This is a genomic window from Rhizobium etli CFN 42, assembly GCF_000092045.1.
Classification (GTDB): Bacteria; Pseudomonadota; Alphaproteobacteria; order Rhizobiales; family Rhizobiaceae; genus Rhizobium; species Rhizobium etli.
The window spans coordinates 122378-180048 of the sequence record NC_007761.1 but is presented as its reverse complement, the minus strand read 5'-3'; the positions used below and the strand labels follow the sequence as shown (position 1 = coordinate 180048).

Genomic DNA, 57671 nt, shown 5'->3' with positions numbered 1-57671 from the left:
GAAGGCGATCGCCATTCCCGGCTATCAGGTGCCCTTCGCCTCGCGCGAAATGCCGATGCCCTACGGCTGGGGCACCGGCGGCGTGCAGGTGACGGCCTCGATCATCGGGCCTGATGACGTGCTGAAGGTCATCGACCAGGGTGCCGACGATACGACCAACGCCGTCTCGATCCGCGCTTTTTTCCAGAAGGTCGCCAATGTCGCGGTAACGACGCGCACCAGCGAGGCGACGATCATCCAGACACGCCACCGCATCCCTGAGGAAAAGCTCGGCGCCGGCCAGGTGCTCGTTTATCAGGTGCCGATACCGGAACCCCTGCGCTTCCTCGAACCGCGCGAGACGGAGACGCGCAAGATGCATGCGCTCGAGGAATACGGCCTCATGCATGTGAAGCTCTACGAAGATATTGCCCGCAACGGCCGCATCGCCACGACCTATGCCTATCCGGTCAAGGTGCACGGCCGCTATGTCATGGATCCCTCGCCGACGCCGAAATTCGATAATCCGAAGATGCACAGGTCGGAAGCGCTGCAGCTTTTCGGCGCCGGCCGCGAAAAGCGTATCTATGCCGTGCCGCCTTATACGGATGTCGTCAGCCTGGATTTCGAAGACCATCCCTTCGAGATCCAGCGCTTCGACAAACCCTGCGCGCTCTGCGGCGCCGAGGATGTCTACCTCGACGAGGTCATCCTCGACGACAAGGGCGGGCGCATGTTCGTCTGCTCCGACACCGACCATTGCGAAGATCGCCGGGCGCAGGGGCATGCCGGCGAGATGCTGGCCCGGGAGGCTGCAGAATGACCGACACACCCCTTCTCAAGGTCAAGGATCTGTCGAAATTCTACGGCAATCGCATCGGCTGCCGGAACGTCTCCTTTGAGCTCTGGCCCGGTGAGGTTCTCGCCATCGTCGGCGAATCCGGCTCGGGCAAGACGACGCTGCTCAACTGCATCTCCACCCGGCTGATGCCGACCACCGGCAGCGTCGAATACCACATGCGCGATGGCAGCTACCGCGACCTCTACCAATTGAACGAGGCCGAACGCCGTTTCCTGATGCGCACCGACTGGGGTTTCGTCCACCAGAACCCGGCCGACGGCCTGCGGATGACTGTCTCTGCCGGCGCCAATGTCGGCGAACGGCTGATGGCGATCGGCGACCGGCACTACGGCAAGATCCGCGCCTCAGCGATCGACTGGCTCGAACGCGTCGAGATTGATGCCGACCGCATCGACGACCAGCCGCGCGCCTTTTCCGGCGGCATGCGACAGCGCCTGCAGATCGCCCGCAACCTCGTCACCGGCCCGCGGCTCGTCTTCATGGACGAGCCCACAGGCGGCCTCGACGTTTCGGTGCAGGCACGCCTGCTCGATCTGGTGCGCGGCCTCGTCAACGATCTCGGCCTTTCGGCCATCATCGTCACCCATGATCTCGCCGTCGCTCGCCTGCTCTCGCACCGCATGATGGTGATGAAGGATGGCTCCGTCATCGAACAGGGTCTCACCGACCGCGTGCTCGACGATCCCAGGGAGCCTTACACGCAGCTGCTCGTCTCCTCGATCCTGCAGGTCTGAGCCGTCGCTAGAAAATAGGAAGAAACAATGCCAACGCCCCTCGTCGTTTCTGAAGTGTCGAAGAGCTTCACCATGCACCTGCGCGACGGCATCCGGCTGCCCGTCGTCTCCGATGTCGCCTTCTCGGTCGCGTCAGGCGAATGCGTCGTGCTCGGCGGCCCCTCTGGCATCGGCAAGAGCTCGCTGCTCAAGATGATCTACGGCAATTACGCCGTCGATACGGGCCAGATCCTCATCCGCCACGATGGACGGATCGTCGATCTCGCCGCCGCCGATCCGCGCACCGTGCTCAAAGTTCGCCGCGATACACTCGGCTATGTCAGCCAGTTCCTGCGCACCGTACCGCGCGTGGCGGCGATCGACGTGGTGGCCGAACCGCTCGTGGCGCGCGGCGAAGAAATCGTCGTTGCACGCGAAAAGGCAGGCGCGCTGCTCGCCGAGCTCAACCTGCCGGAGGCGCTGTGGCAGCTTCCGCCCGCCACTTTCTCCGGCGGCGAGCAGCAGCGCGTCAACATCGCCCGCGGCTTCATCACCGAGCATACGATTTTGCTTCTCGATGAACCCACAGCCTCGCTCGATGCGAAAAACCGCGCCGTCGTCGTCGGCATGATCGCGGAGAAGAAAAAGGCGGGCGTCGCCCTTCTCGGCATCTTCCACGACGAGGAAGTGCGCGAGGCCGTCGCCGACCGCATCCTCGACGTCCAGCAATTCTCTCCTCGGAAGATCGCCGCATGAGCCGCCAGTTGGGCATCGAGCCCTATATCCACGAAACGGCTGATGTCAGCGGCTCCACTTTCGGGCGCTTTACCGAGGTCTCCGAACGCTGCCGCATCAGCGAAGCCACTTTCGGGGACTATTCCTACATCATGCAGGACGGCTCCGTCTGGTGCGCGACGATCGGCAAGTTCGTCAACATCGCTGCCGCCGTGCGCATCAACGCCACCAACCATCCGACCTGGCGCGCCACTCTGCATCATTTCACTTATCGCGCCGCCGACTATTGGCCGGACGCCGACATGGAGACGGACTTCTTCGCCTGGCGGCGCTCGAACCGGGTGACGATTGGCCACGACGTCTGGATTGGCCATGGCGCAACCATCCTGCCGGGCGTCAATGTCGGCAACGGTGCCGTCATCGGCGCCGGCGCGGTGGTATCGAAGGACGTCGCGCCATACACGATCGTCGGCGGCGTGCCGGCGAAACTGATCCGCGAACGGTTTTCGAAACCGGTCGGCGAACGCATGGACCGGCTCGCCTGGTGGGACTGGGAGCACGACCGGCTGCGCCAAGCCTTGCAGGATTTTCGCAACCTTAGCGCGGAAGATTTTCTGGCGAGATATGGCGGCTAGACTTCCGATACAGGCGCGGAGAATTGTGACACGAACTACACAAATATGACACGTGAGGTTCATGAAGCGGGACTAATGCGATGCTGACTAAGGCCTGGAGCGCAAGGGAAGAGCATGATGTTCGAGCTGAAGGATGTCACCCGCCGTTTCGGGAAGAAGCTCGCCGTCGACGCCGTGACGCTCACGATTCCTCAGGGTCAGATGGTCGGCATCATCGGCCGCTCCGGCGCCGGCAAGTCGACGCTGCTGCGCATGATCAACCGGCTGCAGGAGCCGAGCTCCGGCTCCATTCATTTCGCCGGCGTCGAGGTCTCCGGGCTTCGCGGCCGGGCCTTGCGCAACTGGCAGCGCGACTGTGCGATGATCTTCCAGCAGTTCAATCTGGTGCCGCGCCTCGATGTTCTGACCAATGTTATGCTCGGCCGCCTCAATCACCGTTCGACGCTTCTGAGCCTCCTCAACATCTTCACCCGCGAGGAGCGCGTGCATGCGATCGCGGCACTCGAACGCCTCGGCATCGAGCAGACGGCGCTGCAGCCGGCCGGCACCCTTTCCGGCGGCCAGCAGCAGCGCGTGGCGATCGCCCGCGCGCTGATGCAAAACCCGAAGATGGTGCTCGCCGACGAGCCGATCGCCTCGCTCGATCCGCTGAACGCCAAGATCGTCATGGATGCACTGCGCGACATCAACGAGCGCGAGGGCATCACGGTCGTTACCAATCTCCACACGCTCGATACCGCCCGCAACTATTGTGAGCGCATCGTCGGCATGGCCGGCGGCCGCGTCGTCTTCGACGGCAAGCCCTCGGATCTGACCGCCGAAGCGGTGAAGGAAATCTACGGCACGGACAAGGACGGCGCCGGCATCGACGAAACGATGACCTCGACATCAATCGATATCGCTCCCGAGCGGGCAGACAATCAATCCGCTGGCATCCAACCGCTGGCCCTGGCCGGCCTCTGAGCGGGACGGCCGCGATCGAACGCCCGCGTCAAGGGCACACTTCTTGGTAACGGAAAGCCGGGGACACCGGTCAACAGGAGAGAACGCATGTTGAAGAAAGCACTCTTTGCGGCAACGGCGCTGTTCGCGCTCGCCGGCGCCACCAATGCCGCAGACCTCAAGGAATTCCGCATCGGCATCCTCGGCGGCGAAAACGAAACCGACCGCCTGCGCAATTATGCCTGCCTTGCCGACCACCTCAAACAGGAATTCGGCTTCGAGAAGGTCTCGCTCTTCCCGGCCGCCGATTATGACGGCGTTATCCAGGGCCTGCTCGGCGGCACGCTCGACTTCGCCGAACTCGGCGCTTCCGGCTACGCCTCCGTCTACCTCAAGGATCCGAAGGCCGTTACGCCGATCCTGACGACGCAGCAGAAAGATGGTTCGACGGGTTATCACTCGATCGGCCTCGCACTGAAGTCCTCCGGCATCAAGACCATCAAGGACGCCAAGGGCAAGAAGCTCGGCTACGCCGATCCGGACTCCACCTCCGGTTACCTCGTTCCGCTGACGCAGATCCCGAAGGACACCGGCATGCCGAACGACAAGTTCTTTGCCTCGACCCAGTTCAACGGCGGTCATGAAAACAACCTGCTTGCCGCCTATGACGGCAAGGTCGACGTTGCCGTCGACGACAGCTCTGGCATCGGCGATTTCAAGGACGGCTACACCTCCGGCACCTTCCGCAAGGAAGTCGACAAGGGCGCCGTGGACCCGAACAAGCTCGTTGAAGTCTGGCGTTCGCCGCTGATCCCGAACGGCCCGCTCGTCGTGCGCAACGGCCTCGGCGAAGAGTGGCAGACGAAGCTCGCAGCCTTCTTCACAGCCCTGCCGGAGAAGGATCACAAGTGCTTCTCGGCTGTCGAAGGCGGCGACTACAAGGGCTATGCCCCCGTCAAGCACGACTTCTACAATGCTATCGTCGAAGTTCGTAAAGCGGCCATCGGCGGCTGATCGCCTTTTCAATGCGGGGCGGCCGGCGACGGCCGCCCCTTCTTTTGTGACTACAGCGCCGCGCGTCTTTTCAGACGCGTAAAGGACGCTGTCGAACTTTGAATTGCTACATAATTCCATCCTCAAATCGAACTCGATTTAAGGATGGAATTATGTAGCAGGCGGGGCATCCATGACTATTGCCAATACACAGCCGCGCAGGCAGAGCACGCAGGAGATCGGGACCGCCTGGGAGCGGATGGTCGCCAGGCGCCGCTTTTACACCATCCTTGGCCTGGTTATCCTCATCGTGGCTTTCGTCAGTTCCGTCCGATTCGCCGACGAGAGCAATGCCGGTCATTTCTTCGACCGCCTGCCACATCTCTTCGACTTCCTGAGCTGGCTCATCCCCAAGGATTGGAACGACGTCTGGCGCGCGCTTTTCGACATAACGAGCGTCAACGACAAAGGCGGCGAGGAATTCAATTTCGACAAGGGACGCGTCTACGTCTCGAGCGCCTTCTACATTCCGGAATATTTCGAGCTGATGATCGTCACGATCAACGTGGCGCTGATCTCGACGATTGTCGCTTTCATCTTTGCGGTTCCCTTGAGCTTCTTTGCCGCGCGCAACCTCACGAGTTCATGGCCGCTGCGCATCTTCACCAAGCGGCTGATGGAGTTCCTGCGCGCCTTCCCCGAAATCGTGATCGCCGGCCTGTTTTCGGCGATCCTGTCGATCGGGCCGGTCGCCGCCATCATCGCCATCACCCTGCACACGATCGGCGCGCTCGGCAAACTCTTCTACGAAGTCGCCGAAAATATCGACATGAAGCCGCATGAGGGGATGAAGGCCGTCGGCGCCAACTGGTGGGAGCGCGTGCGTTTCGCCGCCCTGCCGCAGGTGCTGCCGAATTTCACCTCCTATGCGCTCTTACGCCTGGAGATCAACGTGCGCGCCTCGACCATCATCGGCGCCGTCGGCGGCGGCGGCATCGGCGAGGAGCTGAAGCTTTCGATCTCGCGCGGCTTCGGCGCCAAGACGATGGCTCTCGTTCTGCTGCTCTTCGTGACGATCATCGCCGTCGACCAGTTCTCCGCATGGCTGCGCCGCCGTCTCGTCGGCGAGCACGCTTTCCTTCTGCAACATTGAGGCCGCCATGACGGTGATCGACGCAAACCGCATGCATGAGATCGAAGCGCGCTATCCGGAATATTTCCACCGGTCGTTCCGCCAGCGTTTCGGCGGGCTGATGATCCTCGTTGCGACGCTGGCCTACGGCCTCTACGCCGTCTGGTTCTTCGACCTGCAAAAGCTTCTTGCCGAGGCCCACTGGGAGCGCGTCGGCATCTATCTCAGCCAATGGGTGAGCTACGATGTTCAGCCGGACTTCCGCATCCAGGACGACGGCTCGATCGAGGTGCGTTATCCCCGCTTCTCGCCGCTCGGCGATAATCCGCATCCGGACTGGGTGGTCAACAACCCCGACGGCAGCATTACCGTTTCGATCAGCGGCGCCAGCCGCAGCGTCACCGTCTCGAAAAGCGAGACGATCGTGACCGCCCATGGCGTCAGCATCCCCATCGAACTCTCGAGCGGTGCGCCGAAAGTGGTCGGGCCGGTGCCGAGCTGGATGACCGTCTATGACGACAATGTGCTCGCGGATCTCGGCTTTGCCGGCGACGTCAGCATTTCCCTCGATCGCGTGAAGGTCCGCAAGCGTTTTATCGGCTGGGCGAATTTCATCTTCGACACGCAATCCGCCTTCTTCGACAAGCCGGTCGGCGAAGTCATCGGCCTCATTGTCTCCGGCCCTCGCATCAAGCCCGACCAGACCAACCTGTCGCTGGCCTTAGAGGATATCTGGAACAACAGCGAATGGCAGCATGGCGACGTCTGGACCAAGCTTTTCCAGACGATCGTCATGGCCTTTCTCGGAACGCTGCTCGGCGCGCTCGCCGCCTTCCCGCTCGCGTTCCTGGCAGCGCGCAACATCACGCCGCACCGCCTCCTGAACCAGATTCTCAAACGCTTGTTCGATTTCCTGCGCTCGGTCGACATGCTGATCTGGGCGCTGTTCCTGACCCGCGCCTTCGGCCCCGGGCCGCTTGCCGGCAGCGGCGCGATCTTCCTTACCGAGACCGGCACGCTCGGCAAGCTTTATTCCGAGGGGCTCGAGAACATCGACAACAAGCCGCGGGAAGGCATCACATCGACCGGCGCCCAAACGGTGCTCGTCCATCGTTACGGCATCATGCCGCAGATCATTCCCGTCATCGTCAGCCAGACGCTTTACCAGTGGGAATCGAACGTGCGCGGCGCCACCATCATCGGCGCCGTCGGCGCAGGCGGTATCGGCCTCAAACTCTGGGAGGCGATGCGCACCAACGCCAACTGGGAAAACGTCGCCTATATGGTCATTCTGATCCTGATCGTCGTCTTCCTGTTCGACGGCGCTTCGAACGCGCTGCGCCACCGGTTGATGGGCGCGAAGACGCACTGAGCGCTCGATGAAGGCGATGGCGGCGCTGCCGGCATCATCATTCTGTCACGGAAATCTTTTAGCCGGGAGCCTGCTTGCGGTTCGCCGCCAAATCACTGCACATTGCCCTCCCCGTTTCGACGATCCCCAGGATAAAAGCCTTGCGCTACGCTCTCTATTTCTCGCCGCCGAAGGATGATCCTCTGACCGGCGCGGCTTCGCTCTGGCTCGGTCGCGATGCTTTCACCGGCGACACCTATCCTGCATCCGAACATGAGACGCTGAGTGCGGCAGAGCAGTTCGAGCTGACCGCCGACCCACGCCGCTACGGCTTTCACGCGACGATCAAGGCGCCGTTTTCGCTTGCCGCTTCCGTCACCGAAAGGGATCTCATGGCTTTCGCCGAGGAGTTTGCCGCCCGGACGCCGGCCTTCGAGATACCCCAGCTCGTGCTCGGTCAGCTCGGTCGTTTTTTTGCCCTTGTTCCGGCTTCTCTTCATCAACCTCTTCAGGATTTCGCAGCGAAGGTGGTAAAGTCCTTCGAGCCGTTCCGCGCAACGCTTTCCGAGGTCGATGTCGCGCGCCGCAATCCGGAGAGGCTCAGCGACAGCCAGCGCGCCAATCTGCAGCGCTGGGGCTATCCTTACGTCATGGAGGATTTCGGTTTCCACATGACACTGAGCGGCCAGGTGCCGGAGACACGTACCGAGACGATGAAAACGATCCTGGCGGAGCGTTTTGCCGGTTTCATCGGCCGGCCGCTTTCGATTTCCGGCCTCGCCGTCTTCATCGAGGAGACGCGCGGCGCCCCGTTCAAAGTTCATTCCTGGCTGCCGCTTTCCGGCGCCAAAAGCTGAAAGATCGACGATATGAGCAAAGAGACCGTCTTTTCCAACGCCCGCATCGTTCTCGAGGACGACATCCTTTCAGGATCGATCCTCATCCGCGACGGCAAGATCGCCGATATCTCCGAAGGCAATTCGGTAGCCGGGGAAGATTTCGAGGGCGATTACATCATTCCCGGCCTCGTCGAACTGCATACCGACCATCTCGAAGGCCATTACCAGCCGCGCCCGGGCATCCGCTGGCACAAGACGGCTGCCGTCCAGGCGCATGACGCCCAGATCGTCACATCGGGCATCACGACGGTGTTCGACTGCCTGCGCATGGGCGCGGACGAGGACGGCGGTTTCGAACATGGCGAGATGCGCGAGATGGCCGACGCCATTCAATCGGCGGAGAAGGAAGGCCGGCTGCGCGCCGAGCACCTCATCCATCTTCGCTGCGAGGTTTCGGCCGACAACGTGCTCGAACATTTCGCCGATTTCGAAAACGATCCGCACGTGCGGCTGGTCTCGCTGATGGATCATGCGCCCGGCCAGCGGCAATTCCAGACGATGGATCAATATATCTTCTACTACCAAAAGAAGCGGGGCCTGAGCGACGAGGCCTTTGCCCGTTTCGTCGCCAAGCGCCAGGCGGAATCGGCACGCAATTCGACGCCCCATCGAAACGCCATCGCCAAGGCGTGCGCCGAGCGCGGCATCACGGTCGCAAGCCATGACGACGCCACGCTCTCTCATGTCGACGAGGCGATCGACAATGGCGTGCGCCTTGCCGAGTTTCCAACCAGCTTCGATGCCGCCCGGGCATCGCACGAGCACGGCATGAGCGTGCTGATGGGCGCGCCGAACATCGTGCGCGGCAAATCCCATTCCGGTAATATCGCCGCCCGCGATCTCGCCGAAATGGGCGTGCTCGACGTGCTGTCCTCCGACTACGTGCCGCTCAGCCTGCTGCATGCACCCTTCATCCTTGCCGACGAGGTGGAGAGCATCACCCTTGCGAAAGCGATCGCGATGGTGACGTCGACGCCTGCCCGCACCGTCAGCCTCGACGATCGCGGCCGGATCGCGACCGGGCTGCGGGCCGATCTCGTCCGTGTCCACCGCTCGCACGGCGTGCCGGTGACACGCTCCGTCTGGCGCCAGGGACGCCGTGTCGCATGACGCCGCACGAACCCCACGCGGCAGCAGGAGCCGAGCGCGGCATCATGGTCGTGGTCGTCGGGCCGAGCGGCGCCGGCAAGGACACGCTGATGAACCTCGCTGCGCGGCGTTTTTCTGGCCGCGACAACGTGCATTTCGCCCGCCGGGTCATCACCCGCCACCGTAATGCCGGCGGCGAGGATCATCTTTCCGTCTCCCTCGAAGGCTTTGCCGCCATGGAGCAGTCAGGCTCTTTCGCGGTCTGGTGGGAAGCGCATGGCCTGAGATACGGCATTCCGGCCGAAGTTTCGGTGGCGCTGTCGCGAGGCCACGTCGTCGTGGCCAACGGCTCGCGCTCGGCGCTTCACCGCTTCCAGGCCGCTTTCCCGCGGCTGAAGGTCATCAATGTCACGGCCCGCCCCGAAGTGCTCGCCAGCCGGCTGGAAGCGCGCGGCCGCGAGACACATGAGGACATCATGGCCAGGCTCGCCCGCGGGCCGCTGACCGTGCGTGGCGACTATGACGTGACGGAGCTCGACAATAGCGGCTCGCTCGAAGAAGCCGAGCAGAAGATGATCGCGATCCTGGAAGGATTGCTGGCCGAAGTGCCGCGACCACAGTAGAGAGGCAGGATGCGCGCCATCAAAGTCGTCGATTACGACCCTTCCTGGCCGCTGCTCTTTGCCGAAATCAGCGCCGAAGTCGCCACTTCGCTCGGTGATCTCGTGCTGTCCGTCGATCATATCGGCAGTACATCGGTGCCTGGTCTTGCGGCCAAGCCGAAGATCGATTTCGATGTCGTTGCAACATCCGATAAAGCGCTACCGCCAGCAATCGAATTAATACGCGCCGCCGAATTCATCTTCCACGGCGACCCTCATGGAGACGGTCGCTGGGTCTTTACCCGGAATCGCGAGTGTTACGGGTTCAGGCTCTATCTTTGCGGTCCCGACAATCGTGCGCATCAGGAACGCCTCCTGTTTCGCGATTATCTCAGAGATCATCCCGACAGAGCCAACGCCTATGTCGACCTGAAGCGCCGGCTGGCCGCGGAGGCAGACGGCCATTGGGATTTCTATACCGGCGGAAAATCAGCCTTCGTCAGTGAAACGGTAAGGTTGGCCATGTTGAGAAGATGAGACCGAAGCCGTTGGCAATTCGGTCGTCGTCAATCAGTCGCCGTCGCCCCGCCCGGAGATGATTTCGCGCTTGCCGACATGATTTGCCGGCCCGACGAGACCTTCCTTCTCCATGCGCTCGACCAGTGAAGCGGCGCGGTTATAGCCGATGCCGAGGCGGCGCTGGATGTAGGAGGTCGAGCACTTCTTGTCGCGCATGACGACCTTGACCGCCTGCTCGTAAAGCTCGTTGCCATCCTCGGAGGCCATGGCGCTCTTGTCGAAAACGGCGCCGGCGTCCTCCTCTTCCGGCTCTTCCTCCTCGTCGGCGGTCACGGTGTCGAGATATTCGGGGCGACCCTGCGTCTTGAGATGCGCAACGACTTTCTCCACTTCGGCATCGGAGACGAAGGGACCGTGGACGCGGGCGATGCGTCCGCCGCCCTGCATATGCAGCATGTCGCCCTGGCCGAGCAACTGTTCGGCGCCCTGTTCGCCGAGGATGGTACGGCTGTCGATCTTCGAGGTGACCTGGAAGGAAATTCGGGTCGGGAAATTCGCCTTGATCGTGCCGGTAATGACATCGACCGAGGGGCGCTGAGTCGCCATGATCAGGTGAATGCCGGCGGCACGCGCCATCTGCGCCAGACGCTGGATCGCACCCTCGATCTCTTTACCGGCGACCATCATCAGGTCGGCCATTTCGTCGACGATGACGACGATATAGGGCATCGGCGCAAGATCCAGCTCCTGCTGCTCTTCGATCGGCGCACCGGTTCCCTTGTCGAAGCCGGTCTGGACCATGATGTGGATGGTCTCGCCTTTTTCGCGTGCCTGGGAAACGCGGCCGTTATAGCCGTCGATGTTGCGCACGCCGAGGCGTGACATCTTGCGATAACGCTCCTCCATCTCGCGAACTGCCCATTTCAACGCCATGACCGCCTTCTTCGGATCGGTGACGACGGGCGTCAGCAGATGGGGAATGCCGTCATAGACGGAGAGTTCGAGCATCTTCGGGTCTACCATGATCAGCCGGCACTGTTCCGGCGTCATGCGGTAGAGCAGCGACAGGATCATCGTATTGATGGCGACCGATTTGCCCGAGCCTGTGGTGCCGGCGACGAGCAGATGCGGCATCTTGGCGAGCTCGGCGATCACGGGCTCGCCGCCGATGGTCTTGCCCAAGCCGAGCGCCAGCTTGTAGCCGCTCTTGTCGAAATCCTGGCTCTCGATCATCTCGCGGAAATAAACTGTTTCACGGGTGACGTTCGGCAGCTCGATGCCGATGACATTGCGGCCGGGAACCACGGCGACCCGGGCCGAAAGCGCCGACATCGAGCGGGCGATATCATCGGCCAAGCCGATGACGCGCGACGACTTCACGCCGGGCGCCGGCTCGAATTCATAGAGGGTGACAACAGGGCCGGGGCGGACATGAATGATCTCGCCCTTGATTCCGAAATCCTCAAGCACACTTTCCAGAAGACCGGCATTCTGCTCCAGCGTCTCCTGCGACATGATCTCGCCGAGACGTTCAGGCGGCTCCTGCAAAAGAGCGCGCGGCGGGAATTCATAACCCGATGCATCGATCTTCTCCGGCCTCGCCGCAAGGCGCGGCGACGGCAGGACTGCGGCGACCGGGGGCGTCGGCCGAGGCACGGGGGCGGCCTGAGGCACCGGCGTGACCTGAGGCATCGGCGCAGTCTGGGGCGCTACCTGCGGCCCCGGCGCAGTCGCCGCCTCGCGGATACGGACGGGCCTTTCCAGGGAAATCGCCGGCGGCGGGCGCGAAGCTACCGGCGCGGGCGTTGCAGCCAGTGGCTGAACCGGTCGGGATGCCGCCTGAGCGGGTTTCAGCGCGCCCGGACGCCATTCCATGACGCGAAACAGCGAGGTGATTGATTCGGGCGCGGTCTCGATCTTCGGAAGAATGATCGAGGGCGCGCGTACCGGTTCGCCCTCCTCGAAGGCCATGACTTCCCAGAAGGCAAAATCGGAAATCGAAGACAGTTCGGAAGCGACGCGCAGGGTAGGCGCCTCCGCCGCGGCGGTCGGCGGCTGCAGCGTCTCGATCTCCGCCTGCGCTACGGCAGGTTCGGGCTCCGGCAGGTAAATGTCGAACGGCACGTCGACTGCGACCGGTTCTATCCGTATCGCCTGTTGTTCCGCTTCCGGTTCGCTGCGAATGGACTCGTTCGACGGGCGGCGGCGGCTGATCAGAGTTTCGGGCGTGCGGGTGAAGCGAACATTCGGCGCGAGCGAGAAGTTGCTCTGCCAGATCGGCGCCGGCGGCCTCTCGCCTGGATTTTCCTCCGGAAGCTCCGTTTCAATGCCGCTGGAAAAATCTGCGGCATCCGTCAAATTGGTTCTGGGAAAACGCATGCGTCCGCTACTCACTCATGCCTAACAAATTACGACCCCACCGGGATAGAAAAGGAAGGTTAATAAGTTCCTTCCAGCCGTATCGTTCCGACACAGCCCAGGGAAATATATGATCGTGATCTCAATGAGTTAGGAAAGCGGAAAATCTTTTTCGTTTTGGGAAGGCGGTTAATGCGCCTCGTCCCAATTGGTGGCGGCGCGCGCATCGACCTTGAGCGGCACGCGCATTTCGAGCGCCGGCATCGTGGCGTTTTCCATAACCGAGACGATGATCGGCATCGCCTTTTCGACATCCTCGTCCTCGACCTCGAAAATCAGTTCGTCATGCACCTGCAGCAGCATGCGCACACGCTCGGCAAGACCGGCTTCGGCGAGCGCGGGCTCCATCTTGATCATCGCCCGGCGGATGACGTCGGCCGCGGAACCCTGGATCGGCGCGTTGATCGCCGCCCGTTCGTTGAAGGCGCGCACCGAAGGGTTGGAAGAGCGGATTTCCGGATAGTTGATGCGGCGGCCGAAGATCGTTTCGACATAACCCTTGTCGCGGGCCATCGCCTTGCGGCTTTCCATATAGTCGCGGATCCCGGGGAAGCGCTCGAAATATTTCTTGATGTAGTCGCCGGCTTCCGAGCGCTCGATCGAAAGCTGGTTGGCGAGACCGAAAGCGGAGATGCCGTAGATGATGCCGAAATTGATTGCCTTGGCGCGGCGGCGAACTTCACCCGGCATGCCTTCGACCGGCACGCCGAACATTTCCGACGCGGTCATGGCGTGAATGTCGACGCCATCCTCGAAGGCTTTGGTCAGCTGCGGGATCTCGGCCACATGGGCAAGCACCCGCAATTCGATCTGACTGTAGTCGGCAGAGATCAGCTTGTGACCCGGCGTCGAGATGAAGGCGGTGCGGATCTTGCGGCCTTCTGCGGTGCGCACCGGAATGTTCTGCAGGTTCGGTTCGGACGAGGACAGGCGCCCCGTGGTCGTCGAAGCCAGCGAATAGGAGGTGTGGACCCGCCTGGTTTCCGGATGGACATAGCCCGGAAGCGCGTCGGTATAGGTGGATTTCAGCTTGGTGAGCTGGCGCCAGTCGACAATCTTGCGGGGCAGCTCGAAGCCGGCGGCGGCGAGATCCTCAAGCACGGAGGCGGAGGTCGACCATTGTCCGGTTTTCGTCTTGCTGCCACCGGCAAGGCCCATTTTGCCGAACAGGATATCGCCGAGCTGCTTCGGTGAGCCGATGTTGAACCGTTCGCCAGCCAGCGTGTAGATCTCGTCTTCCAGGCGCGCCGCACCCTGGGCCAGTTCACCGGACAGGCGCGACAGGATCTGCCGATCGACGGTGATGCCGCGCGCTTCCATGCGCGCCAGCACCGGCAGCAGCGGCCGCTCCAGCCGCTCATAGACGCTGGTCAGCCCTGCCGCCGCCAGCCGCGGCTTCAGGACGAGCCAGAGGCGCAGCGTCACATCGGCATCTTCGGCGGCATAATGGGTGGCGCGATCGATGTCGACCAGATCGAAGGTGATGTTCGCTTTGCCGCTGCCAGCGACATCCTTGTAGGGGATCGGCGTATGGCCGAGGAATTTTTCCGAGAGCGGGTCCATGCCATGGGCGCCGGTGCCGGCGTCGAGGACATAGGAGATCAGCATCGTGTCGTCGAAGCTCTTCGTCTCGACGCCGTAGCGCTTCATCAGGAGGTAGTCGTATTTCAGGTTCTGGGCGACCTTGAGAACCGATTCGTCCTCCAGCAATGCCTTCAGCCGCGGCAAGGCATCGCGCATGGGGATCTGGTTTTCGGCAAGGCCGCCGCCGAGCAGATCGCCAACGCCGTCCTTATGGGCGAGCGGCACATAGGCGGCACGGATCTTGGTGCCGGTGGGATCGGCGACATTGTCGGCGATCGCCATCGCAAAGCCGACAAGCTCGGCCTGCATCGCATCCAGTGACGTGGTCTCCGTATCGAAAGCGATGAGCCCTGTGTCGCGCGCAGCGGCAATCCATCGGTCGAGCGTCGCCAGATCGCGGATCGTTTCATAGGTCGAGTGATCGAAGGGCAGCGTCGCAAAAGCCTCGGCCCGCGCCTTGGCAAGATCGGCGGGCGAAAAAGCGCCTTCGACGCCGGGCTTCGCCTTTGCACGCGACGGCACGGGCACCGATTCGCCCGAAACGTCGGGGATGCCGCCGGCAACCGGCTCCGGCTCGGCGGCATCGAGATCCGGACCATGGGCAGCCGCGCCCCATTCGATGGGAACGACCGCCGGTTCGATGACGCTCGCATCGCAATCGCAGACTTCGGCGACGCGGCGCGTCAACGAGGTGAATTCCATCGTCTTGAGGAAACCGATCAGCTTTGGGCCGTTCTGCGGTTCCAGCACCAGCGCGTCGAGATCGAGATCGAGCGGCACGTCGGTGCGCAGGCGGACGAGGTCGCGCGAGAGCTTGGCCATTTCGACATTGGCAAGGATCGTCTCGCGACGCTTGACCTGCTTGATCTCGGTGGCGCGTTCGAGCAGCGTGTCGAGGTCGCCGTATTCCTCAAGCAGCTGGGCGGCGGTTTTAGGGCCGATGCCGGGAATGCCTGGAACGTTGTCGACGGAATCGCCGGTCATCGCCTGCAGGTCGATCATCTTTTCCGGCGGCACGCCCCATTTCTCGACGACATCGGGAATGCCGATCTGTTTGTCCTTCATGCTGTCGTACATGTGGACATTGGGAGTGACGAGCTGCATCAGATCCTTGTCGGAGGAGACGATGGTGACGTCGGCACCTGCCGCCTCGGCCTGGCGGGCATAGGTGGCTATGATGTCGTCAGCCTCGAAGCCTTCGGTCTCGATGCAGGGCAGGTTGAAGGCGCGGGTCGCCTCTCTGATGAGGCCGAATTGGGGAATGAGCTCTTCGGGCGGGGCCGAACGATTCGCCTTATAGGCGTCGTAGAGATCCTTGCGAAAGGTCTTTGCGGAATAATCGAAAATCACGGCGAGATGGGTCGGTGTTACCCCGACATCGGTGTTGCGCGCATCCCGCAAGAGCTTCCACAGCATGTTGCAGAAACCGGAAACGGCGCCGACCGGCAGGCCGTCCGATTTGCGCGTCAGCGGCGGCAGTGCGTGAAACGCCCGAAAGATGAAGCCGGAACCATCGACTAGGAAGAGGTGATCGCCTTTTTTCATGTGCGCATGGATAGCGCGGGCAGGAAACGAGGTCCATATAAAGTTCGGCCAAGAGCGGAAGGATTTCCGCTCACCAAACTGTTACCGATTTGTAACGTACCGTGACCCTTGAAAAACCACATTCGTAGCTACAAATCGATGTCACCGGCGCTATTGATCGCGTCGCGGGTCTGATTACCGGCTTGTCCCCCGCCGCATCAGGCTTGGACAAAGGCCTTATCCCCCTCTCCGGGCCTTTGTCCCCATTTTAAAGTCGCCATGGCCAACCTCCAGGTCATGGCGACTTTTGTTTTCCAGGTCTGCGCAGTTCTGATCGCGGCTTGCATTTTTTGGGGCATCCTTTGCGATTTGCTGCATTGTCTCCGGCACGGTTTTGAGCCTAACTTGCAATCATGGGATTTAACCGCATGGATTCGGGAGCTTACCTTGCCAGCCAGCTGGCGAAGGGTTTTGCCCGCTCGCTGCACCAGCGCGCGGTAGGGCTCGGTTTCTCTCCCGGCCAGTTTCCCATCCTGCTGGAACTCTGGGCCGAGGATGGGCTGACCCAGAAACAGCTTCTCGACCGAGTCGCTATCGAGCAGGCGACCATGGCCAATACGCTTTCGCGCATGGTCCGCGACGGGCTGATCGAACGCCGGCCGCATCCGTCCGACAAGCGGGCGCAGCTGATTTTCCTGACGCCGAAGGCCCGCGCCATGGAGGCTGAGGCGATCGAGACCGCGCGTGAGGCGGATCTGGCGCTGTTCAAAGGCTTTCGCGGATTCGAGCGCGAGCTGACGCTCGAATATATCCGCCGGCTGCTGGAAAACGCCAAGGCGCTCTGACCGGGCCTACTCCCAGGCAAGACGCGTCGGTCGCCGCCGCGCTATCGGCAGTGCGTCGGCGTCAGCCGTCGAGGACAGGAGGTCTTTACGGGCGGCGAGCTTGATGCTCGGTTCGATATCCGGCTTGCCGAGCAAAAAGCCCTGTACCTGGGCGCAGCCTTCTTCGACGACGATCTGGCGCTGCGTCTCGGTTTCGACGCCCTCCGTCACGACAGGCATGCCGAGGCTGTGGCCGAGGCCGATGATTGCGCGCACGATCGAACGTGACGCTGCGTCATGTTCCAGCATGCCGGTGAAGCTGCGGTCGACCTTGATCTTGTCGAACGGGAAGGTTCGCAGGTTGGAAAGCGAGGAAAAACCGGTGCCGAAGTCGTCCATGACGATGTGAACACCCAGACTGCGCAGGCGCTGCAGCGTGGCCATCACCCGATCGCGATCACGGATGAGAGCGGCCTCGGTGATTTCGATTTCCAGCCGGTCGGGCGCGAGCCCCGTTTCCTCGAGGATTGCCTCGATCCGCTCGCAAAGGTTGGGCAGCATGAACTGCACCGGCGAAACGTTGACGGCGATCGTCAGCGGATGCGGCCAGCGCGCAGCCTCTGTACAGGCATCGCGCAGTACCCATTCGCCGAGCTGGACGATCGATCCGCTTTCCTCGGCGATTGGAATGAAGACATCCGGCTCGCTGATGCCGTGCCCCGGCCGGTTCCAGCGCATCAAGGCCTCGTAGCCGCTGACCTCGCCGCTGAGTGCACCGTAAATCGGCTGGTAGCTGACATGGATCTGATTGCGGGTGATGGCGTGGCGCAGTTCGCTTTCGATCTGGCGGCGGGCTCGCGTGGCCTCGTCCATTTCCGCGTCGAAGAAACAGGCCTTGCCGCGGCCGCCGTGCTTAACCCGATAGAGTGCGATATCGGCGTTGTTGCAGATCTCGTCTGTCTCACGTCCATCGGCCGGATAAAGGGCGATGCCGAGGCTGACGCCGACGGCTGTGGGGTCGCGTGCCGTATCCATTTCGGCGGCGAATTCGTCCAGGATCGCGGCTGCGAGCTTCTGCGCCGCCGCCGGTTGCTGTCCGGCGGGCTGGATGATGGCAAATTCATCGCCGCCGAGACGGGCGATCGTATCGCTTTCATCGGCCACGCGACGGAGGATCGAGGCAACCTTGCAGAGAATTCGGTCGCCCTCGGCGTGGCCGAAAATATCGTTGACGCTCTTGAAACGATCGAGATCGATATAGAAGAGGGCCACCTCGCTGTTCTTTCGTTCGGCCATCTGCAGCGCCTGGCGGATGCGCGTGTCGAACAACGACCGGTTCGGAAGACCGGTGAGAACATCGTGGTGGGCGAGATGTTCTATCATCTCCTCGGCCAGCCTGCGCTCCGTCAGATCGCGCACCGCCAGCACGTCGCAATTGTGCCCGCGATAGACGATCCTGCTCGTATTCACATCGACGGCGATCTCCTTGCCGCTGCTGGTAGTGAGCAACGTCTCGCCGGGCCTGTTCTGTCCCTGTATGACGGTCAAGGCAGCGGACGGCGCCTTGCCGACGAGATCGGCAAGCTTCCAGCCGGAAAGAACTTGGAACCGTTCGTTGGCATCGATGATCCTGCCTTCGCGCAGGATCAGCAACCCTTCCTGCGAGGCATTGGCGAGCCCTCTCAGATCCGTCAGATGGCTTTCGATAAAGACCACCGCGATAACGGTCAGAATGAGAGCCGTCGCCGCTACCACGACTATTGCCGCCAACAGACTGGTATCGAGCACCATTGCCCGGACCTCTTTGCCGGGATCCGGCACAAGCGTGATGCTTGCCATCGAAATGAAGTGGAGAGCGCAGATTGCAAGGACGAAGGTGACGGACGAGGTGAGGAGCCGCCCCAGACCTCTCCATTGGAAGAAGGCGTAGAAGGCAGCGCTCGACAGCAGCGCCCCCGCGAGAACCGCACTCAGCGTCATATAGGGATTGTAGACGACTACCGCCTGTGTCTCGATCGCCTGCATACCGGTCAGGTGCATCGAGGCGATGCCGAGCGCCATGATGACGCCGCCGCGGATGCGCGAAAACCTGCCGCGGCTCTCCGAAGCGACGACGATCGCCGCCCACGAACCGGCAACCGACAGGAGGAAGGAAAGCGCCGTCAGCCCCAGTTGGTAGCTGATCGGCATGCCGCCGTCATAGGCCAGCATCGCGATGAAATGCGTTGCCCATACGCCGGTGCCGAAAGCGAAAGCCGCGGCGCCAATCCAGAGCTTGCGGCGCCCGGCATCGCATTCTTGAGCGCGCGAAAGCGGCAGCATCGCTGCCATCGCGCCGACCAGACAAACCGCGGCGGCCGCGAGCACCAGCCGCCAATCGTGATCGTCCCGAATACATGTAATGACCGAAAACATCCGCTCCCCCGAACAGCTGAATTCAGTCAGGTTATTTAGGTTGTACTAAATAACTGTAAATTGAATTAGAAGCTTCTTCTATATTATCAGACAATCTTCTTGCGCCCGATCTGGATATGGCCGCTTTTGCGCCGCCCATTTTTGCTTTTCCGCCTCGCCTGCCTTCCTCGTTTGGTCTATCGTCCGGCCAAATTTCAAAAAGGAATCGAAAATGACGGATCTACAACAGGTGCTTGCGCGCGCGGATCAGAACCTTTCCTCGAGCCTCGAAAAGCTGTTCGAGCTTCTGCGCATCCAGTCGATTTCCACCGATCCCGTCTACAAGGCCGAATGTCGGAAGGCAGCCGAATGGCTGGTCGCCTATCTCGAAAGCCTCGGCTTTACCGCCTCGGTGCGGGACACACCGGGCCACCCGATGGTGGTCGCCCACCACGCCGGCGCTTCCGCCGACGCGCCGCATGTGCTTTTCTACGGGCATTACGACGTGCAGCCGGTCGACCCGATCGAGCTCTGGGAAAACGATCCCTTCGAGCCATCGATCAAGGATGTCGGCGATGGCCGCAAGATCCTGACCGGGCGCGGCACCTCCGACGACAAGGGCCAGCTGATGACCTTCGTCGAAGCCTGCCGCGCCTATAAGGAGATCAACGGCGCACTTCCCTGCCGCATCACCATTCTGTTCGAGGGCGAGGAGGAATCGGGCTCACCGTCCTTGAAGCCTTTCCTCGAAGCCAACGCCGCCGAACTCAAGGCCGATTATGCGCTTGTCTGCGATACCGGCATGTGGGACCGCGACACGCCGGCAATCGCCGCGGCACTGCGCGGCCTCGTCGGCGAGGAAGTGGTCGTGACGGCCGCCGACCGCGACCTGCATTCCGGCCTCTTCGGCGGCGCTGCGGCCAATCCGATCCATATTCTCGTCGAGGCGCTTGCCGGCCTGCATGACGAGACCGGCCGCATCACGCTTGAGGGCTTTTACGACGGCGTCGAGGAAACGCCCGACAACATCAAGGCGTCATGGGAGACGCTCGGCAAGACGGCCGAGAGCTTCCTCGGTGAAGTCGGCCTTTCCATTCCCTCCGGCGAAAAGGGCCGGTCGGTTCTGGAACTCACCTGGGCGCGGCCGACGGCCGAAATCAACGGCATCTGGGGCGGATATACCGGGGAAGGCTTCAAGACGGTCATCGCCGCCAAGGCCTCGGCCAAGGTTTCATTCCGGCTCGTCGGCACTCAGGATCCGGCTGCTATCCGCGAGGCTTTCCGCAGCTATGTCAGATCGAAAATTCCGGCCGACTGCTCGGTGGAATTCCATCCGCATGGCGGCTCGCCGGCGATTCATCTCTCCTATGATTCGCCTGTTCTGACCAAGGCGAAGACGGCGCTTTCCGATGAGTGGCCGAAACCTGCCATCGTCATCGGCATGGGCGGCTCGATCCCGATCGTCGGAGATTTCCAGAAGATGCTCGGCATGGAATCGCTGCTCGTCGGCTTCGGCCTCGCCGACGACCGCATCCATTCGCCGAACGAGAAATACGAGCTTGTTTCCTACCACAAGGGCATCCGCTCCTGGGTGCGGATCCTTCAGGCGCTCGCCGGCTAAAACGGCGATGGCGCGCCTTCCGGCCGGCTCGTCAAAATCAAAAACAAAAGGCCGGTCGCCCGGCCTTTCGTCATCCGCTCGGCTCGGTGCCAGTTCATCCGTGGTCAAGGAGCAAGCGAGTATTGCCGTCAGATTGCCGCGCGAAGGTTAACAGACGGTTAACGGTCCTCTCATGAGCAACTCTCGACGGACCCATGAGAGTGCACCCGGATCGTGGGCGCACAAATCTCCCCCCGTTCAAGCTACGTTCATCGCGCTCGACCTATAAAGCATTGAAAGAAAAAGCGAATGGTGACGCCCTAACAAATGCCGGCGATCGCTCTATCTTTGTTCCAGATGGCATATGCCAAGGAAAGGCAGCCGAGCGCTGTCAGAAAACACGCCAACGAGGAGTGAGAAGCGTGAAAAACCTTATCGTCAAAATAGCCGCGGCCGCGCTGCTTGTGCTGGCTCCGGCAATAGCACAGGCCGCCGAGGGTTACTCGACGGCAAACGTCAACATGCGCGCAGGTCCGAGCACCCGGTATCCCGCCGTCGCCGTCATACCCGCCGGTTCGTCCGTCGAAATCCGTGGATGCCTTTCCAACGTCAACTGGTGCGACGTCGAGTTCTACGGCGGCCGCGGCTGGGTCTCCGGCCAGTACGTGCAGGCCGTCTACGAGCAACGCCGTGTCTATGTCGGTCCGCAATATTACCGTCCGCTGGGCATTCCGATGGTAACCTTCAGCGTCGGCAATTATTGGGACCGCTACTACCGCGGCCGCGATTTCTATCGCGAGCGTGACCGCTGGAGCCGCGGCCCGGACTATTATTACCGCGACCGCGACTACCGGGATCGGGATTACCGGCGGGAGTATCGGGATCGGGATTATCAGGTCCGCGAGTACCGGGATCGTGACCGCGACCGGCGCGACGACGCCCGAAGGGAGGAACGCCGCAGAGAGGTCCGCAGGGATGACGACAACAGGAGTTCGGATTTCCGCGATCTGCCGCAGTTCAGAGGCGGGAAGGCCGACACCTACAATCATCCGGATCCAAGGGCTTCGCCTTTCGTCTGCCGCCCGGGCGATCCCTCCTGCGGCGACTGAAATATCGTGGGCGGCAGCAATGCCGCCCTTTCTGCACAGAATCACTGGAAAGCGGAGCCACGAAAAAGCCCGGTGCTCCTTGGGGGGATGCACCGGGCCTGATGTCGATCGGCCGCGTTGAGGGGAGACGGCCGATCATTCGCGGGACGTGAGGGGCTGTCCCGCTTCTCCATAAACAGCCGTCGAGCCTATTGGTTCCGCTCGCTGCATAATTCTTTAAATCAGCAATTCCCTTTGATTGCTGCAACGCCTCCGGGCTCTGTGGACATGACCTGCGCGGCTCGACAGCGCGACCCACCTCACTCGTTGTCCTTTAACACCCCGTTAAATCGCCGCAATTACAGTTCAGTCGGATGATCGCGTCGCCTGCTGCATAATTCCTTAAAACGAAATCAGTTTAAGGACAAAATTATGCAGCACTTCAACGTGCTATAGCGTCCTTCGCGCCTCTAGAGAGACGCCCGGCGCTGTAATAGGGCGCCGTTATGCGAAGTGGGCTTCGCGATCGAACAAGGGATGCGACCGGTCCGCGATGGCAGACAGAGGCAGATCAAGCGACAGAATAGAACCGTCCTTCAGCGGTCGCTCGGCCCGCGATAATGATGAATTTTCGCTCGATGCCGATGACCGCGTCATCGGAAGCAGATCCGCGCGGCGCGGCGGCTCCAAGCCTCTACCGCAGCGTGCCGCCCGCCAGCGGCGGCGGCGTGAGCCGCGGGAGCGTGAAGGCGGCGGCCTTTTCGGCTTCCTGCGCGGCGTGGTCTACTGGTGCGTTGTGCTTTTCATCTGGGCAGGCATCGGCGTTGCCGGGCTCGTCCTCTATTACGGCTCGCGCATGCCGAGCGCAAGCACATGGGCGATCCCCGAGCGGCCGCCGAACGTCAAGATCACCGCCGTCGACGGCAGCGTCATTGCCAATCGCGGCGCCACCGGCGGCGAGGCGCTGTCGCTCGAAAACATGTCGCCCTACATTCCCGAAGCCGTCATCGCCATCGAGGATCGGCGTTTTTATTCACACTTCGGCGTCGATCCGCTCGGCCTCGGGCGGGCGATCGTCACCAATTTCACGGCCGGCCACATGGTGCAAGGCGGTTCGACGCTGACGCAGCAGCTTGCCAAAAATCTCTTCCTCTCTCCCGAAAGAACGCTGGAACGCAAGGTGCAGGAGGTGCTGCTCGCGCTTTGGCTGGAGCAGAAATATACCAAGGACCAGATTCTTGCGATGTATCTCAACCGCGTGTTCTTCGGATCGAACGCCTATGGCGTCGAGGCAGCGTCGAGGCGCTATTTCAACAAATCGGCGCGGGATGTGAACCTCGGCGAAGCAGCGGTGCTGGCAGGCCTGCTCAAGGCGCCGTCGCGGCTTTCGCCGGCCCGCGACGCTGAAGCGGCGAATGCGCGCGCCCAGCTCGTGCTCGCGGCGATGCGCGAGCAAGGTTTCATCACCGATTCCGAGGTCAAGACAGCGATGTCGCAGACCCCCGCTTCGGCCAAGAGCTACTGGTCGGGCGCCGGGCATTATGTCGCCGATATGGTGATGGACGAATTGCCGGGCCTGATCGGCGACGTCAAGGAAGACATCATCGTCGATACGACCATCGACAAATCGCTGGAGAAGAAAGCTGAGCAGTCGCTGGTCGACGTGCTCGACAAGGAGGGCGGCAAGCTCGACGCCTCGCAGGCGGCCCTGGTCTCGATCGACGGCACCGGGGCGATCCGGGCACTCGTCGGCGGCAGAGACTATGCGACGAGCCAGTTCAACCGCGCCGTCAAGGCCAAGCGCCAGCCGGGATCTTCGTTCAAACCCTTCGTCTATACCGCGGCGCTGGAGAAAGGGCTGACGCCTTTTTCGGTGTTTAATGACGCGCCGATCCGCATCGGCGACTGGACGCCGGAGAATTACGAGAAGAAATACAATGGCGAAGTGACGCTGGCCACCGCGCTCGCCAAGTCGCTGAACACGGTGGCCGCGCAGCTGGTCATGTATGACGGGCCGGATCAGGTGATCAAACTTGCCCACCGGCTCGGGATCGAAAGCGAGCTGCAGCCGAACGCCTCGATTGCGCTTGGGACGTCCGAAGTGTCGCTGATGGAACTGACCGCCTCCTATGCCGCCTTCATGAACGGCGGCTACAAGGCGACGCCGCACGTCATCCGCCGGGTGACGACCGCCGAGGGCAAGGTCCTCTACGAAAATACCTATGACAGCCCGCCGCGCGTGCTTTCAGAGCAGATCGCCGCGCAGATGGATACAATGATGATGGGCGTCATCGAAAACGGCACCGGCAAGAGTGCTAAGATTCCCGGCTGGCAGGCGGCGGGCAAGACCGGCACGACGCAGAATTCGCGCGACGCGCTGTTCGTCGGCTTCACCAGCAATCTCACGACAGGCGTCTGGTTCGGCAATGACGACGGCAAGCCGATGAAGAAGGTGACCGGCGGCGGTCTTCCTGCCAAGGCCTGGAAGGAATTCATGATCGCCGCCCACAAGGGTCTTTCCCCGGCGCCGCTCTTTGGCAACGGCCAGATGATCGACAAGCCGGACAGCGGCCAGCCGATGGCGCAGGCAGCGCCCGACGGCGGGCAGCCGGTCACGGCCGAAGTGCCGCCACCGACGACGATCGGCGGCATCATATCCGGCGTCTTCGGCGGCGGCGAGAATGCCGAGCGCTATCCGCAGGCGCCTGTCCGGCAGCAGCGGGCAAGCCCCGGAAACGGCCCTGTCCCTCCTGCAGACGTTGCCGAAGGCGGCGGTTCAGGCTACGACGGCATCGTGCCGCCCGGCGATGTCGGTGGGTCGCAGACGACCTCTTCGGTGCAGCCCCGGCGCACGACCCTGCTCGATCTGATCATGGGTCAATGAGATTCCGTGCTGCATGCCCGGCGCAAGCCATACTAGAAATCGCACGCTTTCCGGGATCGGGCGACCTCTTTCCCGGCTGCTGCGAAAATTGAAGGCAACACATTCGTTTTGCTGGATTCCGGGCTATTTCCCGCCTTGCAGTCCAGAAAACCGCTCCTTATATACGCCGCATCACCGCAATCACGATTGCGTAATCTCAAGTAGACCCATCCCGTAAGGGGCTGTCAGGGAAATGCCTTCTGGGGGTTCCGACAGCTTGCTTCAAGGAGAGAATGACATGGCAAAAGTAATTGGTATCGACCTCGGAACGACGAATTCCTGCGTCGCAGTCATGGACGGCAAGGACGCAAAGGTCATCGAGAATGCGGAAGGTGCGCGCACGACCCCTTCCATGGTGGCCTTTTCCGATGACGGCGAACGCCTCGTCGGCCAGCCGGCCAAGCGTCAGGCGGTCACCAACCCGACGAACACGCTCTTTGCAGTCAAGCGCCTGATCGGCCGCCGTTACGAAGATCCGACCGTCGAGAAGGACAAGCATCTCGTTCCCTTCAGCATCGTCAAGGGCGACAATGGCGACGCCTGGGTCGAAGCCAATGGCAAGGGCTACTCACCCGCACAGATTTCCGCAATGATCCTTCAGAAGATGAAGGAAACCGCCGAATCCTATCTCGGCGAAAAGGTCGAGAAGGCCGTTATCACCGTTCCCGCCTACTTCAACGACGCACAGCGCCAGGCAACCAAGGATGCCGGCAAGATCGCCGGTCTTGAAGTGCTCCGCATCATCAACGAGCCGACCGCCGCCGCTCTCGCCTACGGTCTCGACAAGAAGGACGGCAAGACGATCGCCGTCTACGACCTTGGCGGCGGCACCTTCGATATTTCGATCCTCGAGATCGGCGACGGCGTCTTCGAAGTGAAGTCCACCAACGGCGATACCTTCCTCGGCGGTGAAGACTTCGACATGCGTCTCGTCGAATATCTCGTTGCCGAATTCAAGAAGGACAACGGCATCGACCTGAAGAACGACAAGCTTGCCCTGCAGCGCCTCAAGGAAGCCGCGGAAAAGGCCAAGATCGAACTGTCGTCCTCGCAGCAGACCGAAATCAACCTGCCGTTCATCACGGCTGACGCCTCCGGCCCGAAGCATCTGACGCTGAAGCTGACGCGCGCCAAGCTCGAGAGCCTGGTCGACGATCTCGTCCAGCGCACGATCGCGCCCTGCAAGGCTGCCCTCAAGGATGCCGGCGTCACCGCTGCTGAAATCGACGAAGTCGTTCTCGTCGGCGGCATGAGCCGCATGCCGAAGGTGCAGGAAGTCGTCAAGCAGCTGTTCGGCAAGGAGCCGCACAAGGGCGTCAACCCGGATGAAGTGGTTGCGCTCGGCGCCGCCATCCAGGCCGGCGTTCTGCAGGGCGACGTCAAGGACGTCCTACTGCTCGACGTCACGCCGTTGTCGCTCGGCATCGAGACGCTCGGCGGCGTCTTCACCCGGCTGATCGAACGCAACACGACGATCCCGACGAAGAAGAGCCAGACCTTCTCGACCGCGGAAGACAACCAGCAGGCCGTCACCATCCGCGTCTCGCAGGGCGAGCGCGAAATGGCTGCCGACAACAAGCTGCTCGGCCAGTTCGACCTCGTCGGCCTGCCGCCGTCGCCACGCGGCGTGCCGCAGATCGAAGTCACCTTCGACATCGACGCAAACGGCATCGTGCAGGTTTCGGCCAAGGATAAGGGCACCGGCAAGGAACAGCAGATTCGCATCCAGGCCTCCGGCGGCCTTTCCGACGCCGACATCGAAAAGATGGTGAAGGATGCCGAATCCCATGCTGCCGAAGACAAGAAGCGCCGCGAGACCGTAGAAGCCAAGAACCAGGCCGAAAGCCTGATCCACTCCACGGAAAAGTCGCTGAAGGATTACGGCGACAAGGTCTCCGAAGCCGACCGCACCGCCATCTCGGATGCGATCGCCGCGCTGAAGTCCTCGACCGAGGCAACCGAAGCCGACGCCGAAGACATCAAGGCCAAGACCCAGACGCTCATGGAAGTTTCCATGAAGCTCGGCCAGGCGATCTATGAAGCACAGCAGGCCGAAGGCGGCGCTGCTGCCGATGCCTCCGCGGAAGGCGGCGACAATGTCGTCGACGCCGACTACGAGGAAATCAAGGACGACGACCGCAAGAAGTCCGCGTAATCCGCGGCGGCGTGGTTATGCTTCAACACCTGATCCGGCTGCTCACCATGGCAGCCGGAAATCCATTTCCGGGGTTTAATCCTTAATGGCAAAAGCGGACTTTTACGAAACTCTGGGTGTAGCCAAATCGGCGGACGAGAAAGAGCTGAAGAGCGCCTTCCGAAAGCTGGCGATGAAATATCATCCGGACAAAAACCCGGACGACAAGGAAGCCGAACGGAAGTTCAAGGAAATCAACGAAGCCTATGAAATGCTCAAGGACCCGCAGAAGCGGGCGGCCTATGATCGTTATGGCCACGCAGCCTTTGAGCATGGCGGCATGGGCGGCGGTGGCGGCGGCTTTGCCGGCGGCGGCTTCTCCGACATCTTCGAGGATATATTCGGCGAGATGATGGGCGGCGGACGGGGGCGCCAGCGCTCTGCGGGAGGCCGCGAGCGCGGCGCCGATCTTCGCTACAATATGGAAATTACGCTGGAAGAGGCTTTCTCGGGCAAGACGGCGCAGATCCGCGTTCCCACTTCCATCACCTGCGACGTCTGTTCGGGTTCGGGTGCCAAGCCCGGCACGCAGCCGAAGAACTGCGGCACCTGTCAGGGCACGGGTCGCGTGCGCGCGGCGCAGGGCTTCTTCTCGATCGAGCGGACCTGCCCGACCTGCCACGGCCGCGGCCAGATCATTCCCGATCCGTGTCCGAAGTGCCACGGCCAGGGCCGGGTGACGGAAGAGCGGTCGCTCTCCGTCAATATTCCCGCCGGCATCGAGGACGGCACGCGCATCCGCCTGCAGGGCGAGGGCGAAGCCGGGACTCGCGGCGGACCGGCCGGCGATCTTTATATCTTCCTGTCGGTGAAGCCGCATGAATTCTACCAGCGCGATGGAGCCGATCTCTATTGCGCTGTACCTATATCGATGACGACGGCGGCTCTCGGCGGAACCTTCGATGTCGCGACGCTCGACGGCACAAAATCGCGGGTGAGCGTGCCTGAGGGCACGCAGGCCGGCAAACAGTTCCGTCTTAAGGGCAAGGGCATGCCCGTGCTGCGTTCGGCGCAGACAGGCGACCTTTATATCCAGATCCAGATCGAGACACCGCAAAAGCTCACCAAGCGTCAGCGCGAACTACTGCAGGAATTCGAGCAGATTTCTTCCAAGGAGAACAATCCGGAGTCGACGGGTTTCTTTGCCCGGATGAAGGAATTCTTCGAAGGCTGAGCTGTCAGTCGATAGGCAATCGCGAAAGCCGGGGACGGAAACGTCTCCGGCTTTTTTGCTCGCGCAATCCTGATTTGGGACATGGACAGTTCACGCCAGGCAGATCTGTTCCGGATCGATACGGTGCCCGATCGGAACAGGAACTTGCGTTAACGCAGCCCGATGATGCCGCTTGCAAGTATTTCAAATGGCTTCAATCTTTGCCGTCGGCGCATGACCCGCGAGATCGGAATCGATATCAGCAAGGTTATGCGCAGTTTCAGAGCGACGGAGCGTCTCCAGCGCGTCCCATTGGACGCAGGCGCTCTGACGGGGACCACCGAAGCAAGAGTATCCATCATGGCGCCAGCCTTTTCCTCTCAGTCCGAAGATGTCGACGTTCTCGCCGGCGCAATCTACACATGGTGTGCCGAGCGCAATATCAAGCTTCGCAGCCAGCAGGGCCTTTCCATCGCCAGTATCGCGATCGACCTCTACCACGCCGGCCACCGGACGCAGGACGACCTGCTGACGGCGTTGCATGGGTGCGAGATTCACTGATTCACCAGCGAGTCGCGAAATGCTTCCGCGGCTGGGGACAGTCCGCCCGATATCGTTGGGAGGTCGTCCCTGTCTGAAGAAGCCTTGCTTTTCCTGAGGTCGACTGACCGCTTCGGCGGAGTCAGGCGGCGCTTTCGACCGCTTCGCCGCTCATGAGGGTAAGGATGGTCTTGACCGCTTCCTTGCCTGCAGTCGAGTTCAGCTTGTCGTAGCTCAGCGCCAGGGCATAGGCATCAGGGCTGAGTTCGATACGGCCGCCGAATTCCGATATATCCGTCCCCTCGAAGAGGGCGGAGATCTCGACCCCGAGAAAAACCGCGATCTGATGCAGCTTGCTGGCTGAAACGCGGTTCGTTCCCTTTTCATATTTCTGGATCTGCTGGAAAGTCAGTCCGAGTGCTTCACCGAGATCGAGCTGGGAAACACGACGAATGGCGCGAAGCTGTCTGATGTTGCGACCAACAATGATATCGACCGGATCTGGCACTGCACCACTCTCTTATACATGAACCTTTTGTTCACCATATCGTTTTCCCGAGATATCGCAACCCTGCAGTTGCAAAATTCAACCGACTTTTTCTGGGCATTACGTTACGTCAGCAGCCACCGAGGAATGCCGCGGAAGCCCTACCCTGCAAGCGATCCGAGAGCTGACGGCGATGACTGTCGTCGGCACGATGCCGAATCTCGGACGCCTCTGATGCGGTTGTATTTTTTGCGGGCTCGAGAAAACCGTACCGAAAAGTTCCGAAATCCATCGCGTTTACAATGCTTCCTCTGAAACGCGCGCGAGAGGCGGCGCGAAGCGGCGAGCTTGCCATCTGGGCCGCTTCGGCTTAGCTGTCACGCGTCATGAACCCGGATACGCAATGCCGCATAAGGTTTCTCTTTCCCGTCTGAAGCTGACAGACTTCCGCAATTATGCGGCCGCGAGCCTTAGTCTCGACGGTCGGCATGCCGTGCTGACCGGAGACAATGGCGCCGGCAAGACCAATCTCATGGAGGCGGTCTCGCTGCTTTCGCCCGGCCGCGGCCTGCGCCGAGCCGCCTATGGCGACATTACCCGTGTCGGCGCGGCCGGCGGCTTTTCGATCTTCGCGGCGCTTGACGGAATGGAGGGCGAGGTCGAGATCGGAACCGGCATAGAAGCGGGCGAGGAGACCACAGCCCGCCGGCTCCGCATCAACGGCACCCCGGCAAAAACCGCCGACGAGTTGACCGATCACCTGCGTCTTCTCTGGCTGATACCGGCGATGGATGGGCTCTTTACCGGCGCCTCCTCCGACCGCCGACGCTTTCTCGACAGGCTGGTGCTGTCGCTCGATCCTGCCCACGGCCGCCGCGCCAGCGATTTCGAGCGCGCCATGCGCAGCCGCAACAAGCTGCTGGACGACGGCCGCTTCGACCCTTCCTGGCTTGCGGGTATCGAAGAGCAGATGGCAAGCCTCGGCATCGCCATGGCGCTCGCCCGCCAGGAGATGCTCGGTCTATTGACCCGGCTGACCGAAGAAACGCTGGAGAGCTCGCCTTTCCCGTCGGCCTCACTGCAGCTCTCGGGCTTCATGGACGGTCAGTTCTCGCGCCCATCGGTCGACCTTGAGGACGATTATAGGGTGATGCTCGCCGAAAGCCGCTACCGCGATGCCGGCGCGGGGCGCACGCTGGAGGGACCGCATCGCACCGACCTCGTCGTCCATCACCGCGAAAAGGCGATGGAGGCGGCGCGTTGCTCCACCGGCGAGCAGAAAGCGCTGCTTGTCGGCCTGGTGCTTGCCCATGCGCGCCTTGTCGGCAATCTCACCGGTCATGCGCCGATCCTGCTGCTCGACGAGATCGCCGCGCATCTCGACGAGAACAGGCGCGCCGCGCTGTTCGACATCATCGACGGACTCGGTGGTCAGGCCTTTATGACCGGAACGGATCGGGGAATGTTCACGGCTCTCGGCGACAGGGCGCAGTTCTTTACGGTTGCGGACGGAAGGGTGTTCGGATGAGGGAGACAGCTTTTCCCGATGTCGAGGGCCATGCTACCATCGCCGCCATGGAACCTCTCAGCCCCGATGAAATCGCCCGGTATCAACGCCATATCCTGCTCCCCGAAATCGGCGGCGCAGGCCAGCAGAAACTCAAAGCCGCCCGCGTGCTGGTGATCGGCGCCGGCGGGCTCGGTGCGCCGATTCTGCAATATCTCGCCGCCGCCGGTATCGGCACGCTCGGCATCGTCGACGACGACCGGGTGTCGCTGTCCAATCTGCAGCGCCAGGTGATCCATGATTCCGGCACGATCGGCGAGCTGAAAACCGAAAGCGCCGCCTTGGCCATTGCCAGGCTCAATCCGCATGTGCGGCTCATCCGCTTCGAGGAACGCTTTTCTCGCGAGACTGCCCGGCGTCAATTATCCGGCTTCGATCTCCTGATCGACGGCTCCGACAATTTCGATACGCGTTATGCCGCGGCCGATGCGGCGGAGGAAGCACGTATCCCGCTCGTCACCGGCGCCGTCGGTCGTTTCGACGGTTCACTGACGGTGCTAAAACCTTATGAGACGGCTGACGACGGAGCACCCAACCCAGGCTATCGCGACCTGTTTCCCGAGGCGCCGCCGGCGGGTCTCATTCCCAGCTGCGCTGAAGCCGGCATTATCGGCGCGCTCACCGGCGTCATCGGCACGATGATGGCGATGGAGGCGATCAAGCTCATCACCGGCGCCGGCGAGCCGCTGATCGGGCGGCTGCTGCTTTACGACGCACTCTTGGCCCGGTTCGAAACCGTGCGCTACAAGCGCCGACGCGCAAGGCAGGCCGGATGACGATTATCCGCCTCGATCCGAGCTTCACGCGCTGGGACGAGTTGCTCGCCCTCATCCTCACGGCCTTCGCTTCGATGAACGGCAGGATCGATCCGCCGTCCTCGGCGCTCCGTCTGACGGCGGAGGCGCTGGCAGCAAAGGCTGAGGCCGAGATCGGCCATGTCGTCATCGACGATGGTAAACTGACCGGCTGCCTGTTTCTGCGGCCGGAGGCCGATTGTCTCTATGTCGGCAAGCTCGCGGTTCTGCCGGCGGCGCAAGGCAAGGGCCTCGGCAGGCGTTTGCTGGCAGTTGCCGAGGAGACGGCCGCAGAATTCGGCCTTGCCGCCTTGCGTCTGGAGACACGCATCGAGCTTACCGACAATCACGCCGTCTTTGCCGCCTGGGGATTTTCCAGAACCGCCGAGAAGGCCCATCCTGGTTTCACCAGGACGACCTTCGTCGAGATGCGGAAGATCCTTACTCGCTGACGCGCATCGACCGATCGGCTCTCCGAATAGCTCAACGGCCAGGCAGCACCCGATTCGGCGGTCTGTGGCCGTCGATGAACGTGCGGATATTGATGATGACCTTGTCGCCCATGTCGATGCGGCCTTCGATCGTCGCCGAGCTCATATGCGGCAGCAGCACGACCTTGCCCTCGTTGGCGAGTTTGACGAGCTTCGGATTGACGGCAGGCTCGTTCTCGAAAACATCGAGGCCGGCGCCGGCGATCCTGCCCTCTCTCAGGCACTTGATCAGCGCGGTTTCGTCGACGACGTCGCCGCGCGCCGTATTGACGAGATAGGCCGTCGGCTGCAGCAGTGCCAGGCGGCGCGCCGAAATCAGGTGAAAGGTTGCCGGTGTCGAGGGGCAGTTGATCGAGACGATGTCGACGCGGGCCAGCATCTGGTCGAGGCTTTCCCAATAGGTTGCCTCCAACTCGTCCTCGACCGCCGGATTGACGCGCTTGCGGTTGTGGTAGTGAATCGAAAGACCAAAAGCCTTGGCGCGGCGGGCCACCGCCGTGCCGATTCGCCCCATGCCGACGATGCCGATCCGCTTGCCGTGAATGCGCCGGCCGAGCATCCAGGTCGGAGACCAGCCGGCCCACTCGCCCGGCTTGTCGGTCAGGATCCGCGCCCCTTCGCCGAGCCGCCTCGGGACCGCGAGAATCAGCGCCATTGTCATATCGGCAGTGTCCTCGGTCAGGACGTTCGGCGTATTGGTGACGGTGATGCCCTTGCGCGCCGCCGCCTCGACGTCGATGTGGTCGGTGCCGTTGGAGAAGCTGGCAATCAGCTTCATCTGCGGTCCCGCCTCATCGATCAGCGCCGCATCGATGCGATCGGTGACCGTCGGCACCAGCACGTCGGCGGTCCGCACAGCGGCGATAAGCTCGGGAACGGAGCGCGGCGCGTCATCGATGTTCAGCTCGGCATCGAAGAGCTCCCGCATTCGGGTTTCGACGGCATCCGGCAACTTGCGGGTAATATAGACCTTCGGTTTTTTCTTCGCTGTCATGGCTGCCTGCGGTGCCTTGTTCAGAGGTCTTTAACCAAGAGGGGTGATAATTTTCCCGTTCCGGGCATTTTCTACCAGACCCGCACGCGAAGACAAACAAAACTCGTGGTGCAGCCGGGGAATGTCAAAGCCCGGACCGCGTGCAGGCCGGACTTGCCCGCGAATTCGAGCAAACGGAAGCCTCCATGCGCAGCAAAGTCCTGAAGTCCTGCCTCGCCCTCGCGATCGCTCTGGCCGCATCGATGGGAACCTTAGAATTTGCTCATGCGCAGGCGGCCAAGGGGCCGAGCGGCCTGCCATTGCCGCGCTTCGTCACATTGAAATCGAAGCGCGTCAACCTGCGCATCGGCCCGGGAACGGATTTCGCCGTATCGTGGATGTACCTGAAATCCGGCCTGCCAGTGGAAATCATCCAGGAATACGACAACTGGCGCCGCATCCGCGATGCCGACGGCACTGAAGGCTGGGTCAATCAGTCGCTGCTGTCGGGCCAGCGCGCGGCGATCGCCGCGCCCTGGATGAAGACGAAGGGCAAGGGGGTCTATGTCAATCTGCGCCGCGAGGCGCAGCCCTCCGCCTCGATCGTCGCCAAGCTCGAACCCGGCGTGATGCTGACGATCGGCGAATGCAACGGCGATTGGTGCCACGCAGAGACCGACGGCGCCGCGGGCTGGGTGGCCCAGTCGGAAATCTGGGGCGCCTATCCCGGCGAAGCCTTCAAATAAGCCCCGCTTGTTTGGCGGCCTCGGAAAGCGAAGTCATCGGGCGTGGGCCGATCTGCTGAATGACAATACCGGCGGCGAGACAACCGAGCTTCCCGCAATCCTCCAGGGACCGTCCCTGCGTGTAGCCATAGAGGAAGCCGGAGGCAAACAGGTCGCCGGCACCCGTTGTATCCACAACTTCCCGGATCCTGATCGCATTGACGTAATAACGCTCCCGGCCCTTCAGGATGACGGCGCCGTTCTCGCTCATCGTCACGGCGGCGATCTTGCAGTCCGCGGCGATCCTGTTCAGCGCCTCTTCGAAATCGTCGGTCTGGTAAAGCGACAGCGCCTCCTGGCGATTGGCAAAGACGATATCGACCTTGCCGGAGCGCATCAGATCGAGGAACTCTCCGCGGTACCGGTCGACGCAGAAACTGTCGGACAGCGTCATCGACATTTCCCGGCCGTGTTGATGGGCGATGCGGGCGCAATCGAGAATCGCCTCCTTGGCGCGCGGCGGATCCCACAGATAACCTTCGAAATAAGTGACCTTGGCATCGGCAACGACATCGGCTTCGACATCCTCAGGACCGAGTTCGACGCATGCGCCGAGATAGGTATTCATCGAACGCTCGCCATCCTCGGTGACGAAGATCATCGAGCGCGCCGTCGGCGGGAAGGCGCCCTTCGGCTTCGTCTGATAGTGGACGCCCTGAGCGCGGATGTCGTGGGTAAAGATGTCTCCGAGCTGATCTGCGGCGACATTGCCGAAATAGGCGGCCTTGCCGCCGAGATTAGCAACGCCCGCCGCCGTGTTGCCGGCGCTGCCGCCGGAGGCTTCCAGTGCCGGTCCCATGCGCGAATACAAGAGTTCGGCGCGTTCGGCGTCGATGAGGTTCATCGCCGCCTTCGTGATCTGGTTGTCAATTAGGAACTGGTCGTTGCAACGGGAGATGATATCCACGATTGCGTTGCCGACCGTCAGAACATCGAATCTTGTCATGAAATGGGGGGTCCCGGATTTGTGATATCAGGGGTTCGGTCTTAGCGAAATTTCCGCGGTTTGGAAGGAAAATTGGTGAATGGCGCATCTTTCTTCGCAAAGAAGCCGCTTATTCGTCATGCGCCTGTCATCTTCGAAATCTAGAAATACTCGCAGGAAGACCGGCATGAGCAGCTTTCAGTTGCAGCCGGGCGCCCGAGGGATGATCCCTTCGATCTTACCGGCACGATGCTGACCACGGATGAACTTGGCAGCCTCGTGATCCGGATATCCGGCAAGGCCGGAGCGGAAAAGCGGGCTGTGCCCTGGCTGTGCCCGCTTTTTTTCTTGCGGAGAGCTCCGCGGCCGGAGCGGGCGGCGCTTGCCTTTTCAATTCGAGCCTTTTGCTGCTTGAGCGCCGTGCATCCAATCGGACGCAAAGGAGGATCTCACTTTTTAAATCTACGCATCGGACCTACCAAAATCGATTCCGATTTTCAGGCCGATGCTGTAGAGGTCGGATACTCCCCTCCCCTGCAGAGCATCCTGCCTCATGTCAGCCATCATTCTCGACGTCCTTCCCATCTTCATCCTGATCCTCATCGGCTGGGTGATCGTTCGCAGCGGCCTGATGACGTCGAATGTCGGCGACGCGCTCAGCGAATTCGTCTTCAAGATCGCCGTGCCGCTTCTGCTCTTCCGCACCATCGCCGAAGCGGATTTCCACGGTGCCTCGCCTTTCCGGCTCTGGATCGTCTATTTCTCCGGTGTCGCTATCACCTGGACGGCCGGGCATATCGCCGCCACGCGGCTTTTCGGCCGCGACGAACGGATCGGCGTTCTCGCCGGGGTGTCTTCAGCTTTCGCCAACAACGTCTTCATCGGGCTGCCGCTCGTTCAGCGGACCATCGGCGACGAAGGGCTCGTGGCGTTGTCGATCCTGCTTGCCGTGCATCTGCCTGTCATGATGGTCGCCGGCACAGTGCTGATGGAGCATGCGGAGCGCAAGATCGCCGGCAAAAGCGATCGCAGCATGCTCTTCGTGCTTCGCCAGATCGCCATCAATCTCATACGGAATCCGCTGGTGATCGGGCTTGCGGCCGGCATGGCCATGCACCTTTCCGGCCTCACCATGACGGCGACGCTGGCGACGGTCGTCAATCAGATCGCCGGCATTGCCGGTCCGGCGGCGCTGATCTCGCTCGGCATGGCGCTGGAGCGATACGGCGTCTCCGGCAATTTCGGCATTGCCAGCGTCACCTCGAGCTTAAAGCTGCTGCTGCTGCCCGGTTGCGTCTGGGCAGCGAGCCATCTCCTCGGCCTCAGCCCCGCATGGACGGCAGCGATCGTGCTGACCTCGTCGGTGCCGACAGGCGTCAACGCCTGGCTGATCGCCAACCGGTTCGGCGTCGGTCACAGCCTCGCCGCCTCGACGATCACGGTGACAACGGCGCTCGGCGCCCTCACGGTCTCGCTCTGGGCTTATTTCCTGGGCGCCTGAGCGGCTCTCGGCATGATAAGAAAAGCCCGGCTTGCGGGCCGGGCTTCCATGAATGCGATCATCCTGCCGTTCACTGCGTGGCCGTCTTCGGATCCGGCAGCGGCACCGGCGAATCGGCGAGCGTGTGCAGGTAGAGGATGACGTTGGCGCGGTCCTGATCCTTCGGCAGACCGGCAAAGCCCATCGCGGTGCCGGGAACGTCCTTCTTCGGCGCCAGCAGGAACTTGTTGAGGTTTTCGAAGGTCCACTTCTCGCTGCTGCCCTTTGAGAAATCCTTCATCGCGGAGGAATAGGCGAAACCTTCATGCGAGGCGATCGGGCGATCTACGACACCAAAGAGGTTCGGACCGACCTTGTTCGGTCCGCCTTTGGTGCCGTCATGACAGGCCTGACACTTCTTGAAGACCGCTTCACCGGCCTTGGCATCTGCAGAAGCGAGCAACTGCGCAATCGGGACGGCAGCGGCCGTCGCAGCTTCGCCACCGGCGGCAGGCGCCTCTTCGGCGACGATCGCGAAACCTTCCTTCTCCGGCGCTTCGGAATGGAAGATCCCCTCGGACGCGATGGAGACCGACATCAGAACGAAAATCGTTCCGAGCAGCGCCCCCACGGCCGTATTGACGTATGAATTCATCTGCAATGCTCCCCTTGCAGCCGGCAGACCAGAACCGGACCATCTTGAAATCGCGCGGAACCTATGTCTTTTGACTGTTCGTTGCAACTGTCTAAATGGTCTTATGCGTGAGACTTTTTGACACTTTCCAGCCCGGAATAGAAGGCCAGAACAATGGGTGATTCAAATTTCGACGACGTGCTTGTATTGATCCCGGCACGGATGGCCTCCACTCGGCTTCCGGGCAAGCCGCTCGCCGACATTTGCGGACTGCCGATGATCGTGCAGGTGGCGATGCGCGCAAAAGAAGCCGAAATCGGCCGGGTCGTCGTCGCCGTCGACGACCCGCAGGTGTTCGACACGGTGGCGGCCGCCGGCTTCGAAGTCGTCATGACCAGCAAGGATCATCAATCCGGCTCCGACCGCATCTTCGAGGCGCTGAAGAAGATCGATCCGGACGGCAAGGCAAAGTTCATCGTCAACGTCCAGGGCGACCTGCCGACGATCGAGCCGGAAACGGTGCGGGCGGCCTTGCGCCCCCTCGAGAACGAAGCGGTCGATATCGGCACGCTGACCATCGAAATCGATAATGAGGAGGACAAGACCGCGCCGCACATCGTCAAGGTCATCGGCTCGCCGATTTCCGACAACCGCCTGCGCGGCCTCTACTTCACTCGTGCGACGGCGCCATACGGCAAGGGGCCGCTTTACCATCATATCGGCCTCTATGCCTACCGGCGCGCTGCGCTCGAACGGTTCGTCTCACTCGGCCCGTCGACGCTTGAAAGGCGAGAATCGCTGGAGCAGCTGCGGGCACTGGAGGCTGGCATGCGCATCGATGCCGAGATCGTTGACACGGTTCCGCTCGGTGTCGATACTCCGGCCGACCTCGAAAAAGCGCGGCGAATCCTCTCTGCACGGCAGAATTGACGGGACTATCATGAACATCAAGACCAACAGGATCGCCTTCCAGGGCGAATTCGGCGCCAATTCCGACATGGCCTGCCGCGACATGTTTCCGACTATGGAGCCGCTGCCCTGCCAGACTTTCGAGGATGCCTTCACGGCGGTCGACAATGGCGACGCCGATATCGCGATGATCCCGATCGAGAACACCATTGCCGGACGCGTCGCCGATATCCACCATCTGCTGCCGGATTCGCGGCTGCATATCATCGGCGAATATTTCATGCCGATCCGCTTTCAGCTGATGGTGTTGCCCGGGGTCACCAAGGATGAGATCCGCACGGTGCACAGCCATATCCACGCACTCGGACAGTGCCGCAAGATCGTGCGCGCTCACGGCTGGAAGCCTGTTATCGCCGGCGATACGGCGGGGGCGGCAAAACTCGTAAAGGAAACCGGCGATCGCTCGATGGCGGCGCTTGCTCCGCGCCTCGCCGCCGATCTCTACGGGCTGGAGATCGTCGCCGAGAATGTCGAGGATACGGAAAACAACGTCACCCGTTTCGTGATCCTGTCCCGCGATGAGGAATGGGCACAACGCACTTCGGCTGAGGAAAAGGTCGTCACCACCTTCGTCTTCAACGTTCGCAACATTCCGGCCGCGCTCTACAAGGCGCTCGGTGGGTTTGCGACGAACAACATCAACATGACGAAGCTCGAAAGCTATCAGCTCGGCGGAAAATTCGTGGCGACGCAATTCTACGCCGATATCGAGGGCCATCCGAACGATCCAAACGTTCGCCGGGCCTTGGAGGAGCTGCGTTTCTTTTCCGAAAAGGTGCGCATCCTCGGCGTCTACAAGGGGCATGTGATGCGAGGCCTGCTTTAACAGACCTCGCGCTCTCTCATTATTTATCGGGCTCGCAGACGCGCAGCCGATGCCCGTCCGGGTCGAGCACGACGAAGGTTGGGCCGAAATCGAGTTCGGTCAGTTCCTGGGCAATCGGCAGACCGCGCTGACGCCAGTCATCATATTGCCTGGCGACGGCATTTTCTCCCGCCAGCATGAAGGCAACTTCGCCTCGATTGCCGATGGCGGAGGGCTGCGGTTCGACCTTGCTGCGCCGCCAGAGACCAAGGGTGAAGCCGCCATCGAGCGGGAAGGCGACGAAATTCGGCGCTTCCACGGCCGGTTCGCGGCTCAGGAGGTTCCGGTAGAAGCTGGCGCTCTCCGCCGGATCCTTGACATAGAGGATTATCAGATTGGGGCTGGTCATTTCGGTTCTCCCGTTGCTGTAAGTTGAATCTCTCCTGCTGCCAGTTTATGGCAGCAGGAAACAAAAGGCGCTGCGAAAGCAACGCCCGTTCTCGTTAAGCGGATGAGCTGGAAATCAGGTTTAGAGCGGGAACCGGTCGTGGAGGCGCGGGTTGCGCCCATCCATGAAACCGAGGTCGCGTTTCCGGGAATCCGGCATGGCTTCGATATCGAGTTTTGAGCGGCTTCCCTCGGAGATCGGGAAAAAGCTCATAACCAGGCGCATTAGGCCGGAGCCTGTCGACTGCCGGACGTCGGCAAAAGTTTCGGCCGAAATGATATCGGCAAAGCTGTCGGTGGCGAAGCGATCGCCGGCCTGTTGAATGACTGGAGGCGTTACCATGATCAGTACTCCTTCCCCAGCGCATCGGCACGATGCGCAAAACCCTGGATGTCACAGCGTCCTTGCGCGTCCGAAGACGCGCGGCGCGGTAGTGAACTGAGACTGATAATAACTCTCCCTGCTGACAGTTTATGGCAGCAGCGTTCAGGTCTCCAGCGGCACGTCCTGCGTCTCGCGCCATTCCTTTAGGAGCACCGTGCGGCGCCGGGGATAACGCGTCTCGTGGACCGCCATATCGATGATGCGATCGGTGCGGAAATGGCGGAAATCCTGGCGCAGTTCGCACCAGGCCATGATGATGCGCACATGCTCGAAATAGCCGAGCGCGAAGGGCCAGACACGGCGGCGGGAGATACGGCCCTGCTCGTCGCCGTAATGAAGTTCGAGCACGCGCTCCAGACGGATTGCCTTGCGGATAGCCGAAACATCAGCCCTGTCCTCGTCCTGGCGCTTGCGGCCGACGAAGAGTGTCGCCGAATCGACCATTTCACGCATATCGGCCGGCAGCACGGCGACGATTTTGGCGAGCGCATCGGCGCCGGCGCCGGCAAGGCGCGGCTCGGCGGCGCGGGCTACCCAGCGCGAACCGAGCACCAAGGCTTCCAGCTCTTCTTCGGAAAACATCATCGGCGGCAGCATAAAGCCGGGCTTCAGCACATAGCCGATGCCCGCTTCGCCTTCGATCATCGCGCCCTGGGCCTGCAGGCTGGCAATATCGCGATAGAGCGTGCGCAGGCTGACGCCGGTTTCCTGGGCAAGAACAGTTCCGGTCACCGGCCGCCGATAACGCCGAAGCGTCTGCAGCAGCGTCAGCAGCCGTTCCGAGCGGGCGACCGGCATGGCGCTACCGCTTCCACTCCGCCCAGTCTCGCATCAGGCGGTGGGCAATCGCCCCTTTTGGTGGAGAGGCCTTGCCGATCGCACTCGGGCGTTCCAGCATCTCGATGGTTTCCTCGCGGGTGAACCAGCGGCAATCCTCAAGTTCCGCCTCGTCGCGCGTAATTTCGGTGGATTTGGCTTCCGCGTAACAGCCGATCATCAGCGAATGCGGCATCGGCCAGGGCTGCGAAGCGTGATAGCGGATGCGGCCGGTGCGGATGCCCGATTCCTCCAGCGTTTCGCGGCGCACGGCATTCTCGATGGTCTCGCCGGGTTCGACGAAGCCAGCAAGGCAGGAATACATGCCGGGCGCAAAATGCGGGCTGCGGCCGAGCAGGCAGAGGCCGCGCTGCTCATCGATCGTCAGCATGATGACGACGGGGTCGGTTCGGGGGAAGATCATGTGTTCGCAGGCGGTGCAGACGCGCTTGTAGCCGCCGATATGAATCTCCATCGCCGCGCCGCAGCGGCCGCAGAAGCGATTGTCGCCATTCCAGCGGATGAGGCTTGCGGCCTGGGCGAATTCGCCGAGCAAGACTTCGTCGATCAGCATCTCGCGAAACAGCGTGCGGCCGTCGGCGGGCTTGTATTGGCTGGCGAGGTCGTCGACGTCGATGCCGACGGGAACGGCAAGGCGCGGCTCGCCTGATTTGCGGTAGCCGAGCAGCACGGTCTCATCCCAATTCGGCTGCAATTCCTGCAGTTCGTAACGGGCAAACAGCGGATCGAGCACCTGGCCGTCATGTTTCAGCACCAGCTTGTCCCCAGCGAAGGCGAAGATATGGGTACCGTCCTTTGCCAGCGCCCTTTCGACGGAATGTTCGTCGCGGTGTTCGGAATCGCGATTGAGGTCATTGGCGGCAAAGGCAGTGAGATTGCTGGGTTCCGGATGGGGCACATCCGAATCGAAAAGCGAATGGTTCATGATGAAAGGGCTTCCCGCAGCTTTGCTGTGAATTCGTCTCTCCTTGCGTCCTCGTAAGGCTCCGCGCGCCCGAAACCCCAGACGGGACCCGGCCAGTTGGCATCGCCTTCGAAGCGGGCAATGACATGAACATGAAGCTGGCGGACGATGTTGCCAAGAGCCCCGACATTGATTTTTGTCGCGCCGGTAATCTGCTTGAGCGCTTTGGCGACGAGCTCCGTCTCGAAGGCAAGCAGCACCTGGTCGAGCGGCGTCAGCTCGAAGATTTCGCTGATATCGGCCCGGCGCGGCACAAGAATGAGCCAGGGCCAGCGGGCATCCCTCGACAATCTCAGATCACAGAGGCCTGTGACCATGACGCTGGTGCTGTCGTTTCCCAGCCGGGGGTCGAGCGTAAAGCCTTTCAAGGGACATTCCTCCTGTCTTTTCCAACGACTAGCAGTTTTTTATCATGTTGGCTTGCTTTTGATGACGATATTGCCGATATGTGCATTCGGGAGGTTGGTGGTGGACGAGCCACTCGCCAACCGGGTCAGGTCCGGAAGGAAGCAGCCCTAACGAGCCCGGCACGGGTCATCGTGCCAGCCTCCCACCTTCTCTTTACGAAGTGCCCGACGATCCGGGCGACAAGCAGGGCGATGAGCGACAGCGAGCGACTATCACAAGATGCCGCCTCGACGGGCACCGGGTACCGGGTGCTGGCTCGCAAATACCGCCCCAAGGATTTCACGGACTTGATGGTCGGCCAGGAGCCGATGGTCCGCACGCTCACCAACGCCTTCGAGACCGGCCGCATCGCGCAGGCCTATATGCTGACGGGCGTACGCGGCGTCGGCAAGACGACGACGGCGCGCATCCTGGCGCGGGCGCTGAACTACAAGACGGCAGAGATCGACAAGCCGACGATCGATCTGCGCACGCCCGGCGAACACTGCCAGGCGATCATGGAAGGCCGGCATGTCGACGTGATCGAAATGGATGCCGCTTCGCATACCGGTATCGACGATGTAAGAGAAATCATCGAGCAGGTGCGCTACCGGCCGGTTTCGGCGCGCTACAAGGTCTATATCATCGACGAAGTGCACATGCTGTCGACCCAGGCCTTCAACGGTCTGTTGAAGACCCTGGAAGAGCCGCCGGAGCATGTGAAGTTCATCTTCGCCACCACCGAAATCCGCAAGGTCCCGATCACCGTGCTGTCGCGCTGCCAGCGCTTCGACCTGCGCCGCATCAGCGCGTCGGATCTCGTCGGGCTGTTCACGACAATCGCGGCCAAGGAGGGCATCGAGGCGGAACCGGACGCGCTGGCGATGATCGCACGCGCCGCCGAAGGCTCTGCCCGCGACGGCCTGTCGCTGCTCGACCAGGCGATCGCCCATGGCGCAGGCGCCGTGCAGGCGGAAGCGGTGCGCGGCATGCTCGGCCTTGCCGACCGCGCCCGGATCGTCGATCTCTTTCAGCATATCGTCAAAGGCGATGTGGCCGGTGCACTCGGCGAGTTCCAGAGCCAGTACGAGGCCGGCGCCAATCCGGTGGTCGTGCTCACCGATCTTGCCGATTTCACCCATCTGGTGACGCGACTGAAATATGTGCCGGATGCGGCAAACGACCCTTCTCTGAGCGAGATCGAGCGCACCAAGGCGGCGGAATTCGCCAAGAGCATTGCGGTGACGACGCTGTCGCGCATCTGGCAGATGCTGCTGAAGGGCATTCCGGAAACCGAAGGCTCGTCGCGGACGGCGGGTGCTGCCGAAATGGTGCTGATCCGCCTTGCGCATGCGGCGCATCTGCCGGCGCCCGAGGATGCGGCGCGGCGGCTTGCCGAATTTTCCGGCGACAATGGCGGCTCGCGCCCTTCCTCCGCGCCTTCCGGCGGTGGTGGCGGCGGCACGCGAGTGCCCTATCAAAGCAGTGTCGCGGCACGCGCGCCGGACATCGCGCCCAGCAAGCCGCAGCCTTCGGTGCCGGTGGCGATGCTGCGCGCCGTGCCGAGCAGCCAGCCTGAGACCACGCCCGTCGGGCGGATCGAAGCGAAACCGGCAGAAGCGCCGAAGCCGCTCGTCAAGGTCAATTCGGTCGGCGATATCGTCAACCTCGCCACCGAGAAGCGCGATGCGAAGCTGAAGGCGATGGTGCGCAATTTCGTGCGCCCGGTGCGCATCGAGCCCGGCCGGCTTGACGTCAGCCTCACCGAAGGCGCGCCGACGACGCTGCTCAACGAACTTGCCGTCAAGCTGAAAGAATGGACCGGCATTCACTGGATCGTCAGCCTCAGCCGCGACGAGGGCCAGCCGACACTGGTGGAGGCGGAAGCCAGGACCCGGGAACAGCATGTCATCGATGCCCGCCAGGACCCTGACGTGGCGGCGATCCTGGCGCATTTTCCCGGCGCTAAAATCATCGACGTGCGCGTGCGGGCACCCGAACCGGAAGAAGAAGGCGAGGTCAAACCGCCGGCCGCCGCCGAATCCGAAGAAGGCGACATCCTGCCCGGCGACGACATAGAATTCTGAAATCGCAACAAGGAGCGAGACGATGCGCGACATCATGGGCATGATGGGCAAAGTCAAGGAAATGCAGGCCAAGATGGAGCAGATGCAGGCGGAAATCGCCGAGCTCACGGCCGAAGGCAAGGCCGGCGGCGGCCTCGTCACCGTCGTCATCTCGGGCAAGGGCGAGCTGAAGAGCCTGAAGATCGACCCATCGCTATTCAAGGAAGACGATGTCGAGATCCTCGAGGACCTGATCGTCGCCGCCCACAAGGACGCCAAGGACAAGGCCGAGGCACTCGCCGCCGAAAAGACCAAGGCGCTCACCGCCGGCCTGCCGATCCCGCCCGGCTTCAAGCTGCCGTTCTGAGAGTAGGGGGTTCGGTCTGCTCAAGCATATCTGCTTTCTTCGAATTTCGGAGATGACTCTATCTCTTTGTTTTAAAGCAATTCTCGGCGCAATGGCGTGCGGCAAGCACATGAATATTCATGTTGAACGAAAGGCGTTGCTAAACGAGAATGAACACAATGTATGTTCCCGCTACCGCCTTTCGTCAGGCGGGTTCCGTGCTCGAAATAACTGGTGCAACCACGCCGGCACGGTGGCAATACGGCTGTGATGTGCGCGTAGAAACCGCTCTTATTTCTGAGTTTCCAGCATTGCCCGCAGCTTGTAGTGGATAGGAGCAGCGAGATATCGCGCGCGGTCCGGTTCTGAAAGCCGCCGGCCGAAGGTTCTCATCAGTTCCGGCATCGAGACTTTCTCTCCAACAAACAGTTGATGCTCCACCGGCATTCCGGCCTCGGCCACACCGGCGTTGATGACGCGGCAATAGATGCCGGGGCGAGCGGCCACGGTGTAGCGTTTGACGAATTTCGGGTCGATCATCCTGGCGGCGAAGGTGGCGCAGGGGATGCGGCACGATGTGACTTCGAGGATGAGATCGCCTGATATGAACCGGTCGCCGACGGCAACGTCGCGATTGTCGAGATCCGATATCACTATGTTTTCGCCGAAGGTGCCGGGCTCGTACGGGCGGCCGAGTTGCTGCGCCCACCAGTCGAGCGTCAGCGACCCCTCGATATAAACCGCCTGATCGACGCCGCCATGGTGCTTGCGGTTGCAGATGGCATCGCCGACCAGACCCTCGGCATCGATCATCACCGCGCCGTTGGCGGCATGTTTGAAGATGCCGGTCTTGTAGCTCTTGCCAGCCAGCCTTTCCGGATTGCCGATACAAAGCGCCAGGATTTTCATGGGACGGCCGAACCTTCCGCGATTCCGTTTTCGTTCCATATCAGTTAAGAACGGCGCATGGCAAAACGAGTCACCGGCCCCGAAATCGAAAAACTCATTCAGCTTCTGGCGAAGGTGCCGGGCCTCGGGCCGCGCTCGGCCCGCCGGGCGGCGCTGCATCTGATCAAGAAGAAGGACCAGTTGCTCGGACCGCTGTCGAACGCGATGGGCGAAGCCTATGACAAGGTGAAGATCTGCTCGCGCTGCGGCAATGTCGATACGGTCGACCCCTGCACCGTCTGCACCGACACGCAGCGTGATCAATCCGTCATCATCGTCGTCGAAGACGTGTCGGACCTCTGGGCGTTGGAGCGGGCGGGCGCGATGAACGCCGCCTATCACGTGCTCGGCGGCACGCTGTCGCCACTCGACGGGATCGGGCCTGATGACCTCAACATTCGCGGGCTGATCGACCGGGTCGGCGAGGGCGGAATCCGCGAACTGATCATCGCCGTCAACGCCACCGTCGAGGGGCAGACAACGGCGCATTACATCACCGATCAGTTGCAGGGGCTCGATGTGAAGATCACGCGGCTGGCGCATGGCGTGCCGGTCGGCGGCGAGCTCGACTATCTCGATGAGGGTACACTGGCGGCGGCCCTTCGGGCGCGGACGGTGATATGAGGGGTTTGTATATGCGGCGAATATTCGCGCTCGCCATAACGGCGGCACTCCTGCCCCTCCCCTCATACGCGGCCCCATCGAAAGCTGATGTCGAGGCGCAGTTCGAAAGCTGGGTGCAGAAGGACCTCTGGCCCGAAGCAAAGGCGGGCGGTGTCTCCGAGAGGACATTCAAGGCCGCTTTCTCAGGCATCACGCTGAACTGGAACCTGCCCGATCTCGCCCCGCCCGGTTTCCCGCCGCCGAAGGAGCAGAAGCAGACGCAGGCGGAATTTTCCTCGCCCGGTCCCTATTTCAACGAGGACCGGCTGAAGAAGCTCGCCGCGACAGGGCGCGGCTTTGCCGCACAATATAGCTCGACGCTGAAGCGGATCGAGAAGACCTATGGTGTGCCAGGGTCGATCGTGCTTGCCATCTGGGGCCGCGAGACAGGCTTCGGGGCCGCGAAGATCCCGGAATCGGCCATCGAAGTACTGGCGACCAAGGCCTTCATGTCGACGCGCAAGGAGATGTTCCGCACCGAGCTCGTGGCGGCATTGCATATTCTCGACGGCGGCGACGTCACGCCTGCCGATTTCAGGAGTTCATGGGCCGGTGCGCTCGGCCAGCCGCAATTCATGCCGACAAGTTATCTGAAATATGCGGTGGATTTCGACGGCGACGGCCATCGCAACATCTGGGCCTCGGTGCCGGATACGCTCGCCTCAATCGCCAACTATCTGGTCAAGAAGGGCTGGCAGCGCGATCGCGACTGGGGCTTCGAGGTGTCGATACCTCAAGCGGTCTCCTGCGCACAGGAGGGACCGGATCTGGCAAAGCCGCTTTCGCAATGGGCCTCGCTCGGCATCGAGCGCATCTCCGGCAAGACCTTTCCCTCAGGTGAGATGAAGGCTCAGGGAATGATGCTGGTGCCGGCCGGCCGCCACGGCCCGGAATTCATCGTCACGCCGAATTTCTACGTCATCAAGGAGTATAACAACTCCGACCTCTACGCGCTCTATATCGGCAATCTCGCCGACCGGATCGCCTCGAATGGCGGCGCCTTCGAGGGCCAATGGGGCGATGTCGGCAAGATGCTGCGTTCGGATGTCGCCGCCATGCAAAAGGCGCTGGAGCGCCAGGGCTATGACGTCGGCGGTTCTGACGGATTGCCCGGCTACAAGACGCGGCGCTCGATCGGCCAGTGGCAGGCGAAGAACGGCATGAAGCCGACATGCTTTCCCGAAGCCAGCATGAAGGGCAAGCTGAAATAGCCGGCTTCAGAGCTTGCGCTTCAGTCCTTCATGGCTGGCGACGAAACCGAGCTTCTCGTAGAAGCTTATCGAGTCTTTCCGCATCTTGTCCGATGTCAGCTGCACGAGGCCGCAGCCGCGTTCGACGCATTGGGCGACCGCCCATTCGATGAATTGCGCGCCGAGGCCCGCTCCGCGAAATTCTCTTGCGATACGCACGCTTTCGATCTGCCCGCGCCACATGCCCATCCGGGAGAGGCCGGGAAGAAAGCTCAGCTGAAGGCAACCGACGACCTGGTCGGAGGCGTCGGTTGCGACAGCCAGCAGCTGGTTGGCATCCGCCTCGATCGCCGCGAAGGCCGAGAGATAACGCGCGTCGACGGGATCGGAGACGATTTCCCTGGCGGCGCCGAGATCGTCATCAGCGAGAAGCCGGACGATGGCGGCGAGATTGGATAGGCGGGCGAGCCTGAAACTGTACATGGCTGCTCTCAATGATGCAGATCGATCGGCGCCTTATGGAAGACATCGTCGCCTGGCGGAATGGCCTGGCGCTCGATCATGCGGTGGACATGGGGCGGGCCTTCGCCGCGATGGAGCGCGCGCAGCCGGTCGATGTTTTCGGCATCGGCCTGCGTGCGCCGCTGGTTGTGTCTTATATATTCGACCCAGGTCGGCGTATGGTAGGTTTCCGTCCACAGCCCTGGATTTTCGAGATCGCGCATCAGCGCCCAGTTGCGGGCGCCGTCGCGGATGCGGATGCGGCGGCGCTCGCCCATCAGCGCCATGAATTCCGCCAGGTCGTCGTCCGCGATCTCGTAATCGACCTGGATGACGATGGGGCCGCTGCGCGGCGTAATGTCGAGGCTCAAGGCCGGCGCGGTGAAGCGGTTCAAGGGATCAAGATTGAGCGAAGCGAAGGCGGGCATGGAAAAGCGCAGGCCGATCGCAATGCCGAGCAGCATGACGGCTGATGACATCAGCAGCGCATTGGCGACCCCATAGCGATCGGCGGCAACACCCCAGAGCCAGCTGCCGCCGGCGATGCCGCCGAAGGTGACGGTCTGATAGAGCGACAGCGCGCGGCCGACCACCCAGCGCGGCGTCGACAGCTGGACGATGGTGTTGAAAAGCGACAGTGCCGAGACCCAGCAGGCGCCGGAGACGAGCAGCCCGGCGGAGGTGAGAATGGCGCTCGGACTGACGGCGGCGATGACGGCGCTCAGTGCAAAGCCGGCAAAGGCCAGGCGAATGATCGTCTCGCTGGACAGCACCTGGCGAATTCTCGCACTCAGCACCGCACCACCGATCGCGCCGATGCCGAAGGCGCCGAGCATGAAGCCATAGGTCAGCGGACCGCCGGCAACGAGGTCGAGCGCGACGACCGGCAGTAGCGCCAGAATCGAGCTCGCGCCGGTTCCGAACAGCAGTCCTCGGACGAGGACCTTTTCGAGATTGGGCGACATCGAGACATAACGCAGGCCGGCGAAGATGGCGCTGCCGAGCGCCTCGCGCGGCAAAGTGGAGGCCGGCGTGCTCGGACGCCAGCGCAGCAGGGCATAGATCAAGGCGAGGTAGCTTGCTGTGTTCACCGCAAAAGCCGCGGCAGCACCCGCTGCCGCCACGATGACGCCGCCGATCGCCGGGCCGACGCTCCGGGTGATGTTGAACCCCATGCTGTTCAGCGTGACCGCACCGGGCAGATCGGCGCGCGGCACCATATCGCCGACGGAGGCCTGCCAGGAGGGATTGTTGAGCGCAGTGCCGCAGCCGATCAGGAAGGTGAAGAAGAGCAGCAGCCAGGGCGTTACCCAACCGAGAAGGGCGGTGGCCGTCAGCAATGCCGAAACCGTCAGCATCATGCACTGCGCCGTCAGCATGACCCGGCGGCGATCAAAATTATCCGCCAGCGCCCCCGATATCAGCGAAAACAGCATGATCGGCAGCGCCGTCGAGGTCTGCACCAGTGCGACCATGTCCTCCGAGGCGGTGATCGTCGTCATCATCCAGGCGGCACCCACCGCCTGGATCAGGCCGCCGAAATTGGACGAAAGGCTGGCGAACCAGATGGTGCGGTAGGTATCGTGCCGCAAGGGCGCCAGTGTCGACGAGGTATAGCCCACGATGTCTCCCGCTTTTGTTATTGTGCGCCAACGGCAATATATGCGGAAGACGATCGCTGGCCATAGGTCCATTCCCCTCTCCGGGCATGAATTGGCGGAATCGGTCTCAGACCTTGCAATTTCGGAAAAACCCGACTATATGGCTCTCAAATTCTTGATCGCTTGATGAAGAGTGGGCCGCAAGGACCCGCTCTTTTTTATTAGCTCGATCGCCTGAACAGCTTGAAATTGCGAGGAGCGCCGCTTGTCGGACATGACAAACGCAGACAATGAACTTGAGCCGCGGCTGATTACCGAGACCGGGCTTGACCAGCGTCTTGCCGATATCATCGAACCCGTTCTCGTCGGCATGGGTTTCCGGCTGATCCGCGTGCGCATGCTGAACCAGAACGGCGCGACGATGCAAGTGATGGCCGAGCGCAATGACGGCACCATGACGGTCCAGGACTGCGAAGAAGTCTCGATGGCGATTTCTCCTGTCCTCGATGTGGAAGATCCGATCGATAAAGAGTATCATCTCGAGGTGTCTTCGCCCGGCATCGACCGTCCGATGGTGCGGAAATCCGATTTCGTCCGCTGGCAAGGCCACCTTGTAAAGTGCGAAACGTCGATCATGATCGGCAACCGCAAACGCTTCCGCGGCAAGATCGTGGAAGCAGACGCCGATGGATTCACGCTCGAGCGTGACCAGGTCGCCTATGGGGAAGAGCAGAAGGTCATCATTCCCTTCACGGCGCTTAGCGATGCGAAGCTCATTTTGACCGACGATCTGATCCGCGATGCGCTGCGCGCCGACAAGCTGGCGAAAGCGCAGGCCGCGAACCAGAACGAAGCAGACGACCAGGAATAACCGATCAACAGACCGCTCCCAGGGACGGGAACCCTGGAGTAAAGACGGAGAAACAAGACAATGGCAGTCAGTGCGAACCGGCTCGAACTTCTGCAGATCGCAGATGCAGTGGCGCGCGAAAAAGTCATCGACCGGGAGATCGTGCTTGCCGCAATGGCCGATGCCATCCAGAAAGCGGCGCGCTCCCGTTATGGTACCGAATCCAACATCCGGGCCGACATCAATCCGAAGACCGGCGAAATCCGTCTGCAGCGTCTGCTTGAAGTGGTCGACAAAGCCGAGGATTATTCGACACAGATCCCGCTGGAACTCGCCCGCGACCGCAACCCGGACGCAGCCCTTGGCGATTTCATCGCCGATCCGCTGCCGCCGATGGATTTCGGCCGCATCGCCGCACAGTCCGCCAAGCAGGTGATCGTACAGAAGGTGCGTGAAGCCGAGCGCGACCGCCAGTTCGACGAATTCAAGGATCGCGTCGGCGAAATCGTCAACGGCACCGTCAAGCGCGTCGAATACGGCAATGTCATCGTCGATCTCGGCCGCGGTGAAGGCATCATCCGCCGCGACGAAATGATCCCGCGCGAGAACGTGCGCTATGGCGATCGCGTCCGCGCCTATGTTTATGACGTCCGTCGCGAGCAGCGCGGTCCGCAGATCTTCCTGTCGCGCACGCATCCGCAGTTCATGGTGAAGCTTTTCACCATGGAAGTGCCGGAGATCTACGACGGCATCATCCAGGTGAAGTCGGTCGCCCGTGATCCGGGTTCGCGCGCCAAGATCGCGGTGATCTCGAACGACTCGTCGATCGATCCAGTCGGCGCCTGCGTCGGTATGCGCGGCTCGCGCGTCCAGGCCGTCGTCGGCGAACTCCAGGGCGAGAAGATCGACATCATTCCCTGGAGCCAGGATCCGGCGACCTTCGTCGTCAACGCCCTGCAGCCGGCAGAAGTCGCCAAGGTCGTTCTCGACGAGGACGCCGAGCGCATCGAAGTCGTCGTTCCGGACGAGCAGCTGTCGCTTGCGATCGGCCGCCGCGGTCAGAACGTCCGCCTCGCCTCGCAGCTGACCGGCTGGGATATCGATATCATGACGGAGGCCGAGGAATCGGAACGCCGTCAGAAGGAATTCAACGAGCGTACCAACCTGTTCATGGATTCGCTCGACGTCGACGAAATGGTCGGCCAGGTTCTGGCATCGGAAGGTTTTGCCGCCGTCGAGGAACTTGCCTATGTCGATCTCGACGAAATCGCCTCGATCGACGGTTTCGACGAAGATACCGCGCAGGAAATCCAGACCCGCGCCCGTGAATATCTGGAGAAGCTCGAAGCCGAGATGGACGAGAAGCGCAAGGCGCTCGGCGTTAAGGACGAGTTGCGCCAGATCGACGGCATGACCGCCCAGATGATGGTGGCGCTCGGCGAGGACGGCATCAAGACGATCGAGGACTTCGCCGGTTGCGCTGCCGACGATCTCGTCGGCTGGACGGAACGCAAGAACGGCGAAACGAAGAAGTTCGAAGGCCTGTTCTCGAAGTTCGACCTCTCGCGTGTCGAGGCTGAACAGATGATCGTCCAGGCCCGCCTTGCAGCAGGCTGGATTACAGAAGAGGACCTGGCGAAGGGGACCGAAGAAGAGGTCACCGAAGCCGAACAGGAAGCATGATGACCGCGCATGAGCCGAACGCTCTTCCCGAGGACGACGATCTTGCAGGGTATGACGTGAACGGACGCATGTGCATCGTGACGCGCGAAAGCGGATCGCCGGAAGAGCTGATCCGCTTCGTTGCGGCTCCCGACGGAACCGTCGTCGCCGACCTGAAGCGCGAGCTTCCGGGACGCGGCTGCTGGGTGAAAGCCGACCGGTCGCTGGTCGACAGAGCGGTGGCGAAGAAGCTGTTCGCCCGGGCGTTGAAAGCGGACGTGAAGGCTGCGGACGATCTCGGCGCAAGCGTCGACCGGCTGCTGGCGGCGCAAGTGATGCAGATGATGAACATGGCGCGGAAAGCCGGCCAGTTCGTCAGCGGCGCCTCGAAAGTGGATGCAGCGGTCAGAAGTGGAGCAGCCCTTGCGGTGTTCCACGCGACTGACGCAGCGGATGACGGAGTGCGAAAAATCGACCAGGCCCGCAAGGCCTGGCACCTCGGAATGGAGACCGAGGAGGAGATACCTTCCTACCGTTTCTTCTCGGAGAGCGAAATGGAAGGCCTGATGGGCCAGAATGCTTTTATCCATGCTGCAGTGCTTGCAGGGCAGGCGGGTGAGGGTGTAGTGAAGCGCGCAAAGATGCTCGAACAGTACCGTATTGGCGGTCAGTCCCGGGCAGCGGGCGGCGCTGGCCGGCAAAAACAATGAGGCGGTCACCGGCATCGGCCGGTCTCATTCTCATTGATCGACAGTATTTGAACGACAGGGTCTGATCTAGTCATCGCTCCCTGTCCGAAGGAACGGGAACGAATGACCGATAGTAACGACGACAAGACACTCAGCGTAACGGGCAAGAAGACGCTCACCCTGAAACCATCGGGGATGAGCCAGGGTACCGTTCGCCAGGATATGGGTCGGGGTCGCACCAAGGCGGTCGTGGTCGAGACCCGCAAGCGGCGCCCGATGCGCCCGGAAGACGAAAAGCCGATCACGCCTGCGACCCCCGCAGCCCCGGTTCGCGCAGCCGAACCAGCGCCAGCACCTGCTCAGGCGCGTCCGCAGCAGTCGACGCCGGCGCCGCGGATTCACCAGCCGGGCGGCCAAGCCAACCAGCGTCCGCAGCAATCCTACCAACCGCCGCGAGCGAACGATCGCCCGCGCCCTGTGGTGCTGAACCATCTGTCGCCTGAGGAAATGGATGCGCGCCGCCGTGCGCTCGCCGAATCCCAGGCGCGTGACGCCCAAGATGCGATCCGCCGCGCCGAGGAAGAAAAGCGCCGCGCCGCCGAAGAGGCTGTCCGCAAGGCAGCCGAGGCGGAGGAAGCCGCACGCAGAGCCGTCGAAGAGGCAGCCAGGCAGGCCGAAGCGGCCGCCGCTGCTGCCGCTGAACCGGCTGTCACTGCGCCGGCGCCGGCTCCCGTCACGGCCGAGGCTCGCCCGAATACGAGCCCGCGCCCGGCAGCACCCGCGCCGGCAGCACGCCGGCCCGATGCCGACGGAGCCGCCGCTCGCCCGGCGCCCGGCGCGCCGGCTGCCGTGCGCGGCCGTCGCAATGACGGCGACGATGACGATCGTGGCGCTTCGCGCGGAGGTCCGGCGCGCGGCCGCGTCGTTCGCCCCGAACCCGCAAAGCCGGTGACGACCCGTCCGAAAACGGATGAGGAGCGCCGCCGCGGCAAGCTGACGATCACCACTGCCGATGTGGACGGCGAGGACGCCGGCCGCAGCCGCTCGCTGTCGGCGATGCGCCGTCGGCAGGAGAAGTTCCGCCGCAGCCAGGTGCAGGAGACTCGCGAGAAGATTTCCCGCGAAGTCGTCCTGCCGGAGACCATCACCATTCAGGAATTGTCGCAGCGCATGTCCGAACGCGCCGTCGACGTCATCAAGTACCTGATGAAGGAAGGCCAGATGATGAAGCCGGGAGACGTCATCGACGCCGACCTCGCCGAACTCATTGCCGGCGAATTCGGCCATACGGTCAAGCGTGTCTCTGAATCCGACGTCGAACTCGGCATCTTCAACATTGCCGACGTCGAAGGCGACCGCGTTTCGCGTCCGCCCGTCGTCACCATCATGGGCCATGTCGACCACGGCAAGACATCGCTGCTCGACGCCATCCGCCACGCCAACGTGGTCGCCGGAGAAGCCGGTGGCATTACCCAGCATATCGGCGCCTATCAGGTGGAGCAGAACGGCCAGAAGATCACCTTCATCGACACCCCCGGCCACGCTGCCTTCACGGCGATGCGTGCCCGCGGTGCGCAGGCGACCGACATCGCGATCCTCGTCGTGGCAGCTGACGACAGCGTCATGCCGCAGACGATCGAATCGATCAATCACGCCAAGGCAGCCGGTGTTCCGATCATTGTTGCGATCAACAAGATCGACAAGCACGAAGCCGATCCGCAGAAGGTGCGCAACCAGCTTCTGCAGCACGAAGTCTTCGTCGAATCGATGGGTGGTGAAACGCTTGATGTCGAAGTGTCGGCCAAAACAGGCAAAAACCTCGACAAGCTGCTCGAAGCCGTTCTGCTGCAAGCGGAAATCCTTGACCTCAAGGCCAATCCGAACCGTACCGCGGAAGGTACCGTCATCGAAGCCCAACTCGACCGCGGCCGCGGCGCGGTTGCCACGGTTCTCGTTCAGAACGGTACGCTGAAGCCGGGCCAGATCATCGTTGCAGGCGACGTCTGGGGCCGTGTGCGCGCCCTCGTCAACGACAAGGGCGAGCATATGAAGGAAGCACCGCCGGCGATGCCCGTCGAAGTGCTCGGTCTTTCCGGAACGCCGCAGGCGGGCGACAAGTTCGCCGTCGTCGAGAGCGAAAGCCGCGCCCGCGAAATCTCCGAATACCGTCAGCGTCTTGCCCGCGACAAGGCGGCTGCCCGCCAGTCGGGACAGCGCGGTTCGCTGGAACAAATGATGACGCAGATGCAGAGCACCGGCATCAAGGAGTTCCCGCTTGTCATCAAGGGTGACGTGCAGGGTTCGATCGAAGCGATTGCCGGCGCGCTGGAAAAGCTCGGCACCGACGAGGTCCGTGCCCGCATCGTCCATTTGGGCGCAGGCGGCATCACCGAGTCGGATATTTCGCTCGCCGAAGCTTCGAACGCGGCCATCATCGGCTTCAACGTTCGCGCCAATGCGCAGGCACGCCAGTTCGCCGAACGCCAGGGCATCGAGATCCGCTACTACAACATCATCTACGATCTCGTGGATGATGTGAAGGCAGCGATGTCGGGCCTGCTGTCGCCGGAACGGCGCGAGACCTTCATCGGCAATGCCGAAATCCTGGAGGTGTTCAACATCACCAAGGTCGGCAAGGTCGCCGGTTGCCGCGTTGTCGAAGGGAAGGTCGAGCGTGGAGCGGGCGTTCGCCTCATCCGCAACGACGTCGTCGTTCACGAAGGCAAGCTCAAGACCCTCAAGCGCTTCAAGGACGAAGTCTCCGAAGTGCCGATGGGTCAGGAATGCGGCATGGCCTTCGAAAACTACGAGGATATGCGCGTCGGCGACGTCATCGAGTGCTTCCGCGTCGAACACATTACGCGCACGCTCTGATCCTCGGCGTTACAGCAGCTTGACGAAAGCCATCCGCTCTCCGGCGGGTGGCTTTTCCACCTGCCGGCTTGACCTTTTCGGCCAAAAGAGTCATGGACGCTCTCCTTTGACGGGTTCGATTCCCAGCCGCATCGGCAAACAGAGATAACAATGACCAGACCAACATCCTCCGCGCCTTCGCAGCGCATGCTGCGCGTTGGCGAACAGGTCCGCGCCGCGATCACCCAGGTGCTGCAGCGCGGCGAAGTGCGTGACGACATCATCGAGGCAACCGTCATTTCGATCTCCGAAGTGCGCATGTCGCCAGATCTCAAGATCGCCACGGCTTATGTCACGCCGCTCGGCGTTTCCGACCACAGCATCGTCATCGAGGCGTTGAACCGCCATGCGAAGTTCATCCGCGGTCGCCTCGGGCCGCAGCTTCGGCAGATGAAATATATGCCGGAGGTGCGCTTCCGCGACGATACCAGCTTCGACAATTACAAGAAGATCGACGAGCTTTTGCGCTCGCCCGAAGTGAGCCGCGACCTCGACAGCGATAGCGATAGCGACGAAAAATAACAGAAGAGACTGATGTCCAAACCACGCAAACCCAAGGGCCGGCCGATTTCCGGCTGGCTGATCCTCGACAAGCCGATGGATTTCGGCTCGACGGAAGCCGTTTCCAAGCTCAAATGGCTCTACAAGGCGCAGAAGGCCGGCCATGCCGGGACGCTTGACCCGCTCGCCTCCGGCATGCTGCCGATCGCGCTCGGCGATGCTACCAAGACCGTTCCCTATGTGATGGACGGCCGGAAAATCTATGAGTTCACCGTCAGCTGGGGCGAGGAGCGCGCCACCGACGATCTCGAAGGCGATGTGACGCAGAGCTCGGAAAGGCGCCCCACCGAGCAGCAGATCCGCGATATCCTGCCCCGCTACATCGGCACGATCAGCCAGGTGCCGCCGCAATTTTCTGCCATCAAGATCGCGGGTGAACGCGCCTATGATCTGGCGCGCGACGGGGAAGCCGTCGAGATTCCTTCACGCGAAGTCGAGATATTCCGACTGACTCTGCTTGGCTGCCGGGATGCCAATACCGCGCATTTCGAAGTGGAATGCGGCAAGGGCACTTATGTCCGGGCGCTCGCCCGCGATTTCGGCCGCGAGCTCGGCTGCTACGGCCATATATCAGGCCTGCGGCGCACCTTCGTCGCGCCCTTTTCGGAAGACGCCATGGTGCCGCTTGCGAACCTGGTGGCGCTCGAAGCGATCGAAGACATGGACGAGCGGCTCGCCGCCCTCGACGCATTGCTGATCGACACGTGCGAAGCGCTTTCGGCGCTGCCTCACCTCGTCATCAACGACGACCAGGCGCACCGGCTGAAGATGGGCAATCCGATCCTGGTGCGCGGCCGCGATGCGCCGATTGCCGAAAGCGAAGCCTATGCGACGGCCCGTGGCCGGCTGATCGCGATCGGTGAGATCGGCCAGGGCGAATTTCGCCCAAAGCGGGTTTTCGCCTAAGTCTGCACAGCTGACGATTGTCATGAGATGGCGATGCGATATCTTCCTTTCGGACCATAGCGGCCTGAGAGGACAATTATGCGCGCAATCGCAATTGGAATGCTGACGTTCTTTTCGCTGTTCCTGACTGCCGCCGGCGCTCGATCCGCCGAGCGCTGGGCCGAGCTTCCGGCCTTTCCTGCCATGCCGGCGCCGAGGGTGAGCGGCATGGCCGATGTGGACGACATCAAGATGTATTATGCAGAATATGGTGAAGGCGATCCGATCCTCTTCATCCATGGCGGACTCGGCAATACCGGCGTCTGGGGTCACCAGATCGCCGAATTCGCCAGGGATCATCTGGTCATCGTTGCCGACAGCCGGGGTCACGGACGCTCGACCCGCAGCCAGCAGCCCTTCGGTTACGATCTGATGACATCGGACTATGTCGCCCTTCTCGATTTTCTGAAGATCGACAAGGTGACGCTCGTCGGATGGTCGGACGGCGGCATCATCGGCATCGACATGGCGATGAGATATCCGGAAAAGCTGACGCGGGTCATTGCCCAGGCGGCCAATGTCACCACCGACGGGGTCAAGCCCGACGTCTTGAGCAGCAAGACCTTCAACGACTACATCACCGTCGCCGGAGAACAATACCGGAAGCTGTCGCCGACACCCAACGAATACGAGGCCTTCGTCAACCAGATTTCGCAGATGTGGGCGACGCAGCCGAACTGGACGGCGACGGAGCTTGGCAAGATCACGCTGCCGGTCACGCTTGCCATCGGTGATCATGATGAGGCCGTCAAGCTCGATCATACGGAGATGATGGCGAATAAAATTCCGGGGGCAAAGCTCGTCATCCTTAAAGACGCCAGCCATTTCGCCATGCTGCAGGATCCTGCAGGCTATAATGCGATGATCCGGGGCGCCATGACCGGCCGCTGAACACTGCTGCGGCGCTCCCTCTTTCCATCGCTGCTTATTTGGTTTATAGGCAGCGCCAGCATCGGGTGCGCCCGATTGCATTCGCGGCCAAAGCTGGACGGCATCCCGGCTTTTGGCGACTTCTTCTCCTCTCATAGAAAGGACCATCCGATGTCGATCACTGCTGAGCGCAAGGCTGCGCTGATCAAGGAATACGCAACCGCCGAAGGCGACACCGGTTCG

53 protein-coding genes and 1 other RNA gene (2 of these 54 running past the window's edge) are annotated in these 57671 nt (G+C 61.9%); 39 read left to right on the top strand and 15 right to left on the bottom strand.

From position 1 onward, the window contains the following. The 12 genes from RHE_RS00835 to RHE_RS00780 form a co-directional block, all read left to right on the top strand. On the top strand, positions 1 to 802 hold the 3' portion of the coding sequence (locus RHE_RS00835) for an alpha-D-ribose 1-methylphosphonate 5-phosphate C-P-lyase PhnJ (protein WP_011423558.1). Its footprint begins 74 nt before the window's first position; the window shows 802 of its 876 coding nt (coding positions 75-876); the start codon falls outside the window, past its left edge; it ends in the stop codon at positions 800 to 802. Further along, a complete protein-coding gene (gene phnK, locus RHE_RS00830; protein WP_011423557.1) occupies positions 799 to 1575 on the top strand; it encodes a phosphonate C-P lyase system protein PhnK in 777 nt (258 codons plus the stop codon). Before RHE_RS00835 ends, phnK begins: the two co-directional genes overlap by 4 nt. Before the next feature lie 27 nt (positions 1576 to 1602). Next, positions 1603 to 2310: a phosphonate C-P lyase system protein PhnL gene (gene phnL, locus RHE_RS00825; protein WP_011423556.1), complete on the top strand. Its 708-nt coding sequence runs from the start codon at positions 1603 to 1605 to the stop codon at positions 2308 to 2310. Beyond that, positions 2307 to 2924: a DapH/DapD/GlmU-related protein gene (locus RHE_RS00820; protein WP_011423555.1), complete on the top strand. Its 618-nt coding sequence runs from the start codon at positions 2307 to 2309 to the stop codon at positions 2922 to 2924. The genes phnL and RHE_RS00820 overlap by 4 nt, the downstream gene beginning before the upstream one ends. A gap of 117 nt (positions 2925 to 3041) precedes the next feature. After that, positions 3042 to 3887, top strand: a complete 846-nt coding sequence (phnC, locus tag RHE_RS00815; protein ID WP_011423554.1) for a phosphonate ABC transporter ATP-binding protein — start codon at positions 3042 to 3044, stop codon at positions 3885 to 3887. An 87-nt stretch (positions 3888 to 3974) separates the two neighbouring features. After that, a complete protein-coding gene (phnD, locus tag RHE_RS00810) occupies positions 3975 to 4880 on the top strand; it encodes a phosphonate ABC transporter substrate-binding protein (RefSeq protein ID WP_011423553.1) in 906 nt (301 codons plus the stop codon). Positions 4881 to 5052: 172 nt separating this feature from the next. Continuing rightward, positions 5053 to 6012, top strand: a complete 960-nt coding sequence (gene phnE, locus RHE_RS00805) for a phosphonate ABC transporter, permease protein PhnE (RefSeq protein ID WP_011423552.1) — start codon at positions 5053 to 5055, stop codon at positions 6010 to 6012. Positions 6013 to 6019: 7 nt separating this feature from the next. After that, a complete protein-coding gene (phnE, locus tag RHE_RS00800; RefSeq protein ID WP_011423551.1) occupies positions 6020 to 7363 on the top strand; it encodes a phosphonate ABC transporter, permease protein PhnE in 1344 nt (447 codons plus the stop codon). Positions 7364 to 7503: 140 nt separating this feature from the next. After that, positions 7504 to 8199: a DUF1045 domain-containing protein gene (locus tag RHE_RS00795; protein WP_042117702.1), complete on the top strand. Its 696-nt coding sequence runs from the start codon at positions 7504 to 7506 to the stop codon at positions 8197 to 8199. Positions 8200 to 8211: 12 nt separating this feature from the next. Continuing rightward, positions 8212 to 9351 (top strand): alpha-D-ribose 1-methylphosphonate 5-triphosphate diphosphatase, encoded by a 1140-nt coding sequence (locus RHE_RS00790; protein ID WP_011423549.1) that lies wholly within the window; start codon positions 8212 to 8214, stop codon positions 9349 to 9351. Next, the gene (gene phnN, locus RHE_RS00785) at positions 9348 to 9953 is read left to right on the top strand and encodes a phosphonate metabolism protein/1,5-bisphosphokinase (PRPP-forming) PhnN (RefSeq protein ID WP_020920088.1); all 606 of its coding nucleotides are present in this window, start codon (positions 9348 to 9350) and stop codon (positions 9951 to 9953) included. The genes RHE_RS00790 and phnN overlap by 4 nt, the downstream gene beginning before the upstream one ends. A 9-nt stretch (positions 9954 to 9962) precedes the next feature. Continuing rightward, the gene (locus tag RHE_RS00780) at positions 9963 to 10469 is read left to right on the top strand and encodes a GrpB family protein (RefSeq protein ID WP_011423547.1); all 507 of its coding nucleotides are present in this window, start codon (positions 9963 to 9965) and stop codon (positions 10467 to 10469) included. 33 nt (positions 10470 to 10502) lie between these two features. Here the strand turns inward: RHE_RS00780 and RHE_RS00775 are convergent, their stop codons facing one another. Then, positions 10503 to 12830 (bottom strand): DNA translocase FtsK, encoded by a 2328-nt coding sequence (locus RHE_RS00775; protein ID WP_011423546.1) that lies wholly within the window; start codon positions 12828 to 12830, stop codon positions 10503 to 10505. A gap of 168 nt (positions 12831 to 12998) precedes the next feature. Continuing rightward, entirely contained in the window at positions 12999 to 15998 is a 3000-nt protein-coding gene (polA, locus tag RHE_RS00770) for a DNA polymerase I (RefSeq protein WP_011423545.1), read from the bottom strand. 407 nt (positions 15999 to 16405) lie between these two features. Here polA and RHE_RS00765 point away from each other — a divergent pair, with 407 nt between their 5' ends. Further along, on the top strand, positions 16406 to 16822 hold the full coding sequence (locus tag RHE_RS00765; RefSeq protein WP_011423544.1) for a MarR family winged helix-turn-helix transcriptional regulator: 417 nt from the start codon (positions 16406 to 16408) through the stop codon (positions 16820 to 16822). 6 nt (positions 16823 to 16828) lie between these two features. On the opposite strand, the gene RHE_RS00760 is transcribed toward RHE_RS00765, so the two are convergent. Next, positions 16829 to 19216 carry a bifunctional diguanylate cyclase/phosphodiesterase gene (locus RHE_RS00760; RefSeq protein ID WP_011423543.1) on the bottom strand — a complete coding sequence of 796 codons (2388 nt, stop codon included), beginning with the start codon at positions 19214 to 19216 and terminating at the stop codon, positions 16829 to 16831. Positions 19217 to 19427: 211 nt separating this feature from the next. On the opposite strand from RHE_RS00760, the gene RHE_RS00755 reads away from it, so the two are divergent. The 6 genes from RHE_RS00755 to RHE_RS00730 all read left to right on the top strand — a co-directional run bounded on the left by RHE_RS00755 (position 19428) and on the right by RHE_RS00730 (position 28714). Then, positions 19428 to 20816 (top strand): dipeptidase, encoded by a 1389-nt coding sequence (locus tag RHE_RS00755; RefSeq protein ID WP_011423542.1) that lies wholly within the window; start codon positions 19428 to 19430, stop codon positions 20814 to 20816. A gap of 401 nt (positions 20817 to 21217) precedes the next feature. Further along, positions 21218 to 21904, top strand: a complete 687-nt coding sequence (locus tag RHE_RS00750) for an SH3 domain-containing protein (protein ID WP_020920082.1) — start codon at positions 21218 to 21220, stop codon at positions 21902 to 21904. A gap of 532 nt (positions 21905 to 22436) precedes the next feature. Beyond that, positions 22437 to 24767: a transglycosylase domain-containing protein gene (locus tag RHE_RS00745; protein WP_011423540.1), complete on the top strand. Its 2331-nt coding sequence runs from the start codon at positions 22437 to 22439 to the stop codon at positions 24765 to 24767. A gap of 277 nt (positions 24768 to 25044) precedes the next feature. Then, complete coding sequence (dnaK, locus tag RHE_RS00740; protein ID WP_011423539.1) at positions 25045 to 26961, top strand: molecular chaperone DnaK; 1917 nt, start codon at positions 25045 to 25047, stop codon at positions 26959 to 26961. 85 nt (positions 26962 to 27046) lie between these two features. Continuing rightward, on the top strand, positions 27047 to 28174 hold the full coding sequence (dnaJ, locus tag RHE_RS00735; protein ID WP_011423538.1) for a molecular chaperone DnaJ: 1128 nt from the start codon (positions 27047 to 27049) through the stop codon (positions 28172 to 28174). Between the two features lie 339 nt (positions 28175 to 28513). Beyond that, entirely contained in the window at positions 28514 to 28714 is a 201-nt protein-coding gene (locus RHE_RS00730; protein WP_041678799.1) for a hypothetical protein, read from the top strand. A 121-nt stretch (positions 28715 to 28835) separates the two neighbouring features. Here the strand turns inward: RHE_RS00730 and RHE_RS00725 are convergent, their stop codons facing one another. Further along, positions 28836 to 29201 (bottom strand): helix-turn-helix domain-containing protein, encoded by a 366-nt coding sequence (locus RHE_RS00725; protein ID WP_011423536.1) that lies wholly within the window; start codon positions 29199 to 29201, stop codon positions 28836 to 28838. A 382-nt stretch (positions 29202 to 29583) separates the two neighbouring features. On the opposite strand from RHE_RS00725, the gene recF reads away from it, so the two are divergent. From recF to RHE_RS00710, 3 genes are read left to right on the top strand one after another with little or no spacing between them, the layout of a single operon-like run. After that, a complete protein-coding gene (recF, locus tag RHE_RS00720; protein ID WP_011423535.1) occupies positions 29584 to 30708 on the top strand; it encodes a DNA replication/repair protein RecF in 1125 nt (374 codons plus the stop codon). After that, complete coding sequence (locus tag RHE_RS00715) at positions 30705 to 31523, top strand: molybdopterin-synthase adenylyltransferase MoeB (RefSeq protein ID WP_042117697.1); 819 nt, start codon at positions 30705 to 30707, stop codon at positions 31521 to 31523. Before recF ends, RHE_RS00715 begins: the two co-directional genes overlap by 4 nt. Continuing rightward, positions 31520 to 31993 (top strand): GNAT family N-acetyltransferase, encoded by a 474-nt coding sequence (locus RHE_RS00710; RefSeq protein ID WP_011423533.1) that lies wholly within the window; start codon positions 31520 to 31522, stop codon positions 31991 to 31993. Before RHE_RS00715 ends, RHE_RS00710 begins: the two co-directional genes overlap by 4 nt. A 31-nt stretch (positions 31994 to 32024) precedes the next feature. Here the strand turns inward: RHE_RS00710 and RHE_RS00705 are convergent, their stop codons facing one another. Next, positions 32025 to 33026 carry a 2-hydroxyacid dehydrogenase gene (locus RHE_RS00705; RefSeq protein WP_011423532.1) on the bottom strand — a complete coding sequence of 334 codons (1002 nt, stop codon included), beginning with the start codon at positions 33024 to 33026 and terminating at the stop codon, positions 32025 to 32027. 185 nt (positions 33027 to 33211) lie between these two features. Between RHE_RS00705 and RHE_RS00700 the strand changes: the two genes are divergently transcribed. Then, entirely contained in the window at positions 33212 to 33751 is a 540-nt protein-coding gene (locus tag RHE_RS00700) for an SH3 domain-containing protein (protein ID WP_011423530.1), read from the top strand. On the opposite strand, the gene RHE_RS00695 is transcribed toward RHE_RS00700, so the two are convergent. Continuing rightward, a complete protein-coding gene (locus RHE_RS00695; RefSeq protein ID WP_011423529.1) occupies positions 33744 to 34736 on the bottom strand; it encodes an adenosine kinase in 993 nt (330 codons plus the stop codon). The genes RHE_RS00700 and RHE_RS00695 overlap by 8 nt on opposite strands. A gap of 532 nt (positions 34737 to 35268) precedes the next feature. On the opposite strand from RHE_RS00695, the gene RHE_RS00690 reads away from it, so the two are divergent. Continuing rightward, complete coding sequence (locus tag RHE_RS00690; protein ID WP_020920077.1) at positions 35269 to 36216, top strand: AEC family transporter; 948 nt, start codon at positions 35269 to 35271, stop codon at positions 36214 to 36216. Between the two features lie 70 nt (positions 36217 to 36286). Here the strand turns inward: RHE_RS00690 and RHE_RS00685 are convergent, their stop codons facing one another. Then, a complete protein-coding gene (locus tag RHE_RS00685; RefSeq protein ID WP_011423527.1) occupies positions 36287 to 36850 on the bottom strand; it encodes a c-type cytochrome in 564 nt (187 codons plus the stop codon). A gap of 153 nt (positions 36851 to 37003) precedes the next feature. On the opposite strand from RHE_RS00685, the gene RHE_RS00680 reads away from it, so the two are divergent. Together RHE_RS00680 and RHE_RS00675 are read left to right on the top strand one after the other, a co-directional pair. Then, positions 37004 to 37759, top strand: a complete 756-nt coding sequence (locus RHE_RS00680) for a 3-deoxy-manno-octulosonate cytidylyltransferase (protein WP_011423526.1) — start codon at positions 37004 to 37006, stop codon at positions 37757 to 37759. A gap of 10 nt (positions 37760 to 37769) precedes the next feature. Beyond that, on the top strand, positions 37770 to 38624 hold the full coding sequence (locus tag RHE_RS00675) for a prephenate dehydratase (RefSeq protein ID WP_011423525.1): 855 nt from the start codon (positions 37770 to 37772) through the stop codon (positions 38622 to 38624). A 19-nt stretch (positions 38625 to 38643) separates the two neighbouring features. Here the strand turns inward: RHE_RS00675 and RHE_RS00670 are convergent, their stop codons facing one another. From RHE_RS00670 to RHE_RS00650, 5 genes are all read right to left on the bottom strand, one after another. After that, positions 38644 to 39012, bottom strand: a complete 369-nt coding sequence (locus tag RHE_RS00670; RefSeq protein WP_011423524.1) for a VOC family protein — start codon at positions 39010 to 39012, stop codon at positions 38644 to 38646. Positions 39013 to 39132: 120 nt separating this feature from the next. Continuing rightward, on the bottom strand, positions 39133 to 39393 hold the full coding sequence (locus RHE_RS00665; protein WP_042117694.1) for a hypothetical protein: 261 nt from the start codon (positions 39391 to 39393) through the stop codon (positions 39133 to 39135). A 144-nt stretch (positions 39394 to 39537) separates the two neighbouring features. Beyond that, positions 39538 to 40233 (bottom strand): helix-turn-helix transcriptional regulator, encoded by a 696-nt coding sequence (locus RHE_RS00660; RefSeq protein WP_011423523.1) that lies wholly within the window; start codon positions 40231 to 40233, stop codon positions 39538 to 39540. 4 nt (positions 40234 to 40237) lie between these two features. Beyond that, positions 40238 to 41197: an NAD(+) diphosphatase gene (gene nudC / locus RHE_RS00655; protein WP_011423522.1), complete on the bottom strand. Its 960-nt coding sequence runs from the start codon at positions 41195 to 41197 to the stop codon at positions 40238 to 40240. Next, positions 41194 to 41604, bottom strand: coding sequence for an HIT domain-containing protein (locus RHE_RS00650; RefSeq protein ID WP_011423521.1), 411 nt, complete (start codon positions 41602 to 41604; stop codon positions 41194 to 41196). The genes nudC and RHE_RS00650 overlap by 4 nt, the downstream gene beginning before the upstream one ends. A gap of 89 nt (positions 41605 to 41693) precedes the next feature. Here RHE_RS00650 and ffs point away from each other — a divergent pair. The 3 genes from ffs (at position 41694) to RHE_RS00640 (ending at position 44056) form a co-directional block, all read left to right on the top strand. Beyond that, an RNA gene (gene ffs / locus RHE_RS31180) (signal recognition particle sRNA small type) lies at positions 41694 to 41790 on the top strand. Positions 41791 to 41835: 45 nt separating this feature from the next. Beyond that, positions 41836 to 43710 carry a DNA polymerase III subunit gamma/tau gene (locus RHE_RS00645; protein ID WP_011423520.1) on the top strand — a complete coding sequence of 625 codons (1875 nt, stop codon included), beginning with the start codon at positions 41836 to 41838 and terminating at the stop codon, positions 43708 to 43710. A gap of 22 nt (positions 43711 to 43732) precedes the next feature. After that, positions 43733 to 44056, top strand: coding sequence for a YbaB/EbfC family nucleoid-associated protein (locus RHE_RS00640; RefSeq protein WP_004676719.1), 324 nt, complete (start codon positions 43733 to 43735; stop codon positions 44054 to 44056). 270 nt (positions 44057 to 44326) lie between these two features. Here the strand turns inward: RHE_RS00640 and RHE_RS00635 are convergent, their stop codons facing one another. Then, entirely contained in the window at positions 44327 to 44944 is a 618-nt protein-coding gene (locus RHE_RS00635) for an MOSC domain-containing protein (protein WP_020920072.1), read from the bottom strand. Between the two features lie 57 nt (positions 44945 to 45001). On the opposite strand from RHE_RS00635, the gene recR reads away from it, so the two are divergent. Then, on the top strand, positions 45002 to 45607 hold the full coding sequence (recR, locus tag RHE_RS00630; protein WP_011423518.1) for a recombination mediator RecR: 606 nt from the start codon (positions 45002 to 45004) through the stop codon (positions 45605 to 45607). A gap of 11 nt (positions 45608 to 45618) precedes the next feature. Continuing rightward, positions 45619 to 46857, top strand: coding sequence for a lytic murein transglycosylase (locus RHE_RS00625; RefSeq protein WP_011423517.1), 1239 nt, complete (start codon positions 45619 to 45621; stop codon positions 46855 to 46857). Positions 46858 to 46863: 6 nt separating this feature from the next. Here the strand turns inward: RHE_RS00625 and RHE_RS00620 are convergent, their stop codons facing one another. Next, the gene (locus RHE_RS00620) at positions 46864 to 47319 is read right to left on the bottom strand and encodes a GNAT family N-acetyltransferase (protein ID WP_011423516.1); all 456 of its coding nucleotides are present in this window, start codon (positions 47317 to 47319) and stop codon (positions 46864 to 46866) included. Between the two features lie 8 nt (positions 47320 to 47327). Then, complete coding sequence (locus tag RHE_RS00615) at positions 47328 to 48959, bottom strand: MFS transporter (protein ID WP_042119141.1); 1632 nt, start codon at positions 48957 to 48959, stop codon at positions 47328 to 47330. Between the two features lie 244 nt (positions 48960 to 49203). On the opposite strand from RHE_RS00615, the gene rimP reads away from it, so the two are divergent. The 8 genes from rimP to rpsO all read left to right on the top strand — a co-directional run. Then, positions 49204 to 49809 carry a ribosome maturation factor RimP gene (rimP, locus tag RHE_RS00610; RefSeq protein ID WP_041678513.1) on the top strand — a complete coding sequence of 202 codons (606 nt, stop codon included), beginning with the start codon at positions 49204 to 49206 and terminating at the stop codon, positions 49807 to 49809. 60 nt (positions 49810 to 49869) lie between these two features. Further along, positions 49870 to 51471, top strand: a complete 1602-nt coding sequence (gene nusA, locus RHE_RS00605; protein ID WP_011423513.1) for a transcription termination factor NusA — start codon at positions 49870 to 49872, stop codon at positions 51469 to 51471. Beyond that, on the top strand, positions 51468 to 52160 hold the full coding sequence (locus tag RHE_RS00600) for an RNA-binding protein (protein ID WP_187331706.1): 693 nt from the start codon (positions 51468 to 51470) through the stop codon (positions 52158 to 52160). Before nusA ends, RHE_RS00600 begins: the two co-directional genes overlap by 4 nt. Before the next feature lie 102 nt (positions 52161 to 52262). Continuing rightward, positions 52263 to 55013, top strand: coding sequence for a translation initiation factor IF-2 (gene infB / locus RHE_RS00595; protein ID WP_011423511.1), 2751 nt, complete (start codon positions 52263 to 52265; stop codon positions 55011 to 55013). A 150-nt stretch (positions 55014 to 55163) separates the two neighbouring features. Beyond that, a complete protein-coding gene (gene rbfA / locus RHE_RS00590; protein ID WP_011423510.1) occupies positions 55164 to 55574 on the top strand; it encodes a 30S ribosome-binding factor RbfA in 411 nt (136 codons plus the stop codon). A 12-nt stretch (positions 55575 to 55586) separates the two neighbouring features. Further along, positions 55587 to 56519, top strand: coding sequence for a tRNA pseudouridine(55) synthase TruB (gene truB, locus RHE_RS00585; protein ID WP_011423509.1), 933 nt, complete (start codon positions 55587 to 55589; stop codon positions 56517 to 56519). Between the two features lie 78 nt (positions 56520 to 56597). Next, on the top strand, positions 56598 to 57449 hold the full coding sequence (locus RHE_RS00580) for an alpha/beta fold hydrolase (RefSeq protein WP_011423508.1): 852 nt from the start codon (positions 56598 to 56600) through the stop codon (positions 57447 to 57449). A gap of 150 nt (positions 57450 to 57599) precedes the next feature. Next, a protein-coding gene (gene rpsO, locus RHE_RS00575; protein ID WP_009997779.1) for a 30S ribosomal protein S15 crosses the window boundary here: on the top strand, positions 57600 to 57671 show its 5' portion. It continues 198 nt past the right edge of the window; only the first 72 of its 270 coding nucleotides appear in the window; it begins with the start codon at positions 57600 to 57602; its stop codon lies off the right edge, out of view.

Coding starts and splice junctions, on each gene's coding strand:
- phnK (WP_011423557.1), top strand. CDS start 799: ATGACCGACACACCCCTTCTCAAGGTCAAGGATCTGTCGAAATTCTAC.
- phnL (WP_011423556.1), top strand. CDS start 1,603: ATGCCAACGCCCCTCGTCGTTTCTGAAGTGTCGAAGAGCTTCACCATG.
- RHE_RS00820 (WP_011423555.1), top strand. CDS start 2,307: ATGAGCCGCCAGTTGGGCATCGAGCCCTATATCCACGAAACGGCTGAT.
- phnC (WP_011423554.1), top strand. CDS start 3,042: ATGTTCGAGCTGAAGGATGTCACCCGCCGTTTCGGGAAGAAGCTCGCC.
- phnD (WP_011423553.1), top strand. CDS start 3,975: ATGTTGAAGAAAGCACTCTTTGCGGCAACGGCGCTGTTCGCGCTCGCC.
- phnE (WP_011423552.1), top strand. CDS start 5,053: ATGACTATTGCCAATACACAGCCGCGCAGGCAGAGCACGCAGGAGATC.
- phnE (WP_011423551.1), top strand. CDS start 6,020: ATGACGGTGATCGACGCAAACCGCATGCATGAGATCGAAGCGCGCTAT.
- RHE_RS00790 (WP_011423549.1), top strand. CDS start 8,212: ATGAGCAAAGAGACCGTCTTTTCCAACGCCCGCATCGTTCTCGAGGAC.
- phnN (WP_020920088.1), top strand. CDS start 9,348: ATGACGCCGCACGAACCCCACGCGGCAGCAGGAGCCGAGCGCGGCATC.
- RHE_RS00780 (WP_011423547.1), top strand. CDS start 9,963: ATGCGCGCCATCAAAGTCGTCGATTACGACCCTTCCTGGCCGCTGCTC.
- RHE_RS00775 (WP_011423546.1), bottom strand. CDS start 12,830: ATGCGTTTTCCCAGAACCAATTTGACGGATGCCGCAGATTTTTCCAGC.
- polA (WP_011423545.1), bottom strand. CDS start 15,998: ATGAAAAAAGGCGATCACCTCTTCCTAGTCGATGGTTCCGGCTTCATC.
- RHE_RS00765 (WP_011423544.1), top strand. CDS start 16,406: ATGGATTCGGGAGCTTACCTTGCCAGCCAGCTGGCGAAGGGTTTTGCC.
- RHE_RS00760 (WP_011423543.1), bottom strand. CDS start 19,216: ATGTTTTCGGTCATTACATGTATTCGGGACGATCACGATTGGCGGCTG.
- RHE_RS00755 (WP_011423542.1), top strand. CDS start 19,428: ATGACGGATCTACAACAGGTGCTTGCGCGCGCGGATCAGAACCTTTCC.
- RHE_RS00745 (WP_011423540.1), top strand. CDS start 22,437: ATGGCAGACAGAGGCAGATCAAGCGACAGAATAGAACCGTCCTTCAGC.
- dnaK (WP_011423539.1), top strand. CDS start 25,045: ATGGCAAAAGTAATTGGTATCGACCTCGGAACGACGAATTCCTGCGTC.
- dnaJ (WP_011423538.1), top strand. CDS start 27,047: ATGGCAAAAGCGGACTTTTACGAAACTCTGGGTGTAGCCAAATCGGCG.
- RHE_RS00730 (WP_041678799.1), top strand. CDS start 28,514: ATGGCGCCAGCCTTTTCCTCTCAGTCCGAAGATGTCGACGTTCTCGCC.
- recF (WP_011423535.1), top strand. CDS start 29,584: ATGCCGCATAAGGTTTCTCTTTCCCGTCTGAAGCTGACAGACTTCCGC.
- RHE_RS00715 (WP_042117697.1), top strand. CDS start 30,705: ATGAGGGAGACAGCTTTTCCCGATGTCGAGGGCCATGCTACCATCGCC.
- RHE_RS00710 (WP_011423533.1), top strand. CDS start 31,520: ATGACGATTATCCGCCTCGATCCGAGCTTCACGCGCTGGGACGAGTTG.
- RHE_RS00705 (WP_011423532.1), bottom strand. CDS start 33,026: ATGACAGCGAAGAAAAAACCGAAGGTCTATATTACCCGCAAGTTGCCG.
- RHE_RS00700 (WP_011423530.1), top strand. CDS start 33,212: ATGCGCAGCAAAGTCCTGAAGTCCTGCCTCGCCCTCGCGATCGCTCTG.
- RHE_RS00695 (WP_011423529.1), bottom strand. CDS start 34,736: ATGACAAGATTCGATGTTCTGACGGTCGGCAACGCAATCGTGGATATC.
- RHE_RS00690 (WP_020920077.1), top strand. CDS start 35,269: ATGTCAGCCATCATTCTCGACGTCCTTCCCATCTTCATCCTGATCCTC.
- RHE_RS00685 (WP_011423527.1), bottom strand. CDS start 36,850: ATGAATTCATACGTCAATACGGCCGTGGGGGCGCTGCTCGGAACGATT.
- RHE_RS00680 (WP_011423526.1), top strand. CDS start 37,004: ATGGGTGATTCAAATTTCGACGACGTGCTTGTATTGATCCCGGCACGG.
- RHE_RS00675 (WP_011423525.1), top strand. CDS start 37,770: ATGAACATCAAGACCAACAGGATCGCCTTCCAGGGCGAATTCGGCGCC.
- RHE_RS00670 (WP_011423524.1), bottom strand. CDS start 39,012: ATGACCAGCCCCAATCTGATAATCCTCTATGTCAAGGATCCGGCGGAG.
- RHE_RS00665 (WP_042117694.1), bottom strand. CDS start 39,393: ATGGTAACGCCTCCAGTCATTCAACAGGCCGGCGATCGCTTCGCCACC.
- RHE_RS00660 (WP_011423523.1), bottom strand. CDS start 40,233: ATGCCGGTCGCCCGCTCGGAACGGCTGCTGACGCTGCTGCAGACGCTT.
- nudC (WP_011423522.1), bottom strand. CDS start 41,197: ATGAACCATTCGCTTTTCGATTCGGATGTGCCCCATCCGGAACCCAGC.
- RHE_RS00645 (WP_011423520.1), top strand. CDS start 41,836: ATGAGCGACAGCGAGCGACTATCACAAGATGCCGCCTCGACGGGCACC.
- RHE_RS00640 (WP_004676719.1), top strand. CDS start 43,733: ATGCGCGACATCATGGGCATGATGGGCAAAGTCAAGGAAATGCAGGCC.
- RHE_RS00635 (WP_020920072.1), bottom strand. CDS start 44,944: ATGAAAATCCTGGCGCTTTGTATCGGCAATCCGGAAAGGCTGGCTGGC.
- recR (WP_011423518.1), top strand. CDS start 45,002: ATGGCAAAACGAGTCACCGGCCCCGAAATCGAAAAACTCATTCAGCTT.
- RHE_RS00625 (WP_011423517.1), top strand. CDS start 45,619: ATGCGGCGAATATTCGCGCTCGCCATAACGGCGGCACTCCTGCCCCTC.
- RHE_RS00620 (WP_011423516.1), bottom strand. CDS start 47,319: ATGTACAGTTTCAGGCTCGCCCGCCTATCCAATCTCGCCGCCATCGTC.
- nusA (WP_011423513.1), top strand. CDS start 49,870: ATGGCAGTCAGTGCGAACCGGCTCGAACTTCTGCAGATCGCAGATGCA.
- RHE_RS00600 (WP_187331706.1), top strand. CDS start 51,468: ATGATGACCGCGCATGAGCCGAACGCTCTTCCCGAGGACGACGATCTT.
- infB (WP_011423511.1), top strand. CDS start 52,263: ATGACCGATAGTAACGACGACAAGACACTCAGCGTAACGGGCAAGAAG.
- rbfA (WP_011423510.1), top strand. CDS start 55,164: ATGACCAGACCAACATCCTCCGCGCCTTCGCAGCGCATGCTGCGCGTT.
- truB (WP_011423509.1), top strand. CDS start 55,587: ATGTCCAAACCACGCAAACCCAAGGGCCGGCCGATTTCCGGCTGGCTG.
- RHE_RS00580 (WP_011423508.1), top strand. CDS start 56,598: ATGCGCGCAATCGCAATTGGAATGCTGACGTTCTTTTCGCTGTTCCTG.